Annotated in this window: 53 protein-coding genes, 4 tRNA genes and 1 riboswitch; of the genes, 44 read left to right on the top strand and 13 right to left on the bottom strand. The window is 40.9% G+C overall.

Annotation, left to right across the window (positions count from 1 at the left end; genetic code table 11):
* Positions 1-126 precede the first annotated feature (126 nt).
* The 18 genes from dnaA (at position 127) to upp (ending at position 16,662) form a co-directional block, all read left to right on the top strand.
* Positions 127-1,452 carry a chromosomal replication initiator protein DnaA gene (dnaA, locus tag BLP46_RS02670; protein ID WP_092975203.1) on the top strand — a complete coding sequence of 442 codons (1,326 nt, stop codon included), beginning with the start codon at positions 127-129 and terminating at the stop codon, positions 1,450-1,452.
* Positions 1,453-2,125: 673 nt separating this feature from the next.
* On the top strand, positions 2,126-3,232 hold the full coding sequence (gene dnaN / locus BLP46_RS02675) for a DNA polymerase III subunit beta (RefSeq protein WP_092975206.1): 1,107 nt from the start codon (positions 2,126-2,128) through the stop codon (positions 3,230-3,232).
* Positions 3,222-3,434 (top strand): RNA-binding S4 domain-containing protein, encoded by a 213-nt coding sequence (locus tag BLP46_RS02680; protein ID WP_173311448.1) that lies wholly within the window; start codon positions 3,222-3,224, stop codon positions 3,432-3,434. Before dnaN ends, BLP46_RS02680 begins: the two co-directional genes overlap by 11 nt.
* A 19-nt stretch (positions 3,435-3,453) precedes the next feature.
* Positions 3,454-4,584 carry a DNA replication/repair protein RecF gene (gene recF / locus BLP46_RS02685; protein WP_092975209.1) on the top strand — a complete coding sequence of 377 codons (1,131 nt, stop codon included), beginning with the start codon at positions 3,454-3,456 and terminating at the stop codon, positions 4,582-4,584.
* The gene (gene remB / locus BLP46_RS02690; protein ID WP_318259430.1) at positions 4,577-4,798 is read left to right on the top strand and encodes an extracellular matrix regulator RemB; all 222 of its coding nucleotides are present in this window, start codon (positions 4,577-4,579) and stop codon (positions 4,796-4,798) included. Before recF ends, remB begins: the two co-directional genes overlap by 8 nt.
* A gap of 60 nt (positions 4,799-4,858) precedes the next feature.
* Positions 4,859-5,644, top strand: coding sequence for a hypothetical protein (locus BLP46_RS02695; protein WP_092975215.1), 786 nt, complete (start codon positions 4,859-4,861; stop codon positions 5,642-5,644).
* Between the two features lie 3 nt (positions 5,645-5,647).
* A complete protein-coding gene (locus tag BLP46_RS02700; protein WP_092975218.1) occupies positions 5,648-5,950 on the top strand; it encodes a hypothetical protein in 303 nt (100 codons plus the stop codon).
* 163 nt (positions 5,951-6,113) lie between these two features.
* A complete protein-coding gene (gyrB, locus tag BLP46_RS02705; protein ID WP_502685984.1) occupies positions 6,114-8,075 on the top strand; it encodes a DNA topoisomerase (ATP-hydrolyzing) subunit B in 1,962 nt (653 codons plus the stop codon).
* A gap of 48 nt (positions 8,076-8,123) precedes the next feature.
* Positions 8,124-8,558, top strand: a complete 435-nt coding sequence (locus BLP46_RS02710) for an acyl-CoA thioesterase (RefSeq protein WP_092975220.1) — start codon at positions 8,124-8,126, stop codon at positions 8,556-8,558.
* Between the two features lie 104 nt (positions 8,559-8,662).
* Positions 8,663-11,155, top strand: a complete 2,493-nt coding sequence (gene gyrA, locus BLP46_RS02715; RefSeq protein ID WP_092975222.1) for a DNA gyrase subunit A — start codon at positions 8,663-8,665, stop codon at positions 11,153-11,155.
* Between the two features lie 286 nt (positions 11,156-11,441).
* Positions 11,442-12,161 carry a hypothetical protein gene (locus BLP46_RS02720; RefSeq protein WP_092975225.1) on the top strand — a complete coding sequence of 240 codons (720 nt, stop codon included), beginning with the start codon at positions 11,442-11,444 and terminating at the stop codon, positions 12,159-12,161.
* Between the two features lie 129 nt (positions 12,162-12,290).
* Positions 12,291-12,367: transfer RNA gene (locus BLP46_RS02725), tRNA-Met, on the top strand.
* A 5-nt stretch (positions 12,368-12,372) separates the two neighbouring features.
* Positions 12,373-12,447: transfer RNA gene (locus tag BLP46_RS02730), tRNA-Glu, on the top strand.
* A gap of 8 nt (positions 12,448-12,455) precedes the next feature.
* Positions 12,456-12,543 (top strand) — tRNA-Leu (locus tag BLP46_RS02735).
* Between the two features lie 382 nt (positions 12,544-12,925).
* The gene (locus tag BLP46_RS02740; RefSeq protein WP_092975228.1) at positions 12,926-13,171 is read left to right on the top strand and encodes a dockerin type I repeat-containing protein; all 246 of its coding nucleotides are present in this window, start codon (positions 12,926-12,928) and stop codon (positions 13,169-13,171) included.
* A 293-nt stretch (positions 13,172-13,464) separates the two neighbouring features.
* A complete protein-coding gene (locus BLP46_RS02745) occupies positions 13,465-14,502 on the top strand; it encodes a D-alanine--D-alanine ligase family protein (RefSeq protein ID WP_092975232.1) in 1,038 nt (345 codons plus the stop codon).
* 54 nt (positions 14,503-14,556) lie between these two features.
* Complete coding sequence (locus tag BLP46_RS02750) at positions 14,557-15,906, top strand: UDP-N-acetylmuramoyl-tripeptide--D-alanyl-D-alanine ligase (RefSeq protein WP_092975235.1); 1,350 nt, start codon at positions 14,557-14,559, stop codon at positions 15,904-15,906.
* A gap of 129 nt (positions 15,907-16,035) precedes the next feature.
* A complete protein-coding gene (upp, locus tag BLP46_RS02755; RefSeq protein WP_502685982.1) occupies positions 16,036-16,662 on the top strand; it encodes a uracil phosphoribosyltransferase in 627 nt (208 codons plus the stop codon).
* Positions 16,663-17,154: 492 nt separating this feature from the next.
* Here the strand turns inward: upp and BLP46_RS02760 are convergent.
* Positions 17,155-17,230: transfer RNA gene (locus tag BLP46_RS02760), tRNA-Thr, on the bottom strand.
* A 250-nt stretch (positions 17,231-17,480) separates the two neighbouring features.
* Here BLP46_RS02760 and rimP point away from each other — a divergent pair.
* From rimP to truB, 8 genes are all read left to right on the top strand, one after another.
* Complete coding sequence (gene rimP / locus BLP46_RS02765; RefSeq protein WP_092975242.1) at positions 17,481-17,960, top strand: ribosome maturation factor RimP; 480 nt, start codon at positions 17,481-17,483, stop codon at positions 17,958-17,960.
* Positions 17,961-17,983: 23 nt separating this feature from the next.
* Complete coding sequence (gene nusA / locus BLP46_RS02770) at positions 17,984-19,129, top strand: transcription termination factor NusA (RefSeq protein WP_092975245.1); 1,146 nt, start codon at positions 17,984-17,986, stop codon at positions 19,127-19,129.
* A gap of 52 nt (positions 19,130-19,181) precedes the next feature.
* Entirely contained in the window at positions 19,182-19,478 is a 297-nt protein-coding gene (gene rnpM, locus BLP46_RS02775; protein ID WP_092975249.1) for an RNase P modulator RnpM, read from the top strand.
* A 135-nt stretch (positions 19,479-19,613) separates the two neighbouring features.
* Positions 19,614-19,946: a L7Ae/L30e/S12e/Gadd45 family ribosomal protein gene (locus BLP46_RS02780; RefSeq protein ID WP_092975252.1), complete on the top strand. Its 333-nt coding sequence runs from the start codon at positions 19,614-19,616 to the stop codon at positions 19,944-19,946.
* Positions 19,933-22,323 carry a translation initiation factor IF-2 gene (gene infB, locus BLP46_RS02785; RefSeq protein ID WP_092975255.1) on the top strand — a complete coding sequence of 797 codons (2,391 nt, stop codon included), beginning with the start codon at positions 19,933-19,935 and terminating at the stop codon, positions 22,321-22,323. Before BLP46_RS02780 ends, infB begins: the two co-directional genes overlap by 14 nt.
* 260 nt (positions 22,324-22,583) lie before the next feature.
* Entirely contained in the window at positions 22,584-22,961 is a 378-nt protein-coding gene (rbfA, locus tag BLP46_RS02790) for a 30S ribosome-binding factor RbfA (protein WP_092975258.1), read from the top strand.
* Positions 22,948-23,883 carry a DHH family phosphoesterase gene (locus tag BLP46_RS02795; RefSeq protein ID WP_167669150.1) on the top strand — a complete coding sequence of 312 codons (936 nt, stop codon included), beginning with the start codon at positions 22,948-22,950 and terminating at the stop codon, positions 23,881-23,883. The genes rbfA and BLP46_RS02795 overlap by 14 nt, the downstream gene beginning before the upstream one ends.
* Positions 23,880-24,785 (top strand): tRNA pseudouridine(55) synthase TruB, encoded by a 906-nt coding sequence (gene truB / locus BLP46_RS02800; protein ID WP_092975264.1) that lies wholly within the window; start codon positions 23,880-23,882, stop codon positions 24,783-24,785. The genes BLP46_RS02795 and truB overlap by 4 nt, the downstream gene beginning before the upstream one ends.
* Positions 24,786-24,905: 120 nt before the next feature.
* On the opposite strand, the gene BLP46_RS02805 is transcribed toward truB, so the two are convergent.
* Positions 24,906-25,850 carry a transketolase family protein gene (locus tag BLP46_RS02805; RefSeq protein WP_092975267.1) on the bottom strand — a complete coding sequence of 315 codons (945 nt, stop codon included), beginning with the start codon at positions 25,848-25,850 and terminating at the stop codon, positions 24,906-24,908.
* Positions 25,850-26,698 carry a transketolase gene (locus BLP46_RS02810; RefSeq protein ID WP_092975270.1) on the bottom strand — a complete coding sequence of 283 codons (849 nt, stop codon included), beginning with the start codon at positions 26,696-26,698 and terminating at the stop codon, positions 25,850-25,852. The genes BLP46_RS02805 and BLP46_RS02810 overlap by 1 nt, the downstream gene beginning before the upstream one ends.
* 216 nt (positions 26,699-26,914) lie before the next feature.
* Between BLP46_RS02810 and BLP46_RS02815 the strand changes: the two genes are divergently transcribed.
* From BLP46_RS02815 to BLP46_RS02840, 6 genes are all read left to right on the top strand, one after another.
* A complete protein-coding gene (locus BLP46_RS02815) occupies positions 26,915-27,682 on the top strand; it encodes a type III pantothenate kinase (protein WP_092975273.1) in 768 nt (255 codons plus the stop codon).
* A 118-nt stretch (positions 27,683-27,800) separates the two neighbouring features.
* A complete protein-coding gene (locus BLP46_RS02820; protein WP_092975276.1) occupies positions 27,801-28,400 on the top strand; it encodes an ECF transporter S component in 600 nt (199 codons plus the stop codon).
* 29 nt (positions 28,401-28,429) lie between these two features.
* The gene (locus BLP46_RS02825; protein ID WP_092975279.1) at positions 28,430-29,401 is read left to right on the top strand and encodes a biotin--[acetyl-CoA-carboxylase] ligase; all 972 of its coding nucleotides are present in this window, start codon (positions 28,430-28,432) and stop codon (positions 29,399-29,401) included.
* A gap of 60 nt (positions 29,402-29,461) precedes the next feature.
* Complete coding sequence (locus tag BLP46_RS02830) at positions 29,462-30,379, top strand: DMT family transporter (RefSeq protein WP_092975282.1); 918 nt, start codon at positions 29,462-29,464, stop codon at positions 30,377-30,379.
* 53 nt (positions 30,380-30,432) lie between these two features.
* Positions 30,433-31,095: an HAD family hydrolase gene (locus BLP46_RS02835; RefSeq protein WP_092975285.1), complete on the top strand. Its 663-nt coding sequence runs from the start codon at positions 30,433-30,435 to the stop codon at positions 31,093-31,095.
* Positions 31,096-31,100: 5 nt separating this feature from the next.
* Positions 31,101-32,813, top strand: coding sequence for an alanine:cation symporter family protein (locus BLP46_RS02840; protein ID WP_318259433.1), 1,713 nt, complete (start codon positions 31,101-31,103; stop codon positions 32,811-32,813).
* A 67-nt stretch (positions 32,814-32,880) separates the two neighbouring features.
* Here the strand turns inward: BLP46_RS02840 and BLP46_RS02845 are convergent, their stop codons facing one another.
* Complete coding sequence (locus tag BLP46_RS02845) at positions 32,881-33,720, bottom strand: helix-turn-helix domain-containing protein (RefSeq protein ID WP_092975288.1); 840 nt, start codon at positions 33,718-33,720, stop codon at positions 32,881-32,883.
* Between the two features lie 133 nt (positions 33,721-33,853).
* Between BLP46_RS02845 and BLP46_RS02850 the strand changes: the two genes are divergently transcribed.
* The 4 genes from BLP46_RS02850 (at position 33,854) to BLP46_RS02865 (ending at position 37,285) form a co-directional block, all read left to right on the top strand.
* Positions 33,854-34,651, top strand: coding sequence for an AraC family transcriptional regulator (locus BLP46_RS02850; protein WP_167669151.1), 798 nt, complete (start codon positions 33,854-33,856; stop codon positions 34,649-34,651).
* 104 nt (positions 34,652-34,755) lie between these two features.
* Positions 34,756-35,295 (top strand): rubrerythrin, encoded by a 540-nt coding sequence (gene rbr, locus BLP46_RS02855; protein WP_092975294.1) that lies wholly within the window; start codon positions 34,756-34,758, stop codon positions 35,293-35,295.
* A 69-nt stretch (positions 35,296-35,364) separates the two neighbouring features.
* Positions 35,365-36,087: an NAD-dependent protein deacylase gene (locus tag BLP46_RS02860; RefSeq protein ID WP_092975297.1), complete on the top strand. Its 723-nt coding sequence runs from the start codon at positions 35,365-35,367 to the stop codon at positions 36,085-36,087.
* Between the two features lie 352 nt (positions 36,088-36,439).
* Positions 36,440-37,285, top strand: coding sequence for a helix-turn-helix domain-containing protein (locus BLP46_RS02865; RefSeq protein ID WP_092975300.1), 846 nt, complete (start codon positions 36,440-36,442; stop codon positions 37,283-37,285).
* 127 nt (positions 37,286-37,412) lie between these two features.
* On the opposite strand, the gene BLP46_RS02870 is transcribed toward BLP46_RS02865, so the two are convergent.
* From BLP46_RS02870 to lexA, 5 genes are all read right to left on the bottom strand, one after another.
* Positions 37,413-38,303 (bottom strand): leucine-rich repeat protein, encoded by an 891-nt coding sequence (locus BLP46_RS02870; protein ID WP_092975303.1) that lies wholly within the window; start codon positions 38,301-38,303, stop codon positions 37,413-37,415.
* 496 nt (positions 38,304-38,799) lie between these two features.
* Positions 38,800-39,060 carry a TIGR03905 family TSCPD domain-containing protein gene (locus tag BLP46_RS02875; protein WP_092975306.1) on the bottom strand — a complete coding sequence of 87 codons (261 nt, stop codon included), beginning with the start codon at positions 39,058-39,060 and terminating at the stop codon, positions 38,800-38,802.
* A gap of 19 nt (positions 39,061-39,079) precedes the next feature.
* Complete coding sequence (locus BLP46_RS12940; RefSeq protein WP_167669152.1) at positions 39,080-39,250, bottom strand: DUF6472 family protein; 171 nt, start codon at positions 39,248-39,250, stop codon at positions 39,080-39,082.
* Between the two features lie 11 nt (positions 39,251-39,261).
* Positions 39,262-39,828, bottom strand: coding sequence for an LOG family protein (locus tag BLP46_RS02880; protein ID WP_092975309.1), 567 nt, complete (start codon positions 39,826-39,828; stop codon positions 39,262-39,264).
* A gap of 61 nt (positions 39,829-39,889) precedes the next feature.
* Positions 39,890-40,477 (bottom strand): transcriptional repressor LexA, encoded by a 588-nt coding sequence (lexA, locus tag BLP46_RS02885; RefSeq protein WP_092975312.1) that lies wholly within the window; start codon positions 40,475-40,477, stop codon positions 39,890-39,892.
* 433 nt (positions 40,478-40,910) lie between these two features.
* Positions 40,911-41,048: riboswitch (cobalamin riboswitch) on the top strand.
* Positions 41,049-41,169: 121 nt separating this feature from the next.
* On the opposite strand from lexA, the gene BLP46_RS02890 reads away from it, so the two are divergent.
* From BLP46_RS02890 to BLP46_RS02910, 5 genes are all read left to right on the top strand, one after another.
* Entirely contained in the window at positions 41,170-43,050 is a 1,881-nt protein-coding gene (locus BLP46_RS02890; protein WP_167669153.1) for a dockerin type I domain-containing protein, read from the top strand.
* Positions 43,051-43,073: 23 nt separating this feature from the next.
* Positions 43,074-44,009: a DUF4430 domain-containing protein gene (locus tag BLP46_RS02895; protein ID WP_092975318.1), complete on the top strand. Its 936-nt coding sequence runs from the start codon at positions 43,074-43,076 to the stop codon at positions 44,007-44,009.
* A gap of 55 nt (positions 44,010-44,064) precedes the next feature.
* On the top strand, positions 44,065-44,955 hold the full coding sequence (locus tag BLP46_RS02900) for an energy-coupling factor transporter transmembrane component T (protein ID WP_092975322.1): 891 nt from the start codon (positions 44,065-44,067) through the stop codon (positions 44,953-44,955).
* Positions 44,928-47,570 carry an energy-coupling factor transporter ATPase gene (locus BLP46_RS02905; protein ID WP_092975325.1) on the top strand — a complete coding sequence of 881 codons (2,643 nt, stop codon included), beginning with the start codon at positions 44,928-44,930 and terminating at the stop codon, positions 47,568-47,570. Before BLP46_RS02900 ends, BLP46_RS02905 begins: the two co-directional genes overlap by 28 nt.
* A gap of 180 nt (positions 47,571-47,750) precedes the next feature.
* Positions 47,751-48,311, top strand: a complete 561-nt coding sequence (locus BLP46_RS02910) for a hypothetical protein (RefSeq protein ID WP_092975328.1) — start codon at positions 47,751-47,753, stop codon at positions 48,309-48,311.
* Between the two features lie 160 nt (positions 48,312-48,471).
* Here BLP46_RS02910 and BLP46_RS02915 read toward each other — a convergent pair whose 3' ends face one another.
* Positions 48,472-49,305, bottom strand: coding sequence for a DNA-3-methyladenine glycosylase family protein (locus BLP46_RS02915; RefSeq protein WP_092975331.1), 834 nt, complete (start codon positions 49,303-49,305; stop codon positions 48,472-48,474).
* A 241-nt stretch (positions 49,306-49,546) separates the two neighbouring features.
* On the opposite strand from BLP46_RS02915, the gene BLP46_RS02920 reads away from it, so the two are divergent.
* Positions 49,547-50,233 (top strand): DUF6062 family protein, encoded by a 687-nt coding sequence (locus BLP46_RS02920; protein WP_092975334.1) that lies wholly within the window; start codon positions 49,547-49,549, stop codon positions 50,231-50,233.
* 37 nt (positions 50,234-50,270) lie between these two features.
* On the opposite strand, the gene nth is transcribed toward BLP46_RS02920, so the two are convergent.
* Positions 50,271-50,897 (bottom strand): endonuclease III, encoded by a 627-nt coding sequence (gene nth, locus BLP46_RS02925; protein WP_092975337.1) that lies wholly within the window; start codon positions 50,895-50,897, stop codon positions 50,271-50,273.
* A 96-nt stretch (positions 50,898-50,993) separates the two neighbouring features.
* On the opposite strand from nth, the gene BLP46_RS02930 reads away from it, so the two are divergent.
* Positions 50,994-51,725: an HAD family hydrolase gene (locus BLP46_RS02930; RefSeq protein WP_092975340.1), complete on the top strand. Its 732-nt coding sequence runs from the start codon at positions 50,994-50,996 to the stop codon at positions 51,723-51,725.
* A 45-nt stretch (positions 51,726-51,770) separates the two neighbouring features.
* The gene (locus tag BLP46_RS12790) at positions 51,771-51,950 is read left to right on the top strand and encodes a hypothetical protein (RefSeq protein ID WP_143000429.1); all 180 of its coding nucleotides are present in this window, start codon (positions 51,771-51,773) and stop codon (positions 51,948-51,950) included.
* A 46-nt stretch (positions 51,951-51,996) separates the two neighbouring features.
* Here the strand turns inward: BLP46_RS12790 and BLP46_RS02935 are convergent, their stop codons facing one another.
* Together BLP46_RS02935 and BLP46_RS12945 are read right to left on the bottom strand one after the other, a co-directional pair.
* On the bottom strand, positions 51,997-52,236 hold the full coding sequence (locus BLP46_RS02935; protein ID WP_092975343.1) for a hypothetical protein: 240 nt from the start codon (positions 52,234-52,236) through the stop codon (positions 51,997-51,999).
* Positions 52,237-52,251: 15 nt separating this feature from the next.
* On the bottom strand, positions 52,252-52,671 hold a 420-nt coding region (locus BLP46_RS12945), incomplete at its 5' end, for a hypothetical protein (RefSeq protein ID WP_167669154.1).

A 52,671-nucleotide genomic window follows, 5' to 3' on the forward strand; every position in this document is an offset into this window, starting at 1 on the left:
TTGCTTGTAATAATGTATAATGATTAAGAATGGTATTTTAGGCTTTGATGGTATATTTCAGGGGTAATGAATACGACAAAAAACGGTATAAGGATTACTATATATCGGGTATAGGAAGGGAAAAATATGGATTCTTTTGAGGACGCATGGGAGCTTATCTGCTCGTATTGTCAGACAAAAATCACAGACGTAGCATACAATACATGGATAAGCAGAATAAAACCCCTAAAACTTGACTTTGAGAGCAACACGGCATATCTTATTGTACCAAACGACTTTCATCGTCAGACTATAACACGTTGTTATATTCCGCTTTTAAACGAGGCTTTTGAGGCGATTTTTGACAATAAATTTAATATTGCACTGCAAACTCCGGACGAAACAGGTTCCGTTGAGGTAAAGCAGCCGAAAATCGAAGACGAAAGCACAGACACAAATTACGAATATACATTTGAGAACTTTATTGTCGGCTCGTCAAATAAATTTGCACATGCGGCTTGTCTTGCGGTTGCGACAAATCCCGCAAGAGCGTATAACCCGCTGTTCCTTTACGGTAACTCGGGACTCGGAAAGACTCACCTGCTGTATGCTATCGGAAACGAAATCAAGAAAAATGACCCGTCAAAGGTTATTTGTTACATAAAGGGTGACGACTTCACAAATGAGTTGATTGAATCACTGCGTTTGGCAAAAATGAGCGAGTTCAGGCATAAGTACAGACAGACCGATATTTTGCTCGTTGACGACGTTCAGTTTATCGGAGGTAAGGAAAGTACACAGGAAGAGTTCTTCCATACGTTCAATGCGCTTTATGACGCAAAAAAGCAAATTGTACTTACATCAGACCGACCGCCTAAGGAGATTAAAACTCTTGACGACCGACTTCGTTCACGATTTGAACAGGACTTGATTGCCGACATTCAGCCGCCGGACATTGAAACAAGAATAGCAATTATAAAGCGTAAGGCTGAAATTGACGGAATTGATTTGTCAAACGAGGTATGCGAATATATCGCTTCAAAAATCAAGTCAAATATTCGTCAGCTTGAGGGAACCGTTAAAAAGCTAAAAGCAAAATCCCTTTTGAATAATGAAAAACCGAATATTTCCGCTGCTCAGGAGGTTATTGCCGATATTCTCAATAACGACGTTCCGCCTGAAGTTACAGTGGAAAGAATTATTGACGAGGTTGCAAGAACATACGGCGTTTCTGCTGAGGAAATTCGTTCTCAGAAAAACAGAAGCGCAAATATCAGCAACGCGCGCCATATTGCGATTTACATTACAAGAGAGATGACAACACTTTCTATGGTTGCAATCGGCGAAGAGTTTGGTAAAAGACACTACTCAACAATTATATATACATTGCAAAAGGTTCAGAAGATGATGAACCAAGACCAAAAGGTTAAGGAATTGATTGAGGATACAATCAAAAATATCAGAGACAGATAGTCAATATGTGATTTATCGGTATTTGAAAAATAAATCAGAAACTGTTATCTGCAATGCGATAATTAATAAACCGCTGTAAGCCTACGGAACGGTACAAAATTCGTTCTGTATGGTTGACATTATATATAAGTATATAAATTAAACCACGCACAGTAGATTTAATTGAATTTGTTTTTCTAAAAACTATCTATGATGTGCCAAAAGACGTATAAAAAAAGTTACTTTAAGATGAATGGAAGACACGGGACACCATTGGTTTTTGATAAATCAGACCGTCTACACGTGCCAAAAACGTGCTAAAAAGTTATTTTCAGATGAATGGAAGACACGGGACACTATTGGTTTTTAATAAAACAGACTGTCTACACGTGCCAAAAAGCTATTTTCAGATGAATGAAAGACACGGGACACCATTGTTTTTTGATAAATCAAACTGTCTGCCCGTGCCAAAAAATTAACATTTTAATTAACATTAACTTAACATTTACTAACCCGATGTTAAAAGTTGAAATTTGTTGAAAATAATCTAACAAAAATAAACAAAACACAATTTTAAGATGTGGACGTGTTTTGCCAGAGTACAAGCCGTTTAAAAGGGTTTTACTACATATTAACATCCCCTACTACGACTACGGAAAAAATAAAGATATATAGAAGAGAGGTTTTCACTGCCGTGAAATTTTCGTGTTTAAGAACCGACATAGTAAACGCAATTTCAAATGTTTCGAGAGCAGTATCTTCAAAAGCTGCCATTCCCGCACTTGAGGGTGTGCTGATTAAAGGATACGGCGAAAAGCTAAATATTTCGGGATATGACCTTGAAATCGGTATGACAACTGACATTGACGCCACTATACAAAGCGAAGGCGAGTTTGTTATTAAGGCAAAGCTTATTTTGGATATTGTACGTAAAATGCCGGAAGAAGTTGTGTTCATTGAAACTGACGAAAAAATGGTTGTAAATATCAAATCAGGTAACGTTGACTTTAACGTTGTCGGTATGTCGTCGGTTGAATATCCGGATTTACCGTCTTTTGAAAAGACCGACTCAATTACAATCAACGCCAAAGTTCTGCGTGATATGATAAGACAAACAGTGTATGCGGTAAGCGATAATACGGCAAAGCCGATTTATACAGGTTCATTGTTTGAAATTGAAGACGGAGTATTCAAAATCGTAGCCATTGACGGTTACAGAATGGCTATCAGAAGTGAAAACGTTGACTCTCAGAGCAAAAACAGATTTGTTGTTCCGGGGAAAACCCAGCTTGAGGTGCTTAAGCTTTTAAATGACGACGAAGAAAATGCCGAGATAATTATCGGTCAGCGCCACATTGCTTTTCAAATCAACAGCTACCGCGTAATTTCAAGGCTGATAGAAGGCACATTCCTTGATTACAAAACCACTATTCCAAGCGACACAAAAACCGAGCTTGTTATTTCGACAAGAAGTATGATTGCCTCTGTTGAGAGAATGGCTTTGCTTAATAACGAGAGGGTTCAGAGTCCTGTAAGATGTAAATTTGCCGACGACGAAATCAAACTTTCATGCGCTTCGGCACTTGGCAGGGCAAACGACGAAATCTCGGTTCAGATAATCGGAGACGACGTTGAAATCGGATTTAATAACCGTTATATGCTTGAGGCACTCAAAAATACCGATACCGACGAAATCAAAATGATTTTGAACGGTCCTGTTGCGCCGATTATTATAAAACCGGTAAAGGGCGACAGCTTTTTGAGCATTGTTGTACCGATGAGGCTTGCAAATGAAAATTGATAGGATAAAAATTGACTCCGAATACATAAAACTTCAGGATTTGATGAAGTTTTGCGGTTTGGTGGGAACAGGCGGAGAAGCCAAAATTGTTATTCAGAACGGTGAGGTTAAAGTAAACGGCGAGGTCTGCACAATGAGAGGCAAAAAGCTGAGAGCAGGCGACAAGGTTGAATTTGACGGAACCGAAATTATTGTTGAATAGTCGGGATTGATTTGAAAAATTGAAAGTAATTGCACTTAAATTTGAAAATTTCAGAAATCTAAAGAACGACATAATCACGCCCTGCGACGGAGTTAATATAATCTACGGCAACAACGCCCAGGGCAAAACGAATATTATCGAGGCACTTTGGTTTTTTTGCGGCGGACATTCGTTTCGCAGCGCAAAAGACAACGAAGTAATTTGCTTTGATAAGCCAAACTCAAAAATTGAAATGAGATTTTTCGGTCAGGGACGAGAGCAAACCGCAAAAATAGTGTTTCTTTCAAACAAAAAGCAGGTTGAAATTAACGGAATAGAAAGGACTTCGGCTTCTGCGCTGATAGAGAAGTTCAATGCCGTGGTATTTTCACCCGAGCATTTGAATTTGATTAAGAGAGGACCGTCCGAACGCCGAAAATTCATTGACAGCGCAATTTGCAGGGAAAAACTCAAGAATGCGGTGATTTTGTCAAAATTCAACCGTATTCTTGTCCAAAGAAATTCTCTGCTAAAAGATATTTATAAGCGTCCTGCTCTTGAGGACACACTTGAGGTGTGGGACGAACCGCTTATAAAATACGGCTCAATGCTGATTGCACAAAGGCTTGAGTATGTTAAGATGCTTAGCAAGAGAGCCAAATTTTATCACAGCGGAATTTCAAAAAATAAAGAGGAATTAAATATACGCTATGTTTCATCGGCTCAGATTACGCTTGAAGATGACTTTGAAACAATAGAGAAAAAACTCAGAGAGAAATTTTCTGAAAATAAAAGAGACGACATACGAACGGGCGTGACCAATGCCGGTCCGCACCGTGATGATATAGAAATACTGATTAACGGCAAAAACGCAAAGTCATTTGCTTCTCAGGGGCAGCAGAGGAGCGCTGTTTTGTCGCTGAAACTTGCGGAAGCGTCCGTTCTCAAAGAAAAAATGGGCGAAGAGCCTGTTATTTTGCTGGACGACGTGCTGTCCGAGATTGACAACAAACGCCAGGATTTTTTGCTTAACGAAATCAAGGATTGCCAGGTGTTTATAACCTGCTGCGAAAAATCCAATAAAGAACAGCTCAAAGAGGGCAAAATTTTTCAGGTTGAAAACGGAGAAGTTACTGATGTATCTGCACTTGGGACAAGACACGGTGATTGAAAGCGAAAGCATTATTGCAATGTTTGATATTGACGCCTGCACCGTATCCAAAAAAACAAGGGATTTTCTTACAATCGCCGAGCAGTCGGGGCAGGTTGTGAATGTGTCTTATGAACTTCCGAAATCGTTTGTTGTGTGCCGAAAGGACGGCAAAACCGTTGTGTATATCAGCCAGCTTGCGACAAAAACTCTGTCAAGACGTCAGACACTTTGAGTTTTATTGCAGTAAAATTTATTGAACGATATCTTTTGACTTTAAAATCGAGGTATGAATATGACAAAAAAGAGATGCCCGTATTGCGGAAAAAGAATTTCATACACCGCTTCATTTTCAAACAGGAGAAATGCAGAATACGTTTGTCCGAGGTGCGGCAAAGAAAGCAAGGTAAGAATCAAAAGCTCAATTTTGATTGTGTTTGCCGTGTTTGCATTAATTGCAATTGCAATTATGGTTGTGTGGAGCGTTTTGGGTTTTTCAAATAATCCGCTGGGAATTGCATTTGTGGCTTTGCCTCTGATTATCTTTGTATTCTTAACGCCTAAGTTTGTTTATTATGAGCCACTCAAGAAATACAAAAAGTCTATGGAAGCCAAAAAGGCGGGAATTGCCTACTCTGACAATCTGCTGATTTCGGATTTTAAGGAAGAACCTTTCAGAGGCCGCAGTGCTCAGGATAACGGACAGTTCCAGATAAACGCCGATGTCTTTAATAAAATCAGAGCCGAAAGAAATGCGGCTCGGGAACAGCTTGGCAAGGATGACATCAGCTCAAATACACAAAGAGATGAAATTTCTGATACAAAACCTGTAAACACCAATAATGTGCAAAATATTCACAATAAAAACGGACAGCAAAGTGACGGTTATGTTCATTTAATTGACAATGTCAGCGAGAATCATTCTTATGACAATGTTCCGCTAAAAAAGATTCATTCCGAGAATGTTCACAGCGCAAGCCGTTCGCGTCATTATATTCCCGACAGTGACAGCGAAACCGACGAAAAACCAAAGCAGCAAAAGCCCAGCGGCAACAGATATTCTTCAAACAGAAGGTTTTAAGCTATGATTAAATTGCCGGTATGTCCGCATTGCCACACGATTTTTAGGTATGGCGATGTAAAAAGAATTATGTACAAAAGAAACGCAGAATGTTACCACTGCGGCAAAAAATTCAAGGTATCACGAGTAAAATTTTTGCTTTTGTTATTGATGATTGCATTAGTTGCTGCAATCATTGACGCTTTTGAGCTATGGATAATAGCTTCAATCAGCTTTTGGACCTTGCTTGTGACAAATATTGCAGTTGTTGTTGCAGGAATTTTAGTTATGCCGTTTTTTGTAAGATTTTGCGTGATTGATAAATAACTTATTGAGAGCATTTTTATATTTCATCCGCCGATAAAGAGTAATGATAACACCGTAGGGACAAATTCTTTTGCCCGATTAGGTAAGTGCGAAAGAGGTAATTATTTTGGATAATGAAAAGATTGAACAGACAGAACAAAACGAAGTAAATGATACTACTGAATTGATTGAATCAACTGACTCTAACGAAGAAATTGTAATTACCAAGGTTGAACAGGAATATGGTGCTGACGAAATTCAGGTTCTTGAGGGACTTGAAGCCGTAAGAAAACGCCCCGGTATGTATATCGGTTCCACGGGCCCGAGAGGATTACACCATCTTGTTTACGAAATTGTAGATAATTCAATTGACGAGGCTCTTGCGGGCTATTGCTCTAAGATTGACGTAGTCATCGAAAAGGGCGACATTATCCGAGTTACCGATAACGGACGAGGCATACCTGTCGGCGTAAACAGCAAAACCGGTCTTCCTGCGGTAACGGTTGTATTTACCGTGCTTCACGCAGGCGGAAAATTCGGCGGCGGCGGATACAAAGTTTCCGGAGGCTTGCACGGCGTTGGCGCTTCGGTTGTAAACGCACTTTCGGAATGGCTTGAAGTCAAGGTGTGCGACGGCGAGGATGTGTATTTTCAGCGTTATGAAAGAGGAAAAATAATTACTCCTCTTGAAAAAATCGGAAAATCCGACGTAAGAGGCACAGAGGTCAGGTTTAAGGCTGACCCCGAAATATTTAAAGAATCCACCGTTTATGAATATGAGGTGCTTGAACGCCGTTTGCGCGAGCAGGCATTTTTGAATGCGGGAGTTCATATTGAGCTTAGAGACGAACGTGATGAAGAAAACATCATCAAAAAGAATTTTGTGTATGAGGGCGGAATTAAGAGCTTTGTTGAGTATATTCACAAAAAGCGTTCTCTTGAAGTAATCCACCCTGACGTAATATATTTTGCGGCAAGAAATCCTGAAGATACAATTGCAGTTGAAATTGCAATGCAGTATAACGAGAGCTACAACGAAAATCTTTTGACGTTTGCAAATAACATTCATACCACCGACGGCGGTACTCACGAAGAGGGATTCAAGCGTGCGCTGACCTATGTTATGAACGATTATGCACGTAAGTTCGGCAAGCTTAAGGATAACGATAAAAACCTCAGCGGCGAAGACGTTCGAGAGGGTTTGACAGCCGTTATCAGCGTTAAGCTTAAAGAGGCGCAGTTTGAGGGACAGACTAAGGCAAAACTCGGCAACACAGAGGTAAGAGCAATGGTAGATAAGCTTGTAAGAGACAAGCTTATGACTTATCTTGAAGAAAATCCTGCGGTTTCAAAGGCGATTTTTGAAAAAGCGCTTGCTTCCGCAAGAGCAAGAGAAGCCGCACGAAAAGCAAGAGAGAGCGTAAGAAGAAAATCTGCACTTGAGTCTGCCCAGCTTCCTGGAAAACTTGCCGATTGTCAGTCGCGCGACAGCAGCGAAACCGAAATATTTATCGTCGAGGGTGATTCGGCTGGCGGTTCCGCAAAGGGCGGACGAGACAGACGTATTCAGGCAATTCTTCCTCTTTGGGGAAAAATGCTTAACGTTGAAAAGGCAAGAATTGACAAGGTTTATGGAAACGATAAGCTTATGCCGGTTATTACTGCGCTTGGCACGGGAATCGGCGATGAATTTGATATATCAAAACTAAGATACGACAAAGTAATTATTATGGCGGATGCCGATGTTGACGGTTCACACATCAGAACGCTTCTTTTGACATTTTTCTTCAGATATATGCGTCCTTTGGTTGAGCTTGGTCATGTTTATATTGCTCAGCCGCCGCTTTACAGAATTTCAAAAGGCAAAGACCATAAGTATGCATACTCCGATATGGAGCGTGACCAGATTTTGGCTCAGACAGAGGGCAAAACCGAAATTCAGCGATACAAAGGTCTTGGTGAGATGGATTCCGAACAGCTTTGGGAAACCACAATGAACCCGGATTCAAGACTTATGCTCAGGGTTGATTTGAGTGATGCCGAAGAGGCTGACGAAACCTTTACAATTCTTATGGGCGACAAGGTTGAACCGAGGCGTGAGTTTATTGAACAGAACGCCAAGTATGTTCAAAATTTGGACGTTTAATTATATTCTTAACTGCACAGCGCAGATAATCAAAAAGGAGGTTACATTATGCATTCAAGAACAAAATTAACGGTTCGCTATGCCGAAACCGACCAAATGAAAATTGCTCATCATTCAAATTATCCGATATGGTATGAAATGGGCAGAGCCGATTATATCAAAATGTTCGGCACTAATTACAAAGATATGGAAAAATCAGGCATTATAACGCCTCTTGTAAATCTCAACTGTCACTACGGGCTTCCGGCTCTTTATGACGATGAGCTTATTATCCGCACTTGGTGCACAATGATGACCGCCGCAAGGATTGAGTTTTCATACTCTGTTAAAAGGATAAACAAGGACGGAACAGAAACCGAGCTTGGCTACGGTTCGACTCAGCACGCGTTTGTTGACGCAAAAACTTTCAAGCCGTGCAACGTCAAAAAGCGTTTGCCTGAGCTTTATGAAAAGATAAATCAGAATATTAAGTATTTTGAATAAAATGGCATATTTTATTATTTTTTAATATACAGGATAACAAAGTTGTCATTAAAAGGATATTTACCGCGCAATTTCGTTGAGCATATATGAAAAAGAGGTAAAAAATGGATAACGAACAGATGAATGATCAGCAGAATGAAAAAAGGATAATCGACGTTGATTTGCGGCAGGAAATGCGCAAGAGCTTTCTTGATTACTCTATGAGTGTAATTGTTGCGAGAGCTTTGCCTGATGTACGTGACGGACTAAAGCCTGTTCACCGCCGTATTCTTTACACGATGTATGAAAGAGGTCTTGAACCGTCAAAGCCGTATCATAAATGTGCCGATACGGTTGGTTCTGTGCTTGGTGCTTATCACCCGCACGGTGACGCTTCGGTTTACGACGCAATGGTTAGACTTGCTCAGGATTTCTCAATGAGATATATGCTTGTTGACGGTCACGGAAACTTTGGTTCCGTTGACGGCGACCCGCCTGCTGCCTATCGTTATACCGAGGCTCGTATGAGCAAGATAGCAATGGATATGCTCACGGATATTAACAAAGATACGGTAGATTTTATTCCGAACTATGATGACAGACTTAAAGAGCCTGTTGTGCTTCCAAGCCGTTTTCCTAACCTGCTTGTAAACGGCTCAAGCGGTATTGCCGTCGGTATGGCAACCGAGATTCCGCCGCATAATCTTGGCGAAACAATAGACGCAGTCTGTGCCCTTATTGATAATCCTGACGCCGAAGTTGCAGAACTTATGGAGTATATGCCCGGTCCTGACTTTCCGACAGGCGGAATCATTATGGGCAGAAGCGGCATAAGGGCTGCATATGCAACAGGAAGAGGAAAAATAACCGTTCGTGCCAGAACAGAAATAGTCGAGGCTAAAAACGGAAGATATAAGATTATTGTAACCGAGCTTCCTTACAAGGTAAACAAGGCAAGACTTATTGAGAATATCGCAAATCTTGTAAAAGACAAGCGCATTGAGGGAATCTCAAACATTGAAGACCATTCCGACAGAATCGGTATGCATATTGAAATTGACGTTAAACGTGACGCATCTCCCGAAATTGTGCTGAATCAATTGTTTTCATATACACAGCTTCAGACAACTTTTGGCGCAATTATGCTTGCAATTGTTGACGGAGAGCCAAAAATTTTGACTCTCAAGGATATGCTCAAATGCTATATTGACTTTCAGGAAGAAATTATCCGCAGACGTACTGAGTTTGACCTGAAAAAGGCTCAGGACAGGGCTCACATTCTTGAAGGCTTAAAGGTTGCAATAGACTATATTGACGAAGTTATTGCAATTATTCGCCGCAGCAAGGATTTGCCGAGCGCAAGAGCTGCCCTTATGGAGAGATTCAGGCTTGATGAGGTTCAGGCGCAGGCAATTGTTCAGATGCGTCTCGGACAGCTCACAAATATGGAGCGTACAAGGATAGAGGAAGAAATTGCAGCTTTGCAGGCAAAAATTAAAGAATATATTGAAATACTTGAAAGCGAAACAAGAAAGCTTGAAATTGTTAAGGAAGAGCTTATTGCAATTCGCAACAAGTATGCTGACCCAAGAAGAACAGAGATTTGCGCGGTAAGCGGCGAGGTTGATATTGAAGACCTTATTCCGCAGGAGGAATGTGTGCTTACGCTTACACGTTTCGGCTACGTAAAACGTCTTGCCGTTGATACCTACAAAATTCAGCGCAGAGGCGGACGAGGCGTTTCGGGAATGTCAAGGCGTGAAGAGGACGTTGCCACCGAAATGTTTATCATCAATTCTCACGATTATGTGCTGTTTTTTACAGACAAGGGCAGAGTTTACAGACTCAAATGCTATGAGGTTCCCGAGGGCAGCAGACAGTCAAAGGGTATTAACATTGCAAACCTTCTTCCGCTTGCTTCGAATGAGAACGTTACGTCAATGATAAGAGTGCCGGAGTTTGACGAAGAAAAATATTTGATTATGGTTACACGCCAGGGAATTATCAAGAGAATTTCCCTTAATGCTTATAACACGGCACGCAAGGGCGGACTGATTGCTCTTGAACTTAACGAGGGCGACGAGCTTGCTTGGGTTAGAATGACCGACGGCAATGACCAGGTTATTGTTGCAACCAAAAAGGGTGTTGCAATTCGCTTTAAGGAAACCGACGTACGTGCCATGGGAAGACAGGCAAGGGGCGTTAAGGCACTTAGCCTGAAAGAGGGCGATGTTGTCGTAGGAATGAGTGTTGTCCGTGAGGGCGGATATGTTCTTACCGTTTCTGAAACAGGCTACGGCAGACTTTCAAGCCCTGATGATTACCGTGTTCAAAGCCGTGGCGGTAAGGGCCTTACCAACTACCACGTTGAAAAATACGGTGATGTTGCCGCAATTAAGGTTGTTGACCTCGACGATGATATTATCATTATTTCGCAGGACGGCATTATTATAAGAATCGCCGCCGAATCAATCAGAATTTGTTCGCGTCCGTCAAAGGGCGTTACCGTTATGAAAATCGGTGACGGCGATAAGGTTGTTACGGTTGCACGTGCTCCTCACGAAGCCGAGGACGGTGATTCAGACGAGGATGTTTCCGAAGAACCGACAGATGATTAATCAACAGAATCCGAAGCTGAAACGGTTGAAGAGAATACAGCGGAATAATAAATACAGTTAAAGATTTTTTCACCTATAAGGTGAGTGGCACATCAAAATTTCAGCGTAATTTTATAATTTTACACGGAAACGCTGAGGAGATAATGCCCTTGCACCGCTTGCAATTGCGTGTACGCTAAGATTTTTGTAAGCAAATCAAGGGTATTGTTCTGATTTTAACAAGACAATAAATCGGGCGGATAGAAATATCCGCCCTGCAAACTATTGGTTCAATATGAGGCAGCATATGAAAAGATTAGTTTCAATTCTTACAATTTTCTCAATGATATGCGGAGCAGTTGGTTTTTCTGCCTGCAACACAAACGACAGCAAACTGAATATTGAACAACCGACGCAGTCTGCGTCAAATGACGAAATTTATCCTGCACAGAACCTAAATTCAACAGAAGACAGCGATAATGTAAACGGAAAGCGATTTTCTCTTACGCTTGAAGGTTTTGTTGAAAAATATAATAATATTCAAAACAGCCTCGGAAATGACGAAAAGCTGAGCGTCGGCGGCTGGAAGAAAAACGGTGAAGCCGTTAATGATAATAACGGCGTGAAAATCCAATACTATTACTATGACGACAAAGACATAAATTATACGGCAACCGTTGAGGTTGAAAGCCAAAAGCTTCTTAATATCGGCTGCGGCACCACAACAAGCAAGTTTATGGCGCAGGAAGACAACGCAGAAAATGGTAATCAGACGATAAAAAAGGCGGCGATTATGGCAGAAGCCGCATGTCAGTTTCCAAGCGGCAGCGAAGAATTTTTGCAGAATATTTTTTATCGAATCACTACCGAAAGTTCCGACTCAATTTGGTATCAGGGATTTGTGTTTTCTTTGAGCACAAAAGAGGATAAGAATGACAGCAAAAACAATGTTCTGTTGTTTAGAGTATTCCCAATTAAAGATGAATTAAAGGAAGAATGGAATCTTTCGGAATACGGCAGTAATTAAATTTTATGGATATTTTTCAGTCATTTTGACAAAAATAAAAAAATTTAAAAAATTTGCAAAAAAGTATTGACAAAACGGACTTCTTACAATATAATAGAACTTGCTGATTTTAAGTATCGGCAAAAACATGGCGGAATAGCTCAGCTGGCTAGAGCATTCGGTTCATACCCGAAGTGTCGTAGGTTCAAGTCCTATTTCCGCTACCATATCTGGCCCGGTGGTCAAGCGGTTAAGACACCGCCCTTTCACGGCGGTAACACGAGTTCGATTCTCGTCCGGGTCACCAAACTTTATGCCGGTGTGGTGGAATAGGCAGACACAAGGGACTTAAAATCCCTCGGACTAATACTCCGTACCGGTTCAAGTCCGGTCACCGGCACCAAGACAGTTGGAATCAACTGTCTTATTTTTTGTCCAAATTCAGTATTTTATCGAACCTTATCGAAGTTTTTATGCCCGAATTTGTCGGCTGTAATTTATGCTGTCACTATCAGGATTTTGAAAACCCTCGAATAAAGAGGCTCAATGTCAATAGTTTGGGTAATTCTGAAGAAATGAGTACTTGATTAGACAAGCGGTAGTTATAAAGCTACCGCTTGTTTTTATAAGCTTTATTAATACAGCAACTTTTATTTAAATCTGAGTAATCCCCCCGGTTTATCTTTAAAGGGGTGAGCCTATAACTGATTTATAAGATATGCAAAGGGAAATTTGGTGTGAGGACAATAACTTTTGTTAAATGACTGTAATTTTCTCGTTACTTCGTGGCGAGAGGTATTTGTACTAAGATTATAGACCTTTGCACAAAATACATCAAAATCACGGTTGAAGACACTACGTTAATTCAAAAGGCAATTGCCGATATTACCACTCTTGACAATAACCAAAAAGTTCTTGCCGATGTGGATGGTGACGGTGAAATTTCAGCTTTTGATGTAACTTTGATTCAAAAATATATTGTCGGTGGTTATCAAAATACAGGGCTTGTCGGGATGACTGCAAATATTTAATTAGTTACTTTTTAAATTGATACATACAACTCCGCGTTTATTTAACATTTTAAGGCTCTGCTTTTTGCGGGGCTTTAATTTTTTCGATAAAAAGTTTAAAAGTTTAATTTTCTTTGTACTTTTAAGTTATTTGATTAAGTATATTCGGGAATTTTCAAAATCATTTGATACAATCCGACATCTTTGCCACGTCAAAAAATGCTTGCAATAGATGCGATATGATATTATAATGTATAAGAGTAAAAATTTTTAATATTAGAAGTAAATTTGTAATATGAAACAGGGGTATTTTTATGAGAATTGTTGTTCTTGCAGGCGGACTCAGCACAGAGCGTGATGTTTCAATTTCATCAGGTATTTTGGTTGCTGACGCACTCAGAAAAAAGGGACACGAGGTCGTTTTGCTTGATGTATTTACAGGTTATGAAGAAAATATCTGCGATATTGACGCTTTGTTCAAAAATAATTACAGTTTTGTTGATAAGATAAATGTCGGAGAAAAAATTTCCGATATAAGCGAGGTTAAGGAAAATCGTCTTGATAAGTCGGACAGATTTATCGGCAGCAATGTTATTGAAATTTGCAGTTATGCCGACATTACTTTTCTTGCGCTTCACGGCGGCGAGGGCGAAAACGGTCAGATTCAGGCTGCATTTGACTTGCTCGGAGTAAAATACACGGGTTCGGGCTATCTTGGTTCTGCACTCGGTATGCACAAAGGACTTACCAAAAGCGTTCTTGTGCAAAACAAGGTTCTTACGCCAAAGGGCGAAGTGTTTAAGTCAGCACAGGAAGCTGAAAAATGGAATACTTTCCCCTGTGTTGTAAAACCGTGTTCAGGCGGTTCAAGCGTTGGAATAACCGCCGCTAACAACAAGGAAGAATATGTTAAGTCGGTAAAAGAAGCCTTTGGATACGGCGAAAACGAGATTGTTGTTGAGCAGTTTGTTAAGGGAAGAGAATTCTCCGTAGGTTTGCTCGGCGGAAGGGCTTTGCCACCGATTGAAATTATTCCGAAATCCGGATTTTATGATTATGCCGCAAAGTATCAGGCAGGCGCAACGTTGGAAATTTGTCCTGCCGATATTGACGAAGCAACCGACAAAAAATTGCGTGAGTCTGCCGAAGCCGCATACAAGGCGCTTTATCTTGAAAATTATGCAAGAATTGACTTCATTCTTGATGAAAACGGCGAGGCATACTGCCTTGAAGCCAACACCTTGCCGGGAATGACTCCGACAAGCCTGCTTCCTCAGGAGGCTGCGGTTGAGGGCATGAGCTATGCCGATTTGTGCGAAAAAATAATTGAAATCTCACTTAACAAAAAATAAATTCTTGAATCAGATGATTTAGCAATCATATTTCTGGTTATTTCGGAGTAAAAAATGAAACCATTTACACTTGAAGAAATTGCTGCGGCGTGCGGCGGAAAATATGTCGGAGACGCAGAAAAAAAGCAGTTGTGCATCACGTCGGTTGAACGTGACAGCCGCTGCATAAAAGACGGTTCGCTTTTTCTTGCAATAAAAGGAGAACGTGTTGACGGTCACGATTATATCGAAAAATGTTTTGAAAGCGGAGCTTGCTGTGCTGTTTGCAAAAAACCTCCGATTAATGTTCAAAAACCTTATATTTTAGTTGATTCCACTCTTGAAGCGGTTAAGAAGATTGCCAAGGCTTACCGTGAAAAGTTTAATATTCCGATAGTCGGCGTGTCGGGCAGCGTTGGCAAAACTTCAACAAAAGAAATGCTCTATGCCGTGCTTTCTCAAAAATTTAAGACCCATAAAACAGAGGGTAACCTCAATAACGAGCTCGGTGTGCCGCTTACAATTCTTTCAATGCCGGAGAACACAGAAGCCGCTGTAATTGAAATGGGAATTTCTGATTTTGGCGAAATGTCAAGACTTGCTCAGATTGTTCAGCCTACCGTTTGTGTTCTGACAATTATAGGTTGCTGTCATCTTGAAAATTTAGGCGACCGTGACGGAGTTTGCAAAGCAAAGACAGAAATGTTTAAATTTGCCGCAGATAATGCTGAATTTGTGCTGAACGGCGATGACGACAAACTTGCACAAATTACCGATGTGAACGGCAAAAAGCCTATTTTTTTCGGACTTAAAAACAGCAACAGATATTATGCAGAGAATATTAAAAATAACGGTGAGGGCGGCGTAAGCTGTACGCTTTGTGCCGACGGCGACAAATTTGACGTTGTAATTCCCGCAATCGGTAACTATATGGTTTCCAATGCTCTTGCAGCCGTTGCAGTCGGCAGAATTTTGGGGCTGAGCGATGAGCAGCTCAAAAGCGGAGTTGAAGCGTATAAGACAGTGGGAAGCCGTGCACACGTGATTAACACGGGAAGAATCAGAATTATTGACGATTGTTACAATGCCAATCCAACATCGGTTAAGGCTTCTCTTGATACACTGTCAAACTTTGACGGAAGAAAAATTGCTGTTCTCGGAGATATGAAAGAGCTTGGCAAAGAGGATTTAAAGCTTCACTTTGATACGGGTGTGTATGCAAAGTCGAAATCGGATGTTGTAATATCAATAGGCGAGTTGTCAAAAGAGTTGGCAAAGGGCGCAAAAGGAAAGTGGTTTGCGGATATTGAATCGGCAAAACCTGAGATTTTGTCGCAGATAAAAGACGGTGATACCGTGCTTGTCAAGGCTTCGCACTCAATGCAGTTTGAAAAGATTGTTGAATTTTTGAAAGCAAATTTTTGAGCGTATAGAGACTTGAATAAATTTCATATTGTATTGTAAATTCTATGTCTTAATTCAGAAAAATCAAAAAAGTTATGTGAATTTAATATAGGAGAACCTATAAAATAATAAAGAAGGGCAGGAATGGAAATGTCAGTTTTATATATGACGCATCCGTTAATAAAACACAAAATTACTATTTTGCGCAAAGAAACCACCACAACCGGAGAATTTCGCAAGCTTATCGAAGAAATTGCGATGTTAATGGGATATGAGGCTCTTTCGGATTTGCCGACAGAGGAAATATCCGTAAAAACTCCGATTGAAGAAACCGTTCAGCCTGTTATTGCAGGCAAAAAGCTTGCTGTTGTTCCGGTTTTGAGAGCCGGACTTGGAATGGTAAACGGCATTTTGGCTCTTGTTCCTACCGCAAAGGTAGGTCATATCGGTTTATATCGTGACCCGGTAACTCATGAGCCTCACGAGTATTACTGCAAACTTCCCGAAAAAATCGACCAGCGCCAGATTGTTGTTGTTGACCCAATGCTTGCAACAGGCGGTTCTGCTGTTGCGGCTGTTGATTACATCAAACAGCACGGCGGCAAAAGAATCAAGTTTATGTCAATTATTGCTGCTCCGGAGGGTGTAAGCGAACTTATGAAGGCACACCCCGATATTCAGCTTTATGTTGGCTGTCTTGACAGATGCCTCAACAAGGACGCATATATTTGTCCGGGTTTGGGTGACGCAGGCGACAGAATCTTCGGTACTCTGTAATACTTTGATTTGCCTAAATAGTAAGCAAAATTAAGAAAAATTTTGAAATTATTTATTTCAGATAAAATTATAAGCCGTATTGGATAAAGATTCCTAATACGGCTTTCTGTTTTGGTTTAATGTCTTTGAGTGTTAAAAGAAGTTTTAGTAAATAGTCGAGGTAACTCAAAAATAAATATTGATTTAGGCAAGCGGCGGTAAAGGATGAACAAGTCCGCAAAAACGGACAATAGAAAAATACATAAATCCGTTAAAAAACACAACAGAAAAAAGTCTCCTATGACAGAACAAAATAAACTGTCATAGGAGGTTTTTATATTAAATATTTAAATGTTTTTAATATTTGATTATGTAACAGCAAAAGTGTTCCATTTTATATCAAAAAATATTTTTTATAATCGTTTTGCATTTTTTATAATCAAAAACAAGTATAAAAAAACACAGTAAATAAGTCGTTTTTAGTAACTTTAGCTTATTTACTGCGTTTCGCTGTGGAGCTGATAACGGGATTTGAACCCGTGACCTCGTCCTTACCAAGGACGCACTCTACCTCCTGAGCTATATCAGCATATTAAATTGTGATGCGGCATTTTGTATAAACACAACGTCCGAAAGTTATCATATCATATTTGATTGATAATTTCAAATGTTTTTTGAAAAAATTTTGAAAAATTTTTAAAATTTACATCAAATAATGCAAAAAACACTTGATAACGCCTAAAATCGGTGTTATAATTTTAATGTTGAATATTTTAGACTAAGGAGTGGGCAGCAAACCCGCTCCTTTGTATTTATTATTTTGCTTTAGGAGGTATCATATGGCAAAGAGCAAGGGCGGAGTTACCGTGTCAAAGGTAAGACAACTTTGTGAGCCGATTATAAATGAGCTTGGGTTGTCGCTTTGGGACGTTCGTTACGTCAAGGAGGGAGCCGGCTGGTTTCTGAGAATTTATATTGACAAAGACGGCGGCGTTGATATTAACGATTGTGAAACTGTTTCCCGTGCAGTCAATGAGCCTCTTGACGAGCTGGACCCAATTGAAAATGCCTATTGTCTTGAAGTTTGTTCGCCGGGAATTGAGCGTGAACTTATCCGTGACGAACATTTTGAACAGTTTATCGGCGCAGATATTATGGTAAAAATGCGTGTGCCTATTGACGGTATCGGCAAGGAATTTAAGGGTGTGCTGAAATCCTATGATGACGGAATGGTTACAATCCGTGACCATTCGGACGAAAACGAAGTTACTATCAGCAAAAAAGATGCTGTTTGGATTAAACTTGATGATTTTGATTAATTTTGTAAAGGATGATTTGGAAAATGACTAACAAGGACCTTTTTGAAGCGCTGAGAATGTTTGAAAAAGAAAAAAATATTACAATGGATTATATGCTCCAGCAGATTGAAAAGGCAATTGAAATTGCCTGCAAGAATAACTACGGCGGCAACGAGAGCGTAGTGTTCAAGGTTGACCCGGAGAAGAATTTGTTTGACGCTAAGCTTAAAAAGACAGTTGTTGACGAAGTTTATGACCCGAATTTTGAAATATCGCTTGAGGACGCCCAGGAAATCAACAAAAGAAAAAGGGTTGAAATCGGCGATGAAATTGAAGTCCCGCTTGATACAAAGCACCTTGGAAGAATCGCAGTTTCTTCTGCAAGAAACGTAATTCGTCAGGGAATCCGTGCCGGTGAAAAGGGACAGACTCTTATTGAGTTCCAGAGCAAGCTCGGCGAGATTGTTACCGCAACCGTTGAAAGAATTGACCCGAAAAACGGTGTTGCAACAATTAAAATCGGCAAAAGCGAGGCAATGCTTCCGAAAAGCGAGCAGCTTGGTTATGAAAACCTCAAAGAGGGCGACCATATAAAGGTTTATATTGCCGACGTTAAGGATAACGACAGAGGTCCTCAAGCAATTATATCAAGAACTCACCCGGGATTTGTAAGACGTATGTTTGAGCAGGAAGTTCCTGAAATTTTTGACGGAATTGTTGAAATAAAATCAGTATCAAGAGAAGCCGGTTCAAGAACCAAGATGGCTGTAAAGAGCAACAATCCCGACATTGACGCTATCGGTGCCTGCATAGGACCGAAGGGTGCGCGTGTAAACAAAATTGTTGAGGAGCTTGGCGGAGAAAAAATTGATATCATAGAATACAGTGACGAGCCTGAAAAGTACATTTCCGCCGCCCTTTCGCCCGCTACCGTGTGCAAGGTTGAAATTGTTGACGAAGAAAAGAAGAGCTGTAAGGCTACCGTGCCTGACGGACAGCTTTCACTTGCAATCGGCAACAAAGGTCAGAATGCACGTCTTGCGGCAAGACTTACAGGCTGGAGAATTGACATTCGTCCCGAAAGCGGATTCTTTGGCGAAGATGAGGACGAAGATGAAAAGCAGGATGAAGTTCCTGAGAATACCGAAGCCGAAAACACAGAAGAAGCTGTTGAAAGCTCAGAAGAATAATTGTTTTTACATTTGCTTTTTAAATAGCATAATCCTTTAAAAAGGTGATAAGATGAAAAAAGTACCGATGCGAAAATGCACAGGCTGTATGGAAATGAAGCCTAAAACAGAGCTTATAAGGGTTGTTAAGTCTCCCAATGTAAAGGATGAAAACGGAGAGATAACCGCAAGCGGAGAAATTTCGCTTGACCTTACGGGCAAAAAATCCGGCAGGGGCGCATATGTGTGCAAAAGCGCAGAATGTCTTGAAAAAGCCCACAAGGCTCACAGGATAGAGCGTTCGCTGTCGTGTAAAATTCCCGAAGAAATATACGAACAGCTCAGAACGGAACTTGAAAACATAACTTAATTGCGAATCCGCTGTCTCTAAGGCGGAGGACGCAATATCAAAATTTCAGGAGTTATATCTTGCTGATATTTTGAAGAGCTAACGCTCAGTTGCACTTATTAAAATAAATAAACTTGACACAGAAAAGGGGATATTATGACTGACAAAATATTGTCGCTTCTCGGTTTGTGTCGGCGTGCGGGAAAACTTGCAATTGGCGCCGAGCCGTCAATTGAGTCTATGCAAAAGCACAAATCGGTACTGATTTTATATGCCGAGGATTTTTCTCATAACAGTTTGAAACCTGTTTTGGAGCAGGCCAAGCAAAGCAATGTAAATGCATTTGACATACACAGAAGCAAAGACGAGCTTAGTCATTCGCTGGGCAAATTGTGCGGAGTCCTGTCGGTAGAAGACAGAGGCTTTGCCGATAAGCTTGTCGGACTTATTCAAGATGAACAGAGAGGAGAATTATATGATAAAATATAAGGTTAAGGATGTAGCGTCGGATTTGGGGGTTCAGAATAAAGAGATTACCGAGATTCTTGAAAAATACTGCGGCGTAAACAAAAAGACAATGGCTTCTCTTGACGAAAGTGAGCTTGACGTAATTTTTGATGTTATGACTAAGAAAAATAATGTTGAAAATTTCGATTCATACTTTGCTGCACGCAACGAAAAGCTTGACGGTGAGGTTTCAAAGCCCGCTAAGTCCGAAAAGCCCGAAAAGAGCAAGAATACAACCGACGAAAAGAGCGGAAAGAAAGATAACAACAGCAAAAATGTAAAAGATAACAAGGAAAATGCAAAGCCTGAACCTGCTCAGAAAACGGAAGCTCCTAAGAAAGAAGAAAAGCAGGTAGAGATTAAGAGCGAAGAGTCTGTACAGAGAAAGCGCAGAGTAATTGATACACGTACAAGCAATATCAATGTTGACAAATATAATTCTAAGTATGACGATATGGCGAGCGACAGCTCAAAAATGCGTAATACGGACAATACGATAAAGAAGCAGAAATTTTCTAACCGTTCACAGCGCCAAAAAGGCAGACGTCAGGGCAGAAGAGAAACCGAGGCAGAGCGTTTGAAGCGTATTGCCCTTGAGCGTAAGCAGAAGCCTATTACAGTTCAGATTCCTGATGAAATTTTGGTTTCAGAGCTTGCTCTCAGACTTAAGGCAACGGTTGCCGAGGTCGTTAAAAAGGCATTCCTTATGGGAACAATGGTTACCGCAACCGATACAATAGATTTTGACACAGCTTCACTTATTGCAATGGAGTTCCATGCTAAGGTAGAAAAGGAAGTTGTTGTTACAATTGAAGAACAGCTTATCGACGACAGCGAAGACGACGAGGCAAATCTTGTCGGCAGAGCACCGGTAGTTGTTGTTATGGGTCACGTTGACCACGGTAAAACTTCTATTCTTGACGCAATTCGCCATGCAAACGTAACAGCAGGAGAAGCAGGCGGAATTACACAGCACATCGGTGCGTACAGGGTAATGATTAACGGCAAACCGATTACTTTTCTTGATACACCTGGACATGAGGCATTTACAACTATGCGTGCAAGAGGCGCACAGGTAACGGATATTGCAATCCTTGTTGTTGCTGCGGACGACGGTATTATGCCGCAGACAATTGAGGCTATTCATCACGCAAAGGCAGCCGGAGTTTCGGTAATTGTTGCAATTAATAAGATGGATAAAGACGGCGCAAATCCTGAGCTTGTTAAACAGCAGCTGACAGAGCACGAGCTTATCCCGGAAGAGTGGGGCGGCGACACACCGTGTATTCCTGTTTCTGCAAAGACAAAAGAAGGTCTTGACGACTTGCTTGAAATGGTTACTCTTGTTGCAGAAATGAAAGAGCTTAAGGCTAATCCCGACAGAGCCGCAAAAGGTACTGTTATTGAGGCAAGACTTGACAAGGGCAGAGGTCCTGTTGCTACCGTGCTCGTTCAGAACGGTACGCTTCATAAGGGTGATACAATCATTGCCGGCACAAGTGTGGGCAGAGTAAGAGTAATGACAAACGACAAGGGCGAAAGAGTAAAAGAAGCGGGGCCGTCGGTTCCTGTTGAAATCACAGGTCTTGACGAAGTTCCGACAGGCGGCGACACCTTTGACGCAGTAAAGGACGAACGCCTTGCACGTACTCTTGCAGACCAGAGAAAGTCGGCAAAGAAAGAAGAAGTGTTTAACGCTCAGACAAAGGTTACTCTTGATAACCTGTTTGACCAGATGAAACTCGGCGAGGTTAAGGAACTTCAAATTATTGTTAAAGCAGACGTACAGGGTTCTGTTGAGGCGGTTACCCAGTCGCTTGTTAAGCTTTCAAATGATGAGGTAAGAGTAAACGTAATTCACGGCGCAGTCGGTGCAATTAACGAATCCGATGTAATGCTTGCCGAGGCGTCTTCCGCAATTATCGTTGGATTTAACGTTCGTCCCGATGCGGTTGCTGCCGAAAACGCAGAGCGTGCAGGTGTTGATATGCGCCTTTACAGCGTAATTTACGATTGCATTAACGAGATTGAATCAGCTATGAAGGGTATGCTTGCGCCAAAACAGCGTGAAGTTGTTCTCGGTATGGCTGAGTGCCGCAACGTAATCAAGATTAAGTCGGTCGGCACCATCGCAGGTTCTTATGTAAAGAGCGGCAAGATTCAGCGCGGCGGCGGAGTAAGAGTTATTCGTGACGGTATTGTTATTGCTGAAGATAAGATTGCTTCTCTCCAGCGCTTTAAGGACGCGGTTAAAGAGGTTAACGAGGGCTACGAGTGCGGTATCGGACTTGAAAAATTTAACGACCTCAAGGAAGGCGATATGTTCGAGGTTTATACTATCGAGGAATATCGTGACTGATTTATGAAAATATAATCATAGTGCATATTTGGGCAATATCGGACAATTGATTGTTTGATGAATATACAAAATATTTTTGACGATTACGCAGATAATATTTGTATATAACCTAAGTGCAGATGTCCCTCGCCCTTAGGCGGAAGGATTTGATATAAAATTCAGTAAATGTCTGTAAGTCAATATTAGATTTTTCAGACTACTAATAATATTTAACATTGTAAGGGCGAACATCGTTCGCCCTTAAATATAAGAGGACTAAAATGGCAGGACATAGAATTGAAAGAACAACAGAAGATATAAAGCGTGAGCTTACTGCAATTTTCAGAGAATTAAAGGACCCTCGTGTTAGCGGAGCATTTTTATCAATTGTGCGTGTTGAGGTTACAAACGATTTGTCGTACTGCACGGTGTCGGTCAGTGCGATTGAGGGGATTGACCGTGCAAAACAGGCTGTTAAAGGTCTTGAATCGGCAGCGGGATTTATCCGCCGAGAGCTTGGACACAGGCTCAGACTGCGCCATGTTCCCGAACTGATATTCAAAGCAACAGACAGCATTGAATACAGCGCTCACATTAACCGTATTTTGCACGACCTTGATATTGATGACAGCGAGGAAAACAAAGATGACGATAACTGAGGTTGCGGATTACTTAAATTCACACAACAATTTTGACATTCTTACTCACGCATATCCCGACGGTGATACGCTCGGCAGCGGTTATGCGCTTTGCCTTGCACTTCAGCAAATCGGCAAAAACGCAAGGGTAATCACAACAAATATTCCAAAGAACTTTCAGTTTTTGACAGACGGCGTGCAAAAACAGGATTTTTTGACCGAAACGGTTGTCAGCACCGATGTTGCCGATGAAAAGCTTTTGGGTTCAAACAAGGAAAAATATGTGGGTAAAATTGATTTGTGTATCGACCATCATATGACAAACAAGGTTGAAGCCGAGCTTAAATATGTTGATGAAAATGCGGCGGCAAATTGTGAGAACATTTATCGTTTGCTGCTTACAATGAATATCAAAATCACCAAACAGATTGCAAATTGTCTTTACACGGGAATTTCAACGGATACAGGGTGTTTTCGCTACACAAACACAACATCGGATACTCTGAGAACAGCGGCGGCTCTTATGGATATCGGCTGTGATACGGCTTATATTAACAAGGTGATGTTTGAAACTAAATCAAAGGCAAAAGTACGCCTTGAACGTGCGGTTTATGACACAATGCTTTACTGTGCCGACGGCAAGTGCGCTATTATCAATACAACTCTCGAAATGCAAAAAGCTCTTAATATCAGCGATGACGAGCTTGAGGGGCTTGCCTCTATTCCCCGTCAGATTGAAGGCGTTTTAATCGGCATTGTGATGAGAGAAAAGGAAGGCGGCGTGTTTAAAGTTTCTGTCCGCACCAACGGTAATGTCAATGCGGCGGAATTTTGTCAAAAATTCGGAGGAGGCGGACACTCTGCGGCGGCAGGCTGTTCCGTTAACGGAAGCCTTGACGAAGTGCGCTCAAAGCTTATTTCAGCGGCGGAAGCGATACTATGAACGGACTGATTCTTATAAACAAACCGAAAGATTTTACTTCGTTTGATGTGGTTGCGGTAATGCGTAGACTTGCAAAACAAAAAAAGGCAGGTCACACAGGAACGCTTGACCCGAACGCAACGGGCGTTTTGCCTATTCTTCTCGGTTCGGCAACCAAGGCACAGGACCTGATTGTCAGTCACGACAAAACCTATATTGCTGATTTTAAGCTCGGACTCACTACCGATACGCTTGATATTTGGGGAAGGGTTACCGCCGAATATGAGTCAAATGCCGACGGTGACAGCGTAAAAAATGCCTTGCAGGATTTTGTCGGAGAAATTGAACAGATTCCCCCGATGTTTTCCGCTGTGCAAAAAGACGGCAAAAGGCTTTATGACCTTGCCCGTCAGGGAATTGAAATTGAGCGTGAAAGCCGAAAAGTAACGGTTTATGACATTGAACTTTTAAATTTTGATAACGAAACCCAGAGCGGCAGTTTTAGAATTGCCTGTTCCAAAGGAACGTATGTAAGAACCGTTATCGACGATATGGGCAAACAGCTTGGCACTGGGGCTGTAATGACAGGTTTGCAGAGAATTGAAGCCTGCGGATTTTCAATTGATGAGTGTATTACTCTTGATGAGGCGAAAAGTCTTGCCGAAAGTGAAAAACTCGAAACGGCTCTGCATTCTGTTGAAAGTTTGTTTAAGTCGTATGACAGCATAAAAATATCTCCGGCTCAGACAAAACGATTTTCTAACGGCGGTGCACTTGATTTGGCACGCACAAGGCTTAAAAACAGCAATCCCGATGACGGAAAAATTTTAAGAGTAAGTGATAATGAAAATAATTTTATCGGTCTCGGCAAGGTTGACGCTGAAAAATCCGAACTGAAGATATATAAGCTTTTCAATACATAAGTTTTTACTCACAAATTGTATAAAAGTTAATAATACATAGCAAAAAGGAACGGCGTTTTAATGCCGTTCCTTTGTTATATTATCTTTAATTTTTCAAGAATGATATAAAAATTAAATCAATCAACCTTTAACAACGTCTCTGATTACCTTGGCAATATGAGGCTGCGTGAGACCGAATTTGTCAAGAAGTTCAAGCGCAGGACCGCTGTAACCGAATACGTCGTTAACGCCGATTTTGGTTATCTTAACCGGATATTCCTCGCTTAGTACTTCGCTTACCGCACTGCCCAATCCGCCGATTACGTTGTGTTCCTCAACTGTAATAACTCTGCCTGTTTCCTTTGCAGCCTTTATAATGATTTCACGGTCAATAGGCTTGATTGTGTGAATGTTGATAAGGCGGGCGTTTATTCCCTCTGCTTCAAGCTCTTTAACGGCTTTGAGTGCTTCGTTTACAACAAGACCTGTTGCAATAACCGCAACGTCGTTGCCTTCGTGAAGCGTAATGCCCTTGCCAAGCTCAAATTTGTATGTTGATGGGTCGTTAAAGCTGTCAATTGCAAGTCTGCCGAGTCTGATGTAAACAGGACCCACATATTCAACCGCAGCCTTTGTTGCAGCCATCATTTCATAGTGGTCGGCAGGATTGATAACTACCATTCCCGGAATTGTACGCATAATTCCGATGTCTTCAATGCACTGGTGAGTTGCGCCGTCCTCGCCTGTTGAAATGCCTGCGTGGCTTCCCGCAATTTTAACGTTAAGGTGCGGATAAGCAACCGAGTTGCGGATTTGCTCAAAAGCTCTGCCTGTTGCAAACATTGCAAAAGAAGCGGCAACAGGAATCTTTCCCGCAGCAGCCATACCTGCCGCAACACCTATCATATTGCCTTCTGCAATACCGCAGTCGATGAATCTTTCGGGAAACTCTTTCTTAAAAATGCCTGTTTTTGTTGCTGCTGCAAGGTCAGCGTCAAAAACAACAATATCTTTATTTGTTTTGGCAAGCTCGCACAAAGCCATACCAAAACTCTCTCTTGTAGCCTTTTTAATAATCTCAGCCATCAGCAGTTGCCCTCCAATCTGTCAATTTCAGCCTGAAGCTCGGCTGTTGCCTGCTCATACTGTTCCTTGTTCGGGGCTGTGCCGTGCCAGCCAACCTGATTTTCCATAAATGAAACGCCCTTGCCCTTAATTGTTTTTGCAAGGATTGCAGTAGGTTTGCCTTTAATTGTTTTTGCCTTGTCAAGAGCTGATTTAATCTCTTCAAAGTTGTGACCGTCAATTTTGATTACTTCAAAACCGAAAGACTCAAACTTTTTGTCAAGCGGCTCAATTCCTGCAATTTCTTCAACAGGACCGTCAATCTGCAAGCCGTTTTGGTCAACGATTACAACAAGATTGTCAAGGTTTTGGTGAGAAGCAAACATTGCGGCTTCCCAAACCTGACCTTCCTCAACTTCGCCGTCGCCGAGAAGCGTATATACACGATAGTCTTTGTTATCAAGCTTTGCGGCAAGAGCCATACCGCACGCTGCGGAAATGCCCTGACCGAGTGAACCTGTGCTCATATCAATACCGGGTGTTCCCTTCATATCGGGATGTCCCTGAAGCATTGCGCCAACATGACGCAAAACTTTAAGCTCGTCCCACTCAAAGTAACCTTTTAGCGCAAGAATTGCATAAAGGCTCGGACAGCAATGACCTTTTGAAAGCACAAAACGGTCTCTGTCTTCCCACTTAGGCTGTTCGGGCTTAACGTTCATCTCCTTAAAATAGAGATAAGTCATAATGTCTGCCGCCGAAAGCGAGCCGCCGGGATGTCCGGATTTTGCGTGATAAGTACCGAGGATGGCACCCATTCTTGACTTTGCAGCAAGAATTTTTAGCTGCCTGATTTCTGAACTATCCATTACTACCATTCCTTTCAGTTCTTTCGGTCTGTTTCAGCCAAAACCGACCAAACATAACTAAATTTATTATACACTATATCCGCCAAATTTCAATCATTTTTTTGGAATTGTTAAAATTGTGTCAGATAATATATAATCAAGCTTGAAACAATTATGATTTATGGTATAATTAAAAATATATTTATCAATATATTATTGGAATTCGGAGGGAATTTTATGCTTTTAACCGCTGATGTTGGAAACACTAACATAAAACTCGGGCTTTTTGACGGTGATGAGTTCACCTGCAAAATTCGTTTTTCAACGGATACCTGTCAGACCAGCGACGAATTTGCGGTTGAACTTTATACTTTTTTTCAGATTTATAAGATTGACGCACAAAGCATAACTTCCTCTATTATCAGTTCCGTTGTGCCGAAGGTTACCTATCCGCTGAAAACGGCAATTCAAACCGTGACCGGGGCTAAAAGCTTTATTGTGGGACCCGGACTGAAAACAGGGCTTGATATTAAAATCGAACATCCCGAAACCCTCGGGGCGGATATTGTTGCCGGCTGCGTCGGTGCGTGCGAAAAGTATGACGGGCCGTTTATTATGATATTTATGGGGACGGCAACGGCAATTGCATATGTTGACGAAAACCACGCTTATCACGGCGGTGCGATTGCACCCGGAGTGGGAATTTCTCTTGACGCTCTGACTCAAAACGGCGCTTTGCTTTCTTCCGTGGATTTAAAAGCGCCTAAAAAGGCAATTTCGTCGAATACCACCGACTGCATACGTTCGGGCGTAATGTTCGGTACGGCTTGTATGCTTGACGGAATGATAGACAGATTTATTCAGGAGACAAAAAAGGAATGTACGGTTATTGCAACGGGTGGTTTGGCTCCGCTGATGATAAAGAACTGTACACACCAAATTGTGTTTGAAGATAACATAATTTTGGACGGACTTAATTATATTTACAAGCGAAACAAAAAATAGTTTTTGTTTTAAACCGTACATTTAATTAATTTATTGTATACACCGCCTAACGGCGTTGTAAATAAATTTGCGTTTCACCCGCATAATATAGGGTGGGGAAACAGCAGGAGGTTATATTATGTCAAAAGACAGAATCAACAACAAAACATTCAAACTTGTCGGGCTGGGGATCCTGACTGCAATCATCATTGTGCTGCAGATAGTTACCACGTTCTTTCCGACAAAACCGGTTTCAATCACGCTTGCCCTTATTCCGATAATAATCGGCGCAGCCTTTTACGGTGCAGGTGCGGGTGCGTACCTTGGCGGAGTATTCAGCGTGGTTGTTATTCTTATGTGTGTATTCGGTGCAGATGTGGGCGGCGCAATGGTTTGGAACGCCAATCCGTTTTTGTGCATTGCTGTTTGTATGTTAAAGGGCGTCGGCGCAGGCTTTGCGGCAGGTGCGGTTTATAAAGCCCTAAGCAAAAAAAGCACAACATTGGGTGCTGTTGCAGCCGGTGTGGTGTCTCCGATTGTAAATACCGGAATTTTCGTTCTTGGACTTTTCCTTTTCTTCAAACCCGTTCTTGAGGCTTGGGCAGGCGGAACAGACATTGTTTACTATGCTCTTATTACAATGACAGGCGTAAACTTCCTTGTAGAGCTTGGCGTAAACATTATCTTAAGCCCTGTTATCGTAAGAATTATTCAGGCGGTAAGCAAGAGCAAGTCCTAATTTCAATAAATATTTGCCCGGAGGTAAATATGCAGAAAAAAATACTTGAGATTCTCACAAGCGCAGAGGATTATGTTTCGGGACAATCGATTTCCGAACAGCTTGGAATATCACGCCAGGCGGTTTGGAAAGGAATCAACTCCCTTAAAGAGCGCGGATATGATATAAAATCTCTTCAGAACAGGGGCTACAAACTTGTATCTCCGCCAGAACATATGGACCAATGCATGCTTGAAAATCTCCTTGTCAACAATAAAATAATCGGAAAGAACATGATTGTTCTTGACTCCGTCGGCTCGACAAACGATTATCTTAAACAACTCGGCAGTGATGGCTGCTCCAACGGAACTGTGGTTACCACACGTGAACAGGTCAGCGGAAAAGGCAGACTTGGCAGGGTGTGGCAGAGCAAAAGAGATGAAAACATAGCGTTTTCGGTTTTGCTCAGACCCCATATGACCCCGTCGGAGGTTACGGCAATTACGCCTCTTGCAGGTCTTGCCGTGTGCAAGGCACTTAGAGATTTTACCGGGCTTGATTGTATGATAAAATGGCCCAATGATATTGTTGTGGGTCGAAAAAAGATTGTCGGAATACTTACAGAGATGAGCGCAGAATTTGATGCAGTGGAGTACACTGTGACAGGAATCGGAATCAATGTTGACCAAGCGGTTTTTCCGGAAGAAATAGCTTACAAAGCCACCTCGGTTTTGCTTGAAACAGGAAGACATTTTGACAAAAACAAGCTGCTTGCCTGTGTTCTTGAACACCTTGAGGCTGAATTTTTAAGCAATAATCTTGAGTTGACACCGACTGCTCTTGCAGAGTACAGCGATATGTGCATTTCAATCGGCAAAAGCGTTACTTTTCAGCGAGGCACACGCAGAATAAGCGGTATGGCTGTTGGCGTTGAAAATGACGGTGAACTGAAAATTATGCTTTCCGACGGCACAATCTGCAATGTAAATTCGGGCGAAGTTACCGTTCAGGGAATTTATTAAAAGAAGCGGTTGGGCAATTGACTTTACCCGACCGCTGTTTATTTATGATATTATTTGTTTATGAAAATACAGAATCTGTTTCAAAGTCGAATATTTGCCTATTTTGCGGCAGTTTTTTGCACGTTGCTTTGGGGAACGGCGTTTCCGTTTATAAAACTGGGGTATTCGTCGTTTGAGATTGCCGAAAGTGACATCGGCTCAAAACTTCTGTTTGCAGGGTTAAGGTTTGCAATTGCAGGAGTTATGGTATTGGTTTTTCTTTGCGTGTGTGAACGAAAATTCACGCTTCCCAATAAAGATGAAATTTTGCCTGTTACGGTTCTCGGCTTGGTTATGACGGCAGGTCAGTATATTTTTACATACATCGGCATAGGATTTACAAGCGGTACAAACACCTCGATAATTACCGCCTGCGCTTCATTCTTTACCGTGCTTTCGGCTCCGCTGTTTTTTAAAAATGACAAACTTACCGCTTTTAAGGTAATAGGCTGTGCGCTCGGTTTTGCAGGAGTTCTTGCAATAAACAGGGGCGGAAAAATAAGCGTTGACACTTTGTTTGGCGATGTTATGATACTTGTCTCAACACTGTGCTCGGCAGCAGGAAATATACTTTCAAAAAAGCTTGCAAACGGCAGAAATCCTGTAAAGATAACGGCGTTTCAGCTTTTAATCGGCGGTATTGTGCTTACAATAATCGGTCTTGCGTGCGGCGGCAGACTCAGCTTTGAAAAAATGCAAAGTTCTTTTATTTTGCTTTGGCTTGCTTTTGTGTCGGCTGCTGCGTTTACAATATGGACAGCATTGTTGAAATATCATCCGGCAAGCAAAATCACGGTTTTTAACTTGCTTGTGCCGATTTTCGGCACGGTTCTTTCGGGACTTATGCTTGGGGAAAACGTTTTCAGAATTGAAACTCTTGTGTCACTTGTTTTGATTTCACTCGGTATTGCAGCCGTAAATTTTCAAAAAAAGACGTGAGAAATTAAATTGTCAGAAAATTAATATGCGGCGTTAAATAAAAGGTGGGTTATATGAAAATAAAGGGCGTAATTTCAGATATGGACGGTGTTATACTCGACAGCGAAAAGCTGTATGTGCGCTTTTGGTGCGAGGCGGCAAATTTTTACGGCTACCCTATGCAAAGACAGCACGCACTCAGCATTCGCTCAATGGCTCGTCCTCTTGCGTCGGAAAGGTTAAAGGGTTATTTTGGCGAGGGTTTTGATTATCATGCGGTTCACGACAAGCGGATTGAATTGATGGATAAATTTATAAATGAAAACGGAATTGAGCCAAAACCGGGTGCAAAAGAGCTTTTGCGGTATTTAAAAGATAATAACTATAAAACAGCGCTTGCAACCGCAACCGCATTTGAGCGCACCAAAAAATATCTCGAACAGGTTGACCTTTATAAGTACTTTGACGAGATAGTTTGCGCCTCAATGGTAAAATGCGGAAAGCCCAAGCCTGATATTTATTTTTTTGCAGCCGAAAAATTAAGTTTGAAATCGCAGGAATGTGTTGCGCTTGAAGATTCGCCTAACGGAATAATTTCGGCAAGTTCTGCCGGATGCAAGACTGTGATGGTGCCTGACCTTGACGGACCAACGGATGATATAAAACCGCTTCTGTTTGCCGTGGCAAACGGTGCGGAAGATGTTATACGTATTCTGAAAGATTGCGACGAGGAGTGAACTAAGTGGATTTAATTACAGAAATTGCAAATCATTTGGACGAGTTCTTATGGGGCGTGCCGATGATAGTCATCTTGCTTGGCACACACATCTATATGACCGTGCGAACAAGATTTATGCAGCGCAAAACCTTTAAGGCGATTCGTTTGTCGGTAACCAAAGACCCGGACAGTGACGGAGACATAAGCCCGTTTCAGTCTTTGACAACTGCCCTTGCTTCCACAATCGGAACGGGTAATATTGTCGGGGTAGGTACAGCGGTTGCCCTTGGCGGAGCGGGAGCTGTTTTCTGGTGTTGGCTTACAGGTGTGTTTGGCATAGCCACAAAATATGCAGAATCGTTGATAGCGGTAAAATATCGTGTGAAGACCAAGGACGGAAAAATGCTTGGCGGAGCGATGTATGCTATTGAACGCGGTATTCATCCGAAAATCGGAGGCAAAAAAAGAAGTATGAAGTGGCTTGCCGTTTTATTTGCCGTATTTGCCGTTTTGGCTTCGTTCGGCATAGGCGTGGGCGTTCAGACAAATGCAATTTCTAATATTTTGGACAGTGCGTTCAACAAATCCCTTGTATGCGACCTTGGCTTTATCAATTCAAGCAAGGACACCGACATCACTTTTGACGGTTACGGAAAAATTTATGATGAAAATATGTGGACTGATTTTTCCGCTCAGTCCGATGACGATTATATTTACATAAACAATTCAAATAATTGGAAATCACCGTGCGTTTATTATACAACCAACGAGAGCGATGAGTGGGTCGGAGTTGGTATGACTGAGCTTGACGACCAGCCGAATGTGTTCAGAGCTTCAGTCCCCGACAATGCCGACAAAATTATGTTTACCGACAAGGGAATTTCTCTTGTTTCTCTTATTGCCGGACTTGTTACAACGTTTTGCATAGCTCTTGTAATTTTCGGCGGAATCAAAACCATTTCAAGAGTGTGTGAAATGCTTGTTCCGTTTATGGCTATAATGTATGTTGTGGGATGCATTATAATTCTGATTATAAACGGCGACGTGTTGTGGCAGACAATAACAACGATTGTTACTTCGGCATTTTCCCCGAGAGCTCTCGGCGGCGGAATGACGGGCGCAGGAATAATGCTTGCGGCAAGATATGGTGTTGCCAGAGGACTTTTCAGCAATGAATCAGGTATGGGTTCGGCTCCGATTGTAGCTTCTGCCGCTCAAACCAGAAACCCTGTAAGACAGGCGCTTGTTTCGGCAACGGGAACATTTTGGGATACCGTTGTTGTGTGCCTTATGACAGGTCTTGTGGTTGTAAGTTCCTGCATTAAAAATCCTGATATTGATACTGTAAACATTGAGGGCGGAAGACTGACCTCAGCAGCCTTTGCTCAGATTCCGATTATCGGAACTCCGGTTTTGGTTGTGGGAATTGTTCTGTTTGCATATTCGACAATCCTCGGCTGGTCGTATTACGGCGAAAGGTGTATTGAATATCTTTTCGGCAAGAAGGGCACCGTTCCTTACAAAATTTTGATAGTAGTTATTTTGGCAATTGCTCCGGTGGTTTCAATAGACCTTGTTTGGACTATGTCAAACATCTTCAATGCACTTATGGCTTTGCCGAATATCTTTGCGATTATAGCGCTTACTCCGGTTATTGTTAAAGAAACCGATTATTATCTGTATGGCAACAGACTGGATGAAAGGGATACAACTCCGATTCCGACAGTAAACAAGTAAATCATTTATATAAAATAATAATGGCAGCTGATTTTATCAGCTGCCATTAGTTTATGATACAAAAATTTTATTTTTTCAAAAGTTTTTTCTTATACTGTGCAGGTGTGCAATTGTATACCTTTTTGCACTGTGTAATGAATGATTTAACGTTTGCAAATCCGTTTTCAAATGTTGCGTCAGATACGGTCGAGTTTTTGGTAAGCATATCTTCAATTGCATTTTCAAGTCTGAGGTTTGCAAGGTATTCCGAAAAACTTACGTGTGTAACGCTCTTGAAATACTTTGAAAAATAAGACGGAGAAAGATTTACAACGGCAGAAATTTCGTCGAGCGGAATTTCGTGCTTAAAGTTTTCATTTATATATGCGATTGCAGTCTTTGCGTACGAGAAATCGCGCTTTGGCAATACTACCGATGCGGAAGCACGGCGGAAGTATACACAGTTTTTAAGAAGAATATAATAAAGATTGTTTACGTTAGCAACCTGAAGCAGGTCTGAATAATCATCATCACTGCTGACAACGTCGGCAATCTTTTTGAGTTCGTCAATAATGCGAGCTTTTACATCAGGCTTTTCCGTAACATCAAAGAAAACGCTGTCAATCGGTTTGCAGAACATTCTCATATACTCAAAAGAAAGCTGGATGCACAAAAGTTCACAGCTTGTTCCGTTTACGGGGCGTACAAGATGGACGTCTTCGCTGTTGAATAATATAAAATCGTTTTCCTCAATAATTTTCACTTCACCGTTATGTGAACACTCACATCGTCCGTTAATAACATACACAATTTCAGTTTCTCTGTGCCATTGAAGCTCTGCCTTCTGAGTGTCAGAATTTAGGTTCAGATGCATAATGGTTGCAGGAATGTTTTTATTATAGTTAATAACATCATACTTATAATCCATTTCCTATACCCCTTACAAATTATTATTGAAATTTTGTTGAAATTATTATATCATATTTAGTATAATCAAGTGATATGTCAACTGCTATGTATAAATGTTAGTTTTATAGGGATAAATGTTGTGTGAGAGTGTTATGAATGAATTTTCAGGATACAGTTCAATAAATTGTTTTTGTTATTTTTGCGGAAAATGTGAAAAAGCAACAAAACCGATAAATATAAAAATATCAAAAGACACATATAAACTCTTTTATCTTACCGACGGCGAGTGTACAATTTTTGTTGATGAAACAAAATTCGTACTTTCAAGACACCAGTCGTTTATGGTCTTTCCAAACCAGCGTGTGGTTATGCAGCCCAACCCTGAGATAACAGTTTCTCTTAACTGGGTTGAGTTCAGCGGAAATGTTGCAATGTCAATACTTTCACAGACAACTTTTTGCAGAGAATTTCCTGTTGTCGGAGAAATTGATGTTCCGCATTTTGAAGATTACTTTTTTATTCCCGACAGCGGAGCTCAGCCTGCGTGTTATCAGTTCAGAGCAGGAGCGGCAATTGTAATTCTTCTTTCGTTTTATATGGAGTATTTCCCTAAAAGAGAGTCAGATTTTAATATATATGTTGAATCCGCCCTAAATTTTATTGAGCGAAATTTTCAGAATGTGCACCTTTCCGTTCAGCAGGTCGCAGACTATGTAAAACTGGACCGTACGTACCTTTACAGACTGTTTAAACAGCAGATGGGAATGTCGATTGTTGAATATATCAACAGGCGCAGAGTTTCAAGGGCAGAGGTTATGTTAATTGATATGCAAATTTCGGTGAAGGACGTTGCGTTTTCTGTGGGATTTTCGGACCCAATGTATTTTTCCCGAGTGTTTAAACGCCTTAACGGAATAACTCCGACAAAATTTAAAGCCGCAACCTGTTAGTCTGCGATGAATAAGAAAGGTCTAATTTGCTATACTAAATACAGCCGAAAACGAGTATAACTGCTTAATTTATCGGTGATAAGTAAACAAGCAAAGGAGAACTTATTATGGAACTTAAGGGTTCAAAAACCGAAAAAAACCTTGAAGCTGCTTTTGCGGGCGAGTCATTGGCACGCAATAAATACACATATTATGCGGCAAAGGCGAAAAAAGACGGATATGTTCAGATTGCGGATATATTTGAAGAAACCGCAAACAACGAGAAAGAACACGCAAAAATTTGGTATAAGCTTCTTAACAACGGTGTCAGCGATACAAAGGAAAATCTTAATGCCGCCGCAGCAGGGGAAAATTATGAATGGACTGATATGTATCCCAAGTTTGCAAAAGTGGCAAAAGAAGAAGGTTTTGATGATATAGCCGCTTTGTTTGAAAAGGTTGCGGAGATTGAAAAACATCACGAAAATAGATTTAAAAAACTGCTTGAAAATGTGAATGGAAATCTTGTGTTTTCAAAGGATAATGACGTTGTGTGGCAATGCAGCAATTGCGGACATATATGTATCGGGAAAAAGGCTCCCGAGGTTTGCCCGGTCTGTTCACATCCGCAAAGCTATTTCATGATAAATCCCGTTAATTTTTAGCATATAAACTTTGCTCTCTGTGCAGTAAATGTACAGAGAGCGTATTTGAATTGAAAAGAGAGTATAAATATGAGTGATTTTGAAGAGCTTCAAAACGTTATTGACAAAAGCAAAAGAATAGTGTTTTTTGGCGGCGCAGGTGTGAGCACCGAAAGCGGGATTCCTGATTTTCGCAGTGTTGACGGTCTTTATAATCAAAAGTATGATTATCCGCCTGAGCAAATTTTAAGCCACAGCTTTTTTGAGAAAAACACCGAAGAATTTTACAGGTTTTACAGAGACAAAATGCTTTGCCTTGATAAAAAGCCCAACAAGGCTCATCTGAAAGTTGCTGAACTTGAAAAAGCGGGTAAGCTAATTGCTGTTGTTACACAAAATATAGACGGACTTCATCAAGCGGCAGGAAGCAAAAATGTTTTTGAACTGCACGGAAGCGTGCTGAGAAACTACTGCCGAAAGTGCGGAAAATTTTATTCTGCCAAATACATAAAAAACAGCTGCGGCGTCCCCGAATGTGAGTGCGGCGGTGTTGTCAAGCCTGATGTTGTACTTTATGAGGAGGGGCTTGACGACAGAACGGTAAACGGGGCGATAAGCGCAATTGAAAGTGCAGATACGTTGATTATTGCAGGCACAAGCTTGACTGTGTATCCTGCCGCAGGATTTGTCAGATTTTTCAGAGGCGAAAACATTGTATTAATCAACTGTGATAAAACGCCGTTTGATTCTCAGGCAACTTTGGTGTTCCACGAAAAGGTCGGCGAGTTGTTGGATAAAATAAAAGTAAATTAAAGGCGAATTTGAATTTAATTGTATTACGGTTTTGTATTTATATTCTTGTGTCTTGAATATGTTTTTTAGTCGGACCAGACAGGGAAGATTATAGTTAAATACTGTGTATTAAGAAATTTTTGAGTGTAAACTTTGGTTTGAATTTTAAATTTTCTTTTATTTCAGCATATTTTTAAATAGCTTTTTAATAATTTGCGGTAAAAAAATCATCAGGCATAAAATTGCCGCAAAGCCGCATAAAACCTGGGGTGCAACCGACGGTTGCGGAATTGAAAACTAAAATGTATTGCACTGTGTCAAACTTTTTTCGTATAATTAGGGCACAAAATAAATTGAATTTCGGAGGGTATTTATGAATATTGAAATAGCAAACAGACTTTATCAGTACAGAAAGAAAAATAACCTTTCACAGGAAGAGCTCGCAGCCAAAATCGGTGTAAGCCGTCAGGCGGTTTCAAAGTGGGAACGTGCAGAGGCGTCTCCCGATACCGATAATCTTATCCTGCTTGCCAAGCTTTACGGTGTTACTCTTGATGACCTTTTACAGGGAGAAAGCGAACCTCAAAAGGCAGAAAATTGTGAACAGTCTCAAAAGGAAGCGCAGGAAGAACAGAGCGATGACGGATTTGCTCCCGACCCCGACGCAAACTATACTAAATGTGATAAGGTAAGTTTCAAAAAGGGAATACATATTCACTCAAAGGACGGAGACAAGGTTGATATAAGTTTTAAAGACGGCGTGAACGTTATTGACAGTGACGGTTCAAGAGTCAGCGTAAACCGCCATGGTGTGAATGTTTCTGAAAACGGAAAAACCAAAGTATATACTGATGAAAACGGTGATGTCCATTACAGCGACGACGTAAAAGAAAAATCAAACCACAAAAAGAGTACGTTTATGATGTTTCCATATTATCTTATCACGGCTGTTGCTTACATAGTGTTTGGATTGTTCAACATTTGCGGCGGATTTGCGTATGGCTGGATTGTTTTTTTGACTATTCCGCTTTATTACACGACTGTTGAAGCAATAATCAAGAGAAAACCAAGTGCGTTTTGTTTTCCCGCACTTGTTGTAATTGTGTATCTTATTTTTGGCTTCGGTTGGCGGTTATGGCATCCGTCGTGGGTGATATTTCTCTCAATTCCTGTTTATTACAGTATGTGCAGCTTCTTTAAGCACAGAAAAGACAATTAAAATGCTTATGTCCTAAGCGTAAAAATCCGTTTTTATACGGCGGATAAAGTAAAAGTGCTTCGGCGGGAGATTTAATCTCCCGCCGAAACACTTTAAATAGCTAATGCTCTTTCACTTTTTGTTCCAATTAAATAATTGCAGGCTTTCCGACATTCCCTGTATTTGAATAACCACCGACAATATATTTTTGAATCAAAGTTACATCAAAAACTGAAACTCCACCGTCACCGTTCACGTCGCCAAAAATTTTGTCATCAGATATAACAATAAAAGGAATGTTATGCTCATCTGCATATTCTTGAGCATATGAGTCTTCATATCCGTATATAGTTAAACTTTTGCAACCGTAAAAGGCTTTATCATCAATCCATGAAACACTTTCAGGGATTGTAATGTTCGTTAAGTTTGTACAACCGGAAAGACCCCACTTACCAATACTTGAAACACCATCATGTATTGTGATACTTGTTAAGTTTGTGCAGCAGGAAAAAACATCATTACCAATCCATGTAACACTCTCAGGGATTGTTATGTTCGTTAGACCTTTGCAATATCCAAAAGCCTTGTTACCAATACTTGTAACGCCGTCAGGAATTTGATAATCTCCGGCTTTTCCGATTGGATAAGCTATAAGGGTATCTTGTGCTTTATTAAATAAAACTCCGTCTACGCTCGAATACACACTGCTGTTTTTATAAGCCGTTATGCTCGTTAAGTTATCGCAACCGATAAAAGTTGATGCACTAATGCGTGTAACACCGTCAGGGATTTTTATGCTTTTTACACTTGTGCAGCCTTTAAAAGTATAATCTAAAAAGGTAACCTTATGTCCCAAAATATCATACGGAATTGTAACGCTTGCGGCTGAACCAATGTATTTGGTTAATGTGCAAGTATTATCTTCCTCCACATAATATTTAAAGTCATGATAGGTTTTCTCCACATAATATTCAGAGTCATAATAGGTTTCCTCCGCAGATACCCTGAACGGCGCACACATCATTACACCAATCAGCATTACAACGGCTAATATTGCCGAACCCGCTTTTGTTGTTTTTTTTTACTTTCTTCATTTGTTTTCCTCCTCAAAATAAAAACTGTATAGCCGAAGCTACGCATAAAAATACATAACTCCGATTGTCGCAAACAAATTCTCAATGTTGCCTGAATGTTTGAAATCAGAGTCCATATTAACTGAGATAAAAAAGCACAATTATCAGGCAATAAAATTATTAAAATTTGTTTTTTAATTTCATTTTATCAGCAATTTAAGCTTATGTAAACGGTTAATTAGGTAATGTCTATAATTCTGTTGGTTTTGTATACTAAATAAATACAACTTTTGTATAAAAGCTCTATAATCTTAGTGCAACTATCCTCGTTGCCATTGAGGCAGTGGACATCTGCACTACGTTATAATAACAAAAGCCGCATTAAACGATTAAGTTTAATGCGGCGATTTTTTGCAATACAATATTATAATTAAATTCAGATTTTATATAGATTAGAAAAGCTTAGCCTGCAAGTTCCTCGTTATAGGCCTGTCTTACAGCCTTTGCAAGCTGGTCTGCACAAGAGGTCTGACGAAAGCCGCAGGTGTTGCCAAGCAATTTTTCTTCAATCTGTTCAACGGTCCAGCCGTCAACAAGTTTTGAAATTGCCTTGAGGTTGCCGTTACAGCCGCCCTTGAATTTTATGTTTGTTATAACATTTCCGTCAATGTGAAAGCTGATTTCCATTGAACAGACGCCCTTGGTTATATAAGTATAATCCATATTATCAGTCTCCCTGTTTTTAATTTTGTTTCCTTACAATTTTATACTCATCATAAAGTTGAAAATAATGACATTGACTTACGTTTTGGGTCAAAAACTTTTCCATTTCGTCCTCGTCAAGGTCAATGCTGCAATAATCGCCAAATTCTTCATCGGTTACATAATGAGCACACATCTCGCAGTTATCCATTTTAACCTCCGTTATTCCTTATATTTGTCATATGAAAACGGTTTGTAGTTATCAAGCTGCTCGAAAATTTCTTCTTCATTTTTTGCAATGGAATAAAGTTTGTTGCAGTTTTCTGTCATAAACTTTTCATCAACGGCATTTTTCATCATGGCAATCATTGAATCGTAATAATTGCGGACATTGTAAATTATTATCGGTTTTGTGTGCCTTTTGAGCTGCTTTAGGGTTAATACCTCAAAAAATTCCTCAAATGTTCCCATTCCGCCCGGGCAGATTAAAAAGGCGTCGGACTTGTCTTCCATTATACCTTTGCGCTCACGCATTGTTTCTGTAAAAATCAGCTCTGTGCATTGGTCATAAAGGACATTCATTTCTACAAAAAACTTTGGACTTACGCCGATAAGTTTTCCCTTTTTTTTGGCAACTCCGCGTGCGGTTGCGCCCATTACTCCGTATTTTCCTGCGCCAAAAACAACTCCGCAGTTTCTTTTTGCGATTGAAAAACCAAGATGTTCGGCTGAATCAAGAAATTCCTTGTTTATATTTTCGCTTGATGAGCCGAATACACATATATTCATATTAAAACTCCTGTCTAAATAAATTCGTATATATATTATGCTGAATAATTCGCAAAAATAATCAGTAATATCTTATGACTGAAATAACCTTCCCCAACAGCACAACTTCATCTACAATAATGGGTTCAAAGCTGTCGTTTTCCGGTTGTAATCTGAAATGGCCGTTTTCTTTATAAAAGCGTTTAACGGTTGCTTCGTCACCGACAAGCGCAACCACAATTTCTCCGTTTTCCGCAACGGGAGTGCGGTTTACAATCACAATGTCGTTGTCAAGAATACCGGCGTTTATCATACTTTCGCCCTGAACACGCAGTGCAAAAAGCTCTTTGCCGCGTTTGAGGTGTTTGGGAACCGGAACATAGCACTCAATGTCTTCAACAGCAAGTATGGGAATACCTGCCGCAACACGACCGAGCACGGGTACGGACGCAGACTTTTCTTCGCCTGTAATGCGAATACAGCGATTCACGCCGTGTTCCCGTTCGATAAGTCCCTTTTCTTCAAGTGCTTTAAGGTGGTGGTGTACCGTCGAAGTGGAGCTTAAACCGGTTTGTTCGCAAATTTCACGCACCGACGGAACTCTGCCGTCAACAGAACATTCCTTGAGGTAGTCAAGTATCTTTTGTTGGCTTTTGCTTAACGGTTTCATATTATCACACCTTTCCGCTTAAATTATATCATACAATAATTCGAAAATCAAACATTTGTTTTATAAATTTAGTAAAATTACGGATATATTTTTGAAAAGAAAACCAAACAGTGAACTTCAGCCCTATTTCAGTTTAAGTTCAAGATACTTTCAGGATAAGTTCACACAGTTTTCATAATACTGTTGTTTAATATAACCGTACTCAAAAGACGGAACCGCAACCGTCAGAGTATATTGTTCTACCCTCCTCAATATGAACCGACATAGAGGTTCATATTTGTACCCCTCATTTTTTAAAGAACAGGAAAACGCCGGACAGAAATGTCCGGCGTTTTCATTTGTTCTTTTATACATTAAAATCCTTGCGTTGTCTGAGCAATATGCTTTTCCTTGACACGTAATTTTTATTATGATAAAATTAATCAAATTATAATATGTATTTCAGATGTGCGGTTCACGGCGGATAAGTTCGCTGTGGTAAAGGGAATATCGGTGTGAATCCGAAGCAACAGCCATTACTGTGTTTGACCAAGGTCATAAGTCAGGTTACTTCCGCATTTCTGCGGATAATGCTTTCTTGGGCAAAAGAAGAAACGCACCGATTTTTGTACTGTTTGTGCAGTACAGCTTTGTTGTGCTTTCCTTTTGGAAGGCTTTTTTTATGCCTTCAATATATTTACGGAGGAATTGCTATGAAAACAATTAAAAGATTAACCTCGCTTGTTTTGACGGCAACTGTTATTACGTCTTTTTCGGCAGTTGGAATAAGTGCAAATGCAGCCGAAAACGACAAGGTGAGAGTTATTGTCAGCAACGATGTCTTTTCAAAAGCGGACGGAGCTGCCTGGGATGGCACTCTTGTTGATGAATGGGTGGATATTGACGAAAATTCCACAATGCTTTCATCGGTTGTAAAAGCTCTTGAAAATCACGGCTATACTCAGACGGGCGCAGACAGCGGCTATTTTAGCGAAATAAACGGCCTGTCATCCTCAGACTGCCAGATGGGCGGCTGGATGGGTACGCTCAACGATTGGTTTACAAACGAACTTTTCGGCTATTATACCGTTGCTAACGGCACACTTGAAGCAGGCGATGAAATAAACCTGCAATATACAAAGTCTTACGGTGTTGACATCGGCTCGGATTGGAGCGACAACACTACCGCTCTTGCTTATGCGGAGTTCAGCGTCGGAACACTTTCTCCCGAGTTTGACCCTGAGGTTACCGATTATACCCTTACAGTTCCCTCAGATACCAAAAGCATTGCCGTCACACCGACAGCGTTCAACAAAAACTATCAGGTAAGAACTTACAAGAATGAATACACACCCGCTGAGAACGGTACAGAATACAAAAGAAATTCTGATATTTCGGTAGTTGACGGCGACAAAATTATTATAGGTGTAGGCAGTGATAAATGGCCGTCAATGAATTACAGCGCAGGCGGCATAGAGTATACCTTTACAGTAAAATTTGAGCAGGAAGAGACAGCAAAGGCAGTTTCCGAAAAGTTAAAGTCAACTTCCGACTATTTGCTTACTCTAAGCACTCCGAGCGTTGGCTCTGTTGGCGGAGAGTGGAGTGTACTCGGTCTTGCGAGAAACAACACAATATCCGATTCTTTTGCAAACGGATATTATGCAAATCTTGAAAACTATGTAAAAGAAAAGGGTTCTTCAACCCTCAGCAAAAACAAATCAACAGACAATTCAAGAGTTATTCTTGCCCTTTCCGCAATCGGCAAAGACGCAAGAAACGTTGCAGGCTATAATTTGCTTGAACCATATGCGGATTTTGAATATGTAAATTGGCAGGGAATCAACGGACCTGTATTCGCACTCATTGCTCTTGACACATACGGCTACGATATTCCGACAGACAGCTCGGTTTCAGAGCAGACAACAAGAGAAAAGCTTGTTGATTACATCCTTGAAAATGCGCTTGAAAACGGCGGCTGGACATTTTTCGGAACAACTGCCGACCCTGATATGACCGGAATGGCAATTCAGGCTCTTGCACCTTATTACAATACCAATGAAGCTGTAAAGACGGCTGTTGACAAAGCTGTGGGCGTACTTTCTGATATGCAGAAGAGCAACGGCGGATTTGCTTCCTGGGGAACCGTAAAATCAGAAAGCTGTGCTCAGGTTGTTACTGCACTTGCAAGCATAGGCATTAATCCCGACAAAGACAGCAGATTTGTAAAAGAGGGCGGCAGCGCAGTTGACGCTTTGCTTTCATTCGGCTGTGAAAACGGATTTAAGCATACCGCAGACGGAAGCTATAACCAAATGGCAACAGAACAGGGCTTTTATGCACTTGTTGCATATAACAGATTTATAAACGGAAACAATTCGCTTTACGATATGACAGATGCATCTCCCGACAGCGTAAAATATGATGTTGACGGCAACGGTTATGTTGATGTTTCCGACGCAACAATTATTCAGAAGTACCTTGCAGGCACGGCAAAGCTTTCTTCAACTCAAATTGCAAGGGCTGACGTTGACAACGACGGAAGTGTAACGGTTGTTGACGCAACATTTATTCAAAAACAACTTGTAAAATGATTTAATTATCGGCGGCGAAAAATATGAAATCTTTAATTACTAAAATCATAAATTTCATAAAGCAGCACAAAACGGCAGTTATTTCAAGTTTGGCTGTGGTTTTGGTACTTGCGGCGTCCTTTGTGTTTTTCGGAAACGAGAGTCCAAATTCTCAGAAAGAGCTTACAAAAAGCTCGTATTCGGCAGAAGACAGCACCGATGAAACTCAAAAATCGGATTTAATTGTTTCCGCAACTGAGAGCTCCAAAAGTACCGAACCGCAAAACTCAGAATCTTCCAAATCGGATGAAAGCTCAAACTCTGCGGCTGATGACAATAAAGGGAAAACCGACAGCGGCGAATCCTTTGTGCAGAATCAGACGGTTGTTGAGCCTAATGTCTCGCCGAGTCCGTACGGAGACAACCAATCTCATCAAGATTCTGAATCGAAACAGGAATCGGAAAGTTCTTCTTCCGACGGAAAAGATAAATATCTTACCGACCCGATACCCGAGGGCAAGCCAAAACCGGTAGAACCTCAGGACCAGGAAATTGAGGACAAAACACTTTATTGTACGTTCTCAATCTCTTGTGCGACTATACTTGATAATATGAAGAGCCTGAGAAAGCATAAGGCAGACCTTGTTCCATCTGACGGCTGGATTTTAAAACCGCAAAAGGTTGAATTTAATGAGGGAGAGTCTGTGTTTGACGTGCTTCAGCGTGTGTGCAAAGAAAACAAGATTCATATGGAAGCGTCGTGGACTCCGATTTATAATTCCTCATATGTTGAGGGAATCGCCAATTTGTATGAATTTGACTGCGGTAATCAGTCGGGCTGGATGTATAAGGTAAACGATTGGTTTCCAAATTACGGCTGTTCACGTTATGAGCTAAAAAACGGCGACACGGTTGAATGGAAGTACACCTGCAAAGGTTACGGATTTGATGTTGGCGCATCAATGCCGATGGGCGGCTAATCAGCGGCAAAAGAATTTTGCTCCACTGATATTAACATTGATTTAAGGTAAAATTATGAAAGACAGTTTTTCACGGCTCAATCCGTTTGTCAATTTAATATTTTTTGCTTTTGTAATTGTGCTGACAATGTTTACGCTTAATCCAATCTGCATTGGAATCTCACTTGTGTGCGCTTTGCTCAACGCACTGTACCTCAACGGAAAAAAAGCGGTAAGAATTTCGCTTTTGTACCTATTGCCTATGGCAGTGATGATTTCGCTTATCAATCCGCTGTTTAATCACCAAGGCGTAACAATTCTCACATACTTTTCTTGGGGTAATCCGCTTACCCTTGAATCAATATTATACGGAATCGCAACCGCAGTACTGCTCAGTTCGACAGTACTGTGGTTTTCGTGCTTTAATACGGTAATGACAAGCGACAAATTTGTGTATCTGTTCGGCAAGGCGGCTCCTTCGCTCAGCCTTGTGTTGTCAATGACGCTTCGGTTTGTGCCAAAATTTACGGCTCAAATGAAAAAGGTAAGACAGTCTCAGAAGTGTATAGGCAGAGATGTGTCGGACGGCGGTTTGATAAGCAGAATAAAGCACGGAATCAAAATAATTTCAATTATGATAACCTGGTCGCTTGAAAATGCAATTGAAACTGCGGATTCAATGAAAAGTCGTGGTCACGGACTAAAGGGCAGAACGGCATATTCCGTCTTTAAATTTACGCAAAGAGATTTTGCCGTGCTTGCATTCGAGTTGATTCTCGGATTGGCGGCTGTAATACTGCTGTTTGGCGGAATTTCCGAGTTTTGGTATTATCCGTCAATCAGCGGCAATATTTTTGAAGCAATTTCTGTTGTTGACTATTTAATTTATGCGGCGCTCATGCTTATGCCGCTTGTTATCAATGTTTGGGAGGGCAAGAAATGGAAGCGTTTAAGGTCGAAAATCTGACGTTCAGATATCCCGAAACAGGCGTTAATGTGCTTAAGGATATTTGCTTTTGTATTAACAAAGGTGAATTTATAACCCTCTGCGGACCGTCGGGCTGCGGCAAAAGCACGCTTTTGCGCAATATGAAGCCTGTGTTGGCGCCTGTTGGGGTTAAATCGGGCAAAATACTGTTTAACGGAAGTGAAATATCAACACTTTCTCAGCGTGAACAGAGCGAAAAAATCGGTTATGTTATGCAATCGCCCGATAATCAGATTGTAACGGACAAGGTTTGGCACGAGCTTGCTTTCGGGCTTGAAAGTCTTGGTTTTGACAACAAAAACATAAGAAAACGGGTTGCCGAAACGGCAAGCTTTTTTGGAATCCAAAACCTTTTTGATAAAAGCGTTGACGAGCTTTCGGGAGGTCAAAAACAGCTCTTGAATTTGGCGTCGATAATGGCTATGCAGCCCGAAGTGCTGATACTTGACGAACCGACAAGCCAGCTTGACCCGATTGCCGCATCGGACTTTCTTGCGGTTATTTCAAAAATCAACCGTGAAATCGGCACAACAATACTTATAACAGAGCACAGGCTTGACGAGATTTTGCCAGTGAGCGACCGTGTGCTGGTTATGGAAAACGGAGAGATAATTTCGGACGATACGCCGCAGAATACGGGCATTAATTTAAAACAAAAAAACATTAAAACTTTTTTGTCACTGCCGTCGCCTATGCGCATATGGGACAGCTGCGACGGAAAAAGCCCCTGCCCCGTTACCGTTACGCAGGGACGAAAATGGCTTGAAGAATACGCTGAAAATCATACGCTCTTTAAGCTGCCAAATGAGAGTATTCCATGTAATGACGGCAATGTTTGCATTGAATTAAAAGATGTTTGGTTCAGATATGAAAAAGACAGTCCTGATGTTCTCAAGGGTCTGTCGCTGAATGTGTTTAAAGGTGAATTTGTAACTGTTCTCGGAGGAAACGGAACTGGAAAGTCAACGTTGCTGTCGGTTCTTTGCGGTATAAGCTCTCCGTACAGCGGCAGTGTGAAAATTGCCGACGCACATATTGACGGAGATATAAACATAGCTTGTCTGCCGCAAAATCCTCAGACATTGTTTGTAAAAAAGACCGTGCTTGAAGATTTGCTTGAAGTTTTTGACGGCCGAAAAATTGATAAAGAACTTAAAGAAAAACGCCTTGCCCAGGCTGTTGCCCTTTGCAGGCTGAAAACACTTTTGAATCGCCACCCCTATGACCTGTCGGGCGGCGAACAGCAGCGTGCCGCCCTTGCAAAACTTTTACTTTTAAGGCCGAAAATTTTGTTGCTTGACGAGCCTACCAAGGGTTTGGACGCAGAGTTTAAGGCTGTGTTTGCCGAGATTATCGCAACGCTTTGCAAGTCTGGCGTTACCGTGATTATGGTTAGTCACGATGTTGAGTTTTGCGCTCAATACAGTCACAGATGTATGCTGATGTTTGGCGGCGAGATTGTGTCGGACGGAACTCCGAGAGAGTTTTTTTCTTCAAACAGTTTTTACGTTACCTCTGCAAACCGAATGTCACGCGGAATAATCAAAGACGCCGTAACGGCTTACGATGTGATTTTTTGTTGTACAGGCAAAGGCAATGAGAAAAACGACGACATTGATTTTGACCTCTATGACAGCTCATACACAATAGAAACAAAAAACAACAAACCGAAAACTTCCGAAAAACTGCCGCTCTGGAAGAAAATTTTCGGAGTTTTCTCGGCAGCTGCGCTGTTGTTCGGACTTGTTGTAAATCTTGATTACATCAGTTCTTTTAATTCCAAAACATTGCCTGTTTGGGCGGATTTTTTGATAATCGCCGTGCCTGTTGCGTTGCTTATGGTGTCATTCGGTTCAAAATCAAAGCGTCCTATTGACCAAAGACCGAAAAAAACAAAAATCCCGAAAAGAACCGCTGCCGCGGCGGCAATGATTTTGTTTGCCGTTCCGATTACGATATTTGTGGGCGTGGTTTATCTTAATGACCAAAAATATTTGTTTATTTCGTTGCTTGTAATGCTTGAATGTATGCTGCCGTTTTTTCTTGTGTTTGAGGGACGAAAGCCTCAGGCACGTGAACTGGTTATAATAGCTGTTATGTGTGCAATTGCGGTAGTCGGCAGAACTGCGTTCTATATGCTTACGCAGTTCAAGCCCGTTGTGGCTCTTGTGATAATTTCGGGGGTTGCGTTTGGCGGTGAGTCAGGCTTTTTGGTCGGAGCGGTGACAATGCTGGTTTCAAGTTTTGTGTTTCAGTTCGGCGCATGGACGCCTTGGCAGATGTTTTGTGCCGGAATAATCGGATTTTTAGCCGGAATTTTATTCCGAAAAGGGCTTTTGAGCCGCAACAGAGGTGCGCTGTGCATATTTGGCTTTATATCTACAATAGTTATTTACGGCGGAATAATCAACTTCGGTTCGGCAATTATGGCGCACGCAGATATGAATCTTGAAACAATTCTGTCGTTTTACGTAACCGGATTTCCGTTTGACATAGTTCATGCGCTGTCAACTGTTGTATTTTTGTACTTTTGCGCTGAACCCATGCTTGAAAAGCTTGACAGAATCAAGGTAAAGTATGCATTGATTTCCTAAATTAATATCAAAATCGCTTTAATTGAAAATACACGAGCAAAGTTTTAAATTGATACAAAAAAACACCTGTCATTTGGCAGGTGTTTTTATATTTATTTTCCACAAAATATTGCAATTATGTTAAATGATAGTTATAATAAAAACATGTTTTATTATAACTTGAACTTTGGAGGGGATTTTGTGGACAAGGTCTTGGATAAACTTGGATTGTATGATATTGTCGCGGTTTTACTTTCGGGAATGGTTATAACCACCCTGTCCTACTTGCTTTTAACGGCTGTTTACGCCATTAATATCGAGGCGCTGAATAACGGATTTGATTCAGGCGTTGTATTTATTTTTTTAATATTAAGCTATTTTATCGGGCTTGTTTTTCAGGAGCTGGGTTCACTGTTTCAGTTTACTGTTCATAAATTAATACATAACAACAGCCTGGCTATGTATAAAACAAAGAAGCATTGGAAAAAGGAAAAAGATAACGGTCAAAAGTCCTATCAATACATTACCAAAGCTGAATTTGAATTACTGAAAGAGAAGCTGCAAAATGTTGATATGGATTCCAAAGAATGGAATGACAATACAATTTTTTATTACTGCAAAAAATATAAAGAGGCAGACGATATGAATTTTATCGAAAAATTGCAATCTCTGAGCGGTATGAGCAGAAGTTTTGCGATTCATTTCTTTATTGTATTTTTTCTTCCCTTGTTTATTATATTTCTCAGCAACCGTATCAGATAAATTTAAAATTGTTTGTTCCGATAATAGCTTTCGCTTTGTTTCTTATATTCTATTTTAGGTTTACAAGATTTGTTGTTGTGAGATATACAAAGATATTCAGGAGCTATTTGTATTCAAACATTAACGAGAAATCCCAAAATAACCAGGAACGTAATTCCTCTTAAAATAATTCGGGGTGCATACGGCTGTAATGGAATATATACTGCTGTGCAATGCCGGCATATTGACCAAAGTCGTCTCCGCTCATTCCCGGAAAAAGTTTTTCCATTGCACGCTTCATCCAAACGTCAATCGGAAACGCTTCTATCCTGTGCATACCAAACAACAAAGTACAGTCGGCTACCTTTTTACCGACCCCGGTGATTTTCATAAGTTCACTGCGGGCAGTATCGTAGTCGGCTTTTTTGCATAATTCAAGGTCAACTTCGCCCGAATAAACCTTTTGCGCGGCGTCAATAAGGTATCTGTTTCTGAACCCTGCCCTGAGTGGAGCCAAGTCGTCGGGTGAAAGCTTTGACATAGTTTCGGCGGTCGGAAATGCAAATTCACCGTTTTCTATCGGTTCGCCAAAGTTCTCGCAAAGTCTTTGTACAATCCCCTTTATGCGTTTTATATTATTGTTTTGTGAGATAATAAACGTACACAGTGTTTCATAGGGCTCTTGCCTTAATATTCTGATTCCCGGCGCATATTGAGCCGCCTCTTTTAGTACAGGGTGCAGGTTTGCAATTTCGGCTCTTACCTTGCCGTAATCAAGCGACAAATCAAAATAATCGTACCATATGTTTTCAAAATCTTCTTTTGATGCGTTTTCTATATATAAATCGGTGCCCTCAAGGCGCACGGATACGCACTTTCCGAAAGCAACGCCTTTAAAAGAGCCGTCGCTCTGTTTTGTCCATCGAAAACTTTGTCCGCAGTCAAGGGTTTGTTCAAGGTCAAGGTCTGTTACGCCTGTAATTTTAATTTTTCCATTTTGTTCAATACATTCCAAAAGGCACACTTCCTTTCAAAAAAATTATATCACAAGTGCGGGTTTTATGGTACAATAAATTTAAATTCAGCAACGTTCTGATTTACTTGCAGAAAGCAGAGCTTGCGGTTGATTGCAAGGGTGCAAAGAAGCTTTGGTTCCTCGGAATTTCGGTGATTAAATTTAATACAACTGAAATTTCGGACGCTCTGCCGCTTTTAAAAGCGGAGACGTCTGCACTTAGATTATGGAGTGTGAAAATATGAAAGAAACAATATGCACAATACCGATTAACGATATATTTATGCCAAAAGATGTATGCCCGTTTTGCCGAATGGAAAAAATGCTTGATGAACAGTATGTTCGGTTTATTACGGGAGACGCTATGATGGAGCCGAGCGTAAGAATAGAGACAAATAAAAAGGGATTTTGCCGCCGTCACTTTGAGCAAATGCAAACCGAGGGGCAAAAACTGCCGAATGCGCTGATTCTTGAAAGCCATTTGCAGGAAATAATCGATATTCATATGCCCAAAAAGCTTAGGGGCAAGCCTGACAAAAAACAGCTTGAAAACCTAAAAAAAGAGCTTTCTTCCTGCTACGTATGTGACAGAATAGAAAGCGATATGCACCATTTTATGGCGACAATTTTTGTTGAATGGGCAAAGGGCGAAGAGTTCAGAAAGCTGTATAACGAACAGCCGTTTATCTGCCTTAAGCACTACCATTTTGTTATGAGTGCCGCAACCGGAAAGGGCGGATTGTCGTCGAAACTTATTCCTGATTTTTACGCCGAAACAGCCGCACTGACTAAAAATTACCTTATGTCTCTCAAAAAAGATATAACACACTTTTGTTCTATGTTTGATTACCGCAGTCAGGGGCAGGAGTGGGGCACTTCAATTGACGCCATTGAGCGCAGTATCGACTTTTTAACAGGCAAAGGATAAATTAACACGGGCGGATAAGACCCCGAGAAAAGTACAATTAAATTTTCTTTTTGCAAAAGCTGTTCATACAGCAAATTTCGCACTTGGGATTGCGTGCCGTGCAAACCGCTCTGCCGTGCAGAACAATTCTGTGGCAAAAGTCGTTGCTTTCTTCCGGCGGAAGTAAATTCCTGAGGGCAAACTCGATTTTTTTCTGGTCTTTAAGGTCGTGCAGTCCAAGTCTGTGCGTTATTCTTATGCAGTGGGTGTCCACAACAACGGCAGGCTTGCCAAAGATGTCTCCGCAAACCAGGTTGGCGGTTTTTCTGCCGATTCCGGGAAGCTTTGTCAGGTCGTCAATATTATCCGGAACAATTCCCGAAAATTCATTGCGAAGCATTTTTGCAAGATTCACAATGTCCTTTGATTTTGTTTTGTAAAGACCGCAGCTTTTTATATATTCGGCAACTTCATCGGGCGTTGCGTCTGCAAAATCATCAACATTTTTAAACCTTTCAAAAAGTGCCGGCGTTACTGTATTTACACGTGCGTCCGTGCATTGAGCCGAAAGCCTTGTGGCTATAAGAAGCTGAAGCGGGTCGCTGTATGTAAGCGAACAGCGGGCGTCGGGATATTCGTTTTTCAGCGCTTCAACGGCGTTTATTGCAATTTGCTTTTTTGTCAAGTTAATCACCGTTTTCAGTTTATCATAATTCATTTACTATTGCAATCGGGAACGTAATTTGTTAGAATGTGTTTACTAATTCAAAAGGGTGATTTTATGTATAAAAACTATGTTTTTGATTTGTACGGAACTTTAATAGACCTTAATACCGATGAAAATGATGATAATCTTTGGAAAAAGATGGCTATATACTACGGCTATAAGGGTGCTAATTATACTTACGAGGAAATTCACAGCGAATATCTTCGCCTTGTTGAAAAGGAAATAAATCTTGCAAAGAGCAGACACAAGGAATATTCCGGCGTGGATATAAAACTTGAAAAGGTATTCAAAGAGCTTTTTGCACAAAAGGGAGTAACGGTAACCGATTCACAGATTTTGTTTGTTGCCGAGATGTTCCGCTGCTTTTCAACAAAATATATCAAATTGTATGACGGCGTAATTGATTTGCTTGATACATTAAAAGCAAAGGGCAAAAAAATATATCTTTTGTCAAACGCTCAGCGTGTGTTTACCGAAAACGAGCTTAATATGTTTGACCTTACAAAATATTTTGACGGAATTTGCCTTAGCTCGGACGAGGAATGTCTGAAACCCGATGTGAATTACTTTAAGATTCTTTTTGACCGCTACGGACTTAAGAAAGAAGAATCAATTATGATTGGCAATGACCATATATCTGACATTGGCGGAGCGGCTGATTTTGGCATTGACAGCCTTTACATTAATCAAAGCATTTCGCCCGATGTTAATGATGATGAAATTCGCAGTACATACAAGGTTATGGACGGCGATGTTTATAAAATCAAAAAACTTATCGTAAAATAGTATACTCATTTTTTCGCCGTACATAATAAGTACAGCGAGGTGAGTATGATGAAAAAGAAGAAAACTTACAGGCAAGATAAGGGGAAGTTTGCCCAGCCTGATTTAGAACTTAATACAATTTCGGCAAACGACTGCACGGGTCTTATTCCTGCCGCACTTACCGATGAAATGGAGCAGGAATTTTATGAAGAACTTTACCCGTATGAAGCAGAACCGAATGATTGAATACAAACAAAAGCTCCCAATCGGGAGCTTTTGTCATATCTTGGGCTTATTCTATGATTTCTTCTACCGTAGGTGTGTCGCCCCAAACGGCGATTACGGCATTATAATAATCGTTTGGCAAAATGGATTTAATAAGTTTTCTTCCGCTTACACTGTTTGCATAGGTGTTTCGTATGTTGCCGCCTACCTGCATTTCAACATTGTTGAATGTTAAAAACTGCTGTTTCAGCACTGAAACACTGTCCTGTGTGAGCATATCAAGTGTGATTTTTGTTGTTAATTCCATATTTTCTTAGTCTCCTTATTTTTTGATTTTGTAAATTAATGTTTCTTGGATGCTTTCGCCGTCAGAGATTGCAACGGCTTCTCCCTGCGTAATTATTGTCAATGTTGCGGTGTTGGCTGCAATTGCAATTCCCAACTTGTTTTTTGACGTTGTAATAGTCGGCTTTCGCAGAATAATATCGTTTTGATACGGAAGACCCAAAAGCGAGTATGATTTTGCTGCGCTCATCGTAGCTGCTGAAAATATAACAGTAAACGTCAGCATGACAAAATCGCCGACTTTTTGATAATTGAATTTTGCAGATGTAACAGGAACGTTTTCAGAGTATAAAGACAAATCTCCGCTGCCCGATTCAACGTTTGCGGCATCGTATTTTTTGCTTAAATCTGCCGAGATTGTAATTTTGCCCTGCTTGTTATCGTCAATTTTTATATT

Origin of the sequence: Ruminococcus sp. YE282 (genome assembly GCA_900101355.1) — a bacterium.
GTDB lineage: Bacteria > Bacillota > Clostridia > Oscillospirales > Acutalibacteraceae > Ruminococcoides > Ruminococcoides bromii_A.

Coding starts and splice junctions, on each gene's coding strand:
- dnaA (WP_092975203.1), top strand. CDS start 127: ATGGATTCTTTTGAGGACGCATGGGAGCTTATCTGCTCGTATTGTCAG.
- BLP46_RS02680 (WP_173311448.1), top strand. CDS start 3,222: ATGAAAATTGATAGGATAAAAATTGACTCCGAATACATAAAACTTCAG.
- BLP46_RS02695 (WP_092975215.1), top strand. CDS start 4,859: ATGACAAAAAAGAGATGCCCGTATTGCGGAAAAAGAATTTCATACACC.
- BLP46_RS02700 (WP_092975218.1), top strand. CDS start 5,648: ATGATTAAATTGCCGGTATGTCCGCATTGCCACACGATTTTTAGGTAT.
- BLP46_RS02710 (WP_092975220.1), top strand. CDS start 8,124: ATGCATTCAAGAACAAAATTAACGGTTCGCTATGCCGAAACCGACCAA.
- gyrA (WP_092975222.1), top strand. CDS start 8,663: ATGGATAACGAACAGATGAATGATCAGCAGAATGAAAAAAGGATAATC.
- BLP46_RS02720 (WP_092975225.1), top strand. CDS start 11,442: ATGAAAAGATTAGTTTCAATTCTTACAATTTTCTCAATGATATGCGGA.
- BLP46_RS02745 (WP_092975232.1), top strand. CDS start 13,465: ATGAGAATTGTTGTTCTTGCAGGCGGACTCAGCACAGAGCGTGATGTT.
- BLP46_RS02750 (WP_092975235.1), top strand. CDS start 14,557: ATGAAACCATTTACACTTGAAGAAATTGCTGCGGCGTGCGGCGGAAAA.
- upp (WP_502685982.1), top strand. CDS start 16,036: ATGTCAGTTTTATATATGACGCATCCGTTAATAAAACACAAAATTACT.
- rimP (WP_092975242.1), top strand. CDS start 17,481: ATGGCAAAGAGCAAGGGCGGAGTTACCGTGTCAAAGGTAAGACAACTT.
- nusA (WP_092975245.1), top strand. CDS start 17,984: ATGACTAACAAGGACCTTTTTGAAGCGCTGAGAATGTTTGAAAAAGAA.
- rnpM (WP_092975249.1), top strand. CDS start 19,182: ATGAAAAAAGTACCGATGCGAAAATGCACAGGCTGTATGGAAATGAAG.
- BLP46_RS02780 (WP_092975252.1), top strand. CDS start 19,614: ATGACTGACAAAATATTGTCGCTTCTCGGTTTGTGTCGGCGTGCGGGA.
- infB (WP_092975255.1), top strand. CDS start 19,933: ATGATAAAATATAAGGTTAAGGATGTAGCGTCGGATTTGGGGGTTCAG.
- rbfA (WP_092975258.1), top strand. CDS start 22,584: ATGGCAGGACATAGAATTGAAAGAACAACAGAAGATATAAAGCGTGAG.
- BLP46_RS02795 (WP_167669150.1), top strand. CDS start 22,948: ATGACGATAACTGAGGTTGCGGATTACTTAAATTCACACAACAATTTT.
- truB (WP_092975264.1), top strand. CDS start 23,880: ATGAACGGACTGATTCTTATAAACAAACCGAAAGATTTTACTTCGTTT.
- BLP46_RS02805 (WP_092975267.1), bottom strand. CDS start 25,850: ATGGCTGAGATTATTAAAAAGGCTACAAGAGAGAGTTTTGGTATGGCT.
- BLP46_RS02810 (WP_092975270.1), bottom strand. CDS start 26,698: ATGGATAGTTCAGAAATCAGGCAGCTAAAAATTCTTGCTGCAAAGTCA.
- BLP46_RS02815 (WP_092975273.1), top strand. CDS start 26,915: ATGCTTTTAACCGCTGATGTTGGAAACACTAACATAAAACTCGGGCTT.
- BLP46_RS02820 (WP_092975276.1), top strand. CDS start 27,801: ATGTCAAAAGACAGAATCAACAACAAAACATTCAAACTTGTCGGGCTG.
- BLP46_RS02825 (WP_092975279.1), top strand. CDS start 28,430: ATGCAGAAAAAAATACTTGAGATTCTCACAAGCGCAGAGGATTATGTT.
- BLP46_RS02830 (WP_092975282.1), top strand. CDS start 29,462: ATGAAAATACAGAATCTGTTTCAAAGTCGAATATTTGCCTATTTTGCG.
- BLP46_RS02835 (WP_092975285.1), top strand. CDS start 30,433: ATGAAAATAAAGGGCGTAATTTCAGATATGGACGGTGTTATACTCGAC.
- BLP46_RS02845 (WP_092975288.1), bottom strand. CDS start 33,720: ATGGATTATAAGTATGATGTTATTAACTATAATAAAAACATTCCTGCA.
- BLP46_RS02850 (WP_167669151.1), top strand. CDS start 33,854: ATGAATGAATTTTCAGGATACAGTTCAATAAATTGTTTTTGTTATTTT.
- BLP46_RS02860 (WP_092975297.1), top strand. CDS start 35,365: ATGAGTGATTTTGAAGAGCTTCAAAACGTTATTGACAAAAGCAAAAGA.
- BLP46_RS02865 (WP_092975300.1), top strand. CDS start 36,440: ATGAATATTGAAATAGCAAACAGACTTTATCAGTACAGAAAGAAAAAT.
- BLP46_RS02870 (WP_092975303.1), bottom strand. CDS start 38,303: ATGCTGATTGGTGTAATGATGTGTGCGCCGTTCAGGGTATCTGCGGAG.
- BLP46_RS02875 (WP_092975306.1), bottom strand. CDS start 39,060: ATGGATTATACTTATATAACCAAGGGCGTCTGTTCAATGGAAATCAGC.
- BLP46_RS12940 (WP_167669152.1), bottom strand. CDS start 39,250: ATGGATAACTGCGAGATGTGTGCTCATTATGTAACCGATGAAGAATTT.
- BLP46_RS02880 (WP_092975309.1), bottom strand. CDS start 39,828: ATGAATATATGTGTATTCGGCTCATCAAGCGAAAATATAAACAAGGAA.
- lexA (WP_092975312.1), bottom strand. CDS start 40,477: ATGAAACCGTTAAGCAAAAGCCAACAAAAGATACTTGACTACCTCAAG.
- BLP46_RS02890 (WP_167669153.1), top strand. CDS start 41,170: ATGAAAACAATTAAAAGATTAACCTCGCTTGTTTTGACGGCAACTGTT.
- BLP46_RS02895 (WP_092975318.1), top strand. CDS start 43,074: ATGAAATCTTTAATTACTAAAATCATAAATTTCATAAAGCAGCACAAA.
- BLP46_RS02900 (WP_092975322.1), top strand. CDS start 44,065: ATGAAAGACAGTTTTTCACGGCTCAATCCGTTTGTCAATTTAATATTT.
- BLP46_RS02905 (WP_092975325.1), top strand. CDS start 44,928: ATGGAAGCGTTTAAGGTCGAAAATCTGACGTTCAGATATCCCGAAACA.
- BLP46_RS02920 (WP_092975334.1), top strand. CDS start 49,547: ATGAAAGAAACAATATGCACAATACCGATTAACGATATATTTATGCCA.
- BLP46_RS02930 (WP_092975340.1), top strand. CDS start 50,994: ATGTATAAAAACTATGTTTTTGATTTGTACGGAACTTTAATAGACCTT.
- BLP46_RS12790 (WP_143000429.1), top strand. CDS start 51,771: ATGATGAAAAAGAAGAAAACTTACAGGCAAGATAAGGGGAAGTTTGCC.
- BLP46_RS02935 (WP_092975343.1), bottom strand. CDS start 52,236: ATGGAATTAACAACAAAAATCACACTTGATATGCTCACACAGGACAGT.